This window comes from Stenotrophomonas sp. NPDC077461 (assembly GCF_049545475.1).
In the GTDB taxonomy this organism is placed as follows: Bacteria; Pseudomonadota; Gammaproteobacteria; order Xanthomonadales; family Xanthomonadaceae; genus Stenotrophomonas; species Stenotrophomonas nematodicola.
On sequence record NZ_JBMWDO010000009.1, the window covers coordinates 115,344 to 170,131 of the forward strand.

The 54,788-nt window shown below is 68.2% G+C and carries 53 protein-coding genes and 1 riboswitch (1 of these 54 only partly in view); of the genes, 26 read left to right on the forward strand and 27 right to left on the reverse strand.

The window, feature by feature from the left end; all coding sequences use genetic code 11:
* Positions 1-692, reverse strand: the 5' portion of a protein-coding gene (locus ACPEH8_RS15470) for an OmpA family protein (protein ID WP_037590765.1). The gene continues 178 nt to the left of window position 1, outside the view; only the first 692 of its 870 coding nucleotides appear in the window; its start codon is at positions 690-692; its stop codon lies beyond the left edge, outside the window.
* Positions 693-703: 11 nt separating this feature from the next.
* Complete coding sequence (locus ACPEH8_RS15475) at positions 704-1,090, reverse strand: DUF4398 domain-containing protein (RefSeq protein WP_017354723.1); 387 nt, start codon at positions 1,088-1,090, stop codon at positions 704-706.
* A gap of 98 nt (positions 1,091-1,188) precedes the next feature.
* Between ACPEH8_RS15475 and ACPEH8_RS15480 the strand changes: the two genes are divergently transcribed.
* Complete coding sequence (locus ACPEH8_RS15480) at positions 1,189-2,319, forward strand: PilT/PilU family type 4a pilus ATPase (protein ID WP_017354724.1); 1,131 nt, start codon at positions 1,189-1,191, stop codon at positions 2,317-2,319.
* A gap of 42 nt (positions 2,320-2,361) precedes the next feature.
* On the opposite strand, the gene maiA is transcribed toward ACPEH8_RS15480, so the two are convergent.
* Both maiA and ACPEH8_RS15490 read right to left on the reverse strand, forming a co-directional pair.
* The gene (gene maiA, locus ACPEH8_RS15485; protein ID WP_017354725.1) at positions 2,362-3,018 is read right to left on the reverse strand and encodes a maleylacetoacetate isomerase; all 657 of its coding nucleotides are present in this window, start codon (positions 3,016-3,018) and stop codon (positions 2,362-2,364) included.
* Between the two features lie 20 nt (positions 3,019-3,038).
* Positions 3,039-4,028 carry a fumarylacetoacetate hydrolase family protein gene (locus ACPEH8_RS15490; protein ID WP_017354726.1) on the reverse strand — a complete coding sequence of 330 codons (990 nt, stop codon included), beginning with the start codon at positions 4,026-4,028 and terminating at the stop codon, positions 3,039-3,041.
* Between the two features lie 552 nt (positions 4,029-4,580).
* On the opposite strand from ACPEH8_RS15490, the gene ACPEH8_RS15495 reads away from it, so the two are divergent.
* Positions 4,581-5,966 carry a DEAD/DEAH box helicase gene (locus tag ACPEH8_RS15495; RefSeq protein ID WP_136003557.1) on the forward strand — a complete coding sequence of 462 codons (1,386 nt, stop codon included), beginning with the start codon at positions 4,581-4,583 and terminating at the stop codon, positions 5,964-5,966.
* A 109-nt stretch (positions 5,967-6,075) separates the two neighbouring features.
* On the opposite strand, the gene ACPEH8_RS15500 is transcribed toward ACPEH8_RS15495, so the two are convergent.
* Positions 6,076-8,658: a M14 family zinc carboxypeptidase gene (locus ACPEH8_RS15500; RefSeq protein ID WP_423667350.1), complete on the reverse strand. Its 2,583-nt coding sequence runs from the start codon at positions 8,656-8,658 to the stop codon at positions 6,076-6,078.
* Positions 8,659-8,718: 60 nt separating this feature from the next.
* Positions 8,719-11,373 carry a TonB-dependent receptor plug domain-containing protein gene (locus ACPEH8_RS15505; RefSeq protein ID WP_136003765.1) on the reverse strand — a complete coding sequence of 885 codons (2,655 nt, stop codon included), beginning with the start codon at positions 11,371-11,373 and terminating at the stop codon, positions 8,719-8,721.
* Positions 11,374-11,561: 188 nt separating this feature from the next.
* Here ACPEH8_RS15505 and queD point away from each other — a divergent pair, with 188 nt between their 5' ends.
* Positions 11,562-11,915 (forward strand): 6-carboxytetrahydropterin synthase QueD, encoded by a 354-nt coding sequence (gene queD / locus ACPEH8_RS15510; RefSeq protein ID WP_017356822.1) that lies wholly within the window; start codon positions 11,562-11,564, stop codon positions 11,913-11,915.
* A gap of 187 nt (positions 11,916-12,102) precedes the next feature.
* A complete protein-coding gene (locus ACPEH8_RS15515) occupies positions 12,103-12,450 on the forward strand; it encodes a phasin family protein (protein ID WP_136003553.1) in 348 nt (115 codons plus the stop codon).
* Positions 12,451-12,551: 101 nt separating this feature from the next.
* Here ACPEH8_RS15515 and ACPEH8_RS15520 read toward each other — a convergent pair whose 3' ends face one another.
* Positions 12,552-14,024, reverse strand: a complete 1,473-nt coding sequence (locus ACPEH8_RS15520) for a sensor histidine kinase (RefSeq protein ID WP_153164932.1) — start codon at positions 14,022-14,024, stop codon at positions 12,552-12,554.
* Complete coding sequence (locus ACPEH8_RS15525; RefSeq protein ID WP_017356825.1) at positions 14,021-14,743, reverse strand: response regulator transcription factor; 723 nt, start codon at positions 14,741-14,743, stop codon at positions 14,021-14,023. The genes ACPEH8_RS15520 and ACPEH8_RS15525 overlap by 4 nt, the downstream gene beginning before the upstream one ends.
* Positions 14,744-14,890: 147 nt before the next feature.
* On the opposite strand from ACPEH8_RS15525, the gene msrB (ACPEH8_RS15530) reads away from it, so the two are divergent.
* The 4 genes from msrB (ACPEH8_RS15530) (at position 14,891) to ACPEH8_RS15545 (ending at position 19,591) form a co-directional block, all read left to right on the forward strand.
* Entirely contained in the window at positions 14,891-15,415 is a 525-nt protein-coding gene (gene msrB / locus ACPEH8_RS15530; RefSeq protein WP_017356826.1) for a peptide-methionine (R)-S-oxide reductase MsrB, read from the forward strand.
* A 47-nt stretch (positions 15,416-15,462) separates the two neighbouring features.
* Entirely contained in the window at positions 15,463-17,232 is a 1,770-nt protein-coding gene (locus ACPEH8_RS15535; protein ID WP_262071580.1) for a cytochrome c biogenesis protein DipZ, read from the forward strand.
* 15 nt (positions 17,233-17,247) lie between these two features.
* Positions 17,248-17,982: a peptide-methionine (S)-S-oxide reductase MsrA gene (gene msrA / locus ACPEH8_RS15540; RefSeq protein ID WP_423667353.1), complete on the forward strand. Its 735-nt coding sequence runs from the start codon at positions 17,248-17,250 to the stop codon at positions 17,980-17,982.
* A gap of 178 nt (positions 17,983-18,160) precedes the next feature.
* Positions 18,161-19,591, forward strand: coding sequence for a PLP-dependent aminotransferase family protein (locus tag ACPEH8_RS15545; RefSeq protein WP_136003547.1), 1,431 nt, complete (start codon positions 18,161-18,163; stop codon positions 19,589-19,591).
* Here the strand turns inward: ACPEH8_RS15545 and bioD are convergent, their stop codons facing one another.
* Entirely contained in the window at positions 19,592-20,275 is a 684-nt protein-coding gene (bioD, locus tag ACPEH8_RS15550; protein ID WP_423667356.1) for a dethiobiotin synthase, read from the reverse strand.
* A gap of 117 nt (positions 20,276-20,392) precedes the next feature.
* Between bioD and ACPEH8_RS15555 the strand changes: the two genes are divergently transcribed.
* A complete protein-coding gene (locus ACPEH8_RS15555) occupies positions 20,393-20,875 on the forward strand; it encodes a GAF domain-containing protein (protein ID WP_153164936.1) in 483 nt (160 codons plus the stop codon).
* On the forward strand, positions 20,872-21,207 hold the full coding sequence (locus tag ACPEH8_RS15560; RefSeq protein WP_017355702.1) for a TfoX/Sxy family protein: 336 nt from the start codon (positions 20,872-20,874) through the stop codon (positions 21,205-21,207). The genes ACPEH8_RS15555 and ACPEH8_RS15560 overlap by 4 nt, the downstream gene beginning before the upstream one ends.
* On the opposite strand, the gene ACPEH8_RS15565 is transcribed toward ACPEH8_RS15560, so the two are convergent.
* On the reverse strand, positions 21,204-21,782 hold the full coding sequence (locus ACPEH8_RS15565) for a histidine phosphatase family protein (protein WP_026070723.1): 579 nt from the start codon (positions 21,780-21,782) through the stop codon (positions 21,204-21,206). The two genes, ACPEH8_RS15560 and ACPEH8_RS15565, sit on opposite strands and share 4 nt — an antisense overlap.
* Positions 21,783-21,935: 153 nt before the next feature.
* Positions 21,936-22,163, forward strand: a riboswitch (cobalamin riboswitch).
* A 62-nt stretch (positions 22,164-22,225) separates the two neighbouring features.
* Here ACPEH8_RS15565 and btuB point away from each other — a divergent pair.
* Positions 22,226-24,067, forward strand: coding sequence for a TonB-dependent vitamin B12 receptor (gene btuB / locus ACPEH8_RS15570; RefSeq protein ID WP_423667359.1), 1,842 nt, complete (start codon positions 22,226-22,228; stop codon positions 24,065-24,067).
* Positions 24,068-24,155: 88 nt separating this feature from the next.
* On the opposite strand, the gene gph is transcribed toward btuB, so the two are convergent.
* On the reverse strand, positions 24,156-24,818 hold the full coding sequence (gene gph / locus ACPEH8_RS15575) for a phosphoglycolate phosphatase (RefSeq protein ID WP_153164938.1): 663 nt from the start codon (positions 24,816-24,818) through the stop codon (positions 24,156-24,158).
* Between the two features lie 53 nt (positions 24,819-24,871).
* Positions 24,872-25,774, reverse strand: a complete 903-nt coding sequence (locus tag ACPEH8_RS15580) for a LysR family transcriptional regulator (protein ID WP_017355698.1) — start codon at positions 25,772-25,774, stop codon at positions 24,872-24,874.
* Positions 25,775-25,871: 97 nt separating this feature from the next.
* Here ACPEH8_RS15580 and ACPEH8_RS15585 point away from each other — a divergent pair, with 97 nt between their 5' ends.
* Together ACPEH8_RS15585 and ACPEH8_RS15590 are read left to right on the forward strand one after the other, a co-directional pair.
* Positions 25,872-26,510: an NAD(P)-dependent oxidoreductase gene (locus tag ACPEH8_RS15585; protein WP_136003537.1), complete on the forward strand. Its 639-nt coding sequence runs from the start codon at positions 25,872-25,874 to the stop codon at positions 26,508-26,510.
* Positions 26,511-26,585: 75 nt separating this feature from the next.
* The gene (locus tag ACPEH8_RS15590; protein ID WP_017355696.1) at positions 26,586-27,500 is read left to right on the forward strand and encodes an MBL fold metallo-hydrolase; all 915 of its coding nucleotides are present in this window, start codon (positions 26,586-26,588) and stop codon (positions 27,498-27,500) included.
* A 7-nt stretch (positions 27,501-27,507) separates the two neighbouring features.
* Here the strand turns inward: ACPEH8_RS15590 and dinB are convergent, their stop codons facing one another.
* Positions 27,508-28,590, reverse strand: a complete 1,083-nt coding sequence (dinB, locus tag ACPEH8_RS15595; protein ID WP_017355695.1) for a DNA polymerase IV — start codon at positions 28,588-28,590, stop codon at positions 27,508-27,510.
* Positions 28,591-28,817: 227 nt separating this feature from the next.
* Here dinB and fabA point away from each other — a divergent pair, with 227 nt between their 5' ends.
* Complete coding sequence (gene fabA / locus ACPEH8_RS15600; RefSeq protein WP_017355694.1) at positions 28,818-29,333, forward strand: 3-hydroxyacyl-[acyl-carrier-protein] dehydratase FabA; 516 nt, start codon at positions 28,818-28,820, stop codon at positions 29,331-29,333.
* Positions 29,333-30,541, forward strand: a complete 1,209-nt coding sequence (fabB, locus tag ACPEH8_RS15605) for a beta-ketoacyl-ACP synthase I (RefSeq protein WP_136003535.1) — start codon at positions 29,333-29,335, stop codon at positions 30,539-30,541. Before fabA ends, fabB begins: the two co-directional genes overlap by 1 nt.
* Before the next feature lie 147 nt (positions 30,542-30,688).
* Here fabB and ACPEH8_RS15610 read toward each other — a convergent pair whose 3' ends face one another.
* Genes ACPEH8_RS15610 through ACPEH8_RS15620 form a run of 3 tightly spaced genes read right to left on the reverse strand, consistent with a single transcriptional unit; the run spans position 30,689 to position 33,191 of the window.
* The gene (locus ACPEH8_RS15610; protein ID WP_017355692.1) at positions 30,689-31,372 is read right to left on the reverse strand and encodes an HAD family hydrolase; all 684 of its coding nucleotides are present in this window, start codon (positions 31,370-31,372) and stop codon (positions 30,689-30,691) included.
* Entirely contained in the window at positions 31,369-32,073 is a 705-nt protein-coding gene (locus ACPEH8_RS15615; RefSeq protein ID WP_017355691.1) for a pseudouridine synthase, read from the reverse strand. Before ACPEH8_RS15615 ends, ACPEH8_RS15610 begins: the two co-directional genes overlap by 4 nt.
* On the reverse strand, positions 32,070-33,191 hold the full coding sequence (locus tag ACPEH8_RS15620; protein WP_423667362.1) for a class I SAM-dependent methyltransferase: 1,122 nt from the start codon (positions 33,189-33,191) through the stop codon (positions 32,070-32,072). Before ACPEH8_RS15620 ends, ACPEH8_RS15615 begins: the two co-directional genes overlap by 4 nt.
* Before the next feature lie 144 nt (positions 33,192-33,335).
* Here ACPEH8_RS15620 and ACPEH8_RS15625 point away from each other — a divergent pair, with 144 nt between their 5' ends.
* Complete coding sequence (locus ACPEH8_RS15625; RefSeq protein WP_017356497.1) at positions 33,336-33,599, forward strand: hypothetical protein; 264 nt, start codon at positions 33,336-33,338, stop codon at positions 33,597-33,599.
* A 38-nt stretch (positions 33,600-33,637) separates the two neighbouring features.
* On the opposite strand, the gene ACPEH8_RS15630 is transcribed toward ACPEH8_RS15625, so the two are convergent.
* Complete coding sequence (locus tag ACPEH8_RS15630; protein ID WP_017356498.1) at positions 33,638-33,928, reverse strand: DUF3247 family protein; 291 nt, start codon at positions 33,926-33,928, stop codon at positions 33,638-33,640.
* A gap of 63 nt (positions 33,929-33,991) precedes the next feature.
* Positions 33,992-35,956 (reverse strand): ATP-binding protein, encoded by a 1,965-nt coding sequence (locus tag ACPEH8_RS15635; RefSeq protein ID WP_136003530.1) that lies wholly within the window; start codon positions 35,954-35,956, stop codon positions 33,992-33,994.
* A gap of 250 nt (positions 35,957-36,206) precedes the next feature.
* On the opposite strand from ACPEH8_RS15635, the gene ACPEH8_RS15640 reads away from it, so the two are divergent.
* A complete protein-coding gene (locus ACPEH8_RS15640; RefSeq protein WP_136003528.1) occupies positions 36,207-36,776 on the forward strand; it encodes a DUF3016 domain-containing protein in 570 nt (189 codons plus the stop codon).
* A gap of 74 nt (positions 36,777-36,850) precedes the next feature.
* Here the strand turns inward: ACPEH8_RS15640 and alr are convergent, their stop codons facing one another.
* On the reverse strand, positions 36,851-37,930 hold the full coding sequence (gene alr / locus ACPEH8_RS15645) for an alanine racemase (protein ID WP_017356501.1): 1,080 nt from the start codon (positions 37,928-37,930) through the stop codon (positions 36,851-36,853).
* Positions 37,909-39,219: a D-amino acid dehydrogenase gene (locus tag ACPEH8_RS15650; RefSeq protein ID WP_423667365.1), complete on the reverse strand. Its 1,311-nt coding sequence runs from the start codon at positions 39,217-39,219 to the stop codon at positions 37,909-37,911. The genes alr and ACPEH8_RS15650 overlap by 22 nt, the downstream gene beginning before the upstream one ends.
* A 148-nt stretch (positions 39,220-39,367) precedes the next feature.
* Here ACPEH8_RS15650 and ACPEH8_RS15655 point away from each other — a divergent pair, with 148 nt between their 5' ends.
* Positions 39,368-39,847, forward strand: a complete 480-nt coding sequence (locus ACPEH8_RS15655; protein WP_017356503.1) for an Lrp/AsnC ligand binding domain-containing protein — start codon at positions 39,368-39,370, stop codon at positions 39,845-39,847.
* A 57-nt stretch (positions 39,848-39,904) separates the two neighbouring features.
* Here the strand turns inward: ACPEH8_RS15655 and ACPEH8_RS15660 are convergent, their stop codons facing one another.
* A complete protein-coding gene (locus ACPEH8_RS15660; protein WP_017356504.1) occupies positions 39,905-40,075 on the reverse strand; it encodes a hypothetical protein in 171 nt (56 codons plus the stop codon).
* A gap of 306 nt (positions 40,076-40,381) precedes the next feature.
* Positions 40,382-40,804: a hypothetical protein gene (locus tag ACPEH8_RS15665; RefSeq protein ID WP_017356505.1), complete on the reverse strand. Its 423-nt coding sequence runs from the start codon at positions 40,802-40,804 to the stop codon at positions 40,382-40,384.
* A 128-nt stretch (positions 40,805-40,932) separates the two neighbouring features.
* On the opposite strand from ACPEH8_RS15665, the gene msrB (ACPEH8_RS15670) reads away from it, so the two are divergent.
* The 5 genes from msrB (ACPEH8_RS15670) to ACPEH8_RS15690 all read left to right on the forward strand — a co-directional run bounded on the left by msrB (ACPEH8_RS15670) (position 40,933) and on the right by ACPEH8_RS15690 (position 44,259).
* A complete protein-coding gene (gene msrB / locus ACPEH8_RS15670) occupies positions 40,933-41,400 on the forward strand; it encodes a peptide-methionine (R)-S-oxide reductase MsrB (protein ID WP_136003524.1) in 468 nt (155 codons plus the stop codon).
* A 121-nt stretch (positions 41,401-41,521) separates the two neighbouring features.
* On the forward strand, positions 41,522-42,376 hold the full coding sequence (motA, locus tag ACPEH8_RS15675) for a flagellar motor stator protein MotA (RefSeq protein ID WP_423667368.1): 855 nt from the start codon (positions 41,522-41,524) through the stop codon (positions 42,374-42,376).
* A 9-nt stretch (positions 42,377-42,385) separates the two neighbouring features.
* Positions 42,386-43,363: a flagellar motor protein MotB gene (motB, locus tag ACPEH8_RS15680; protein ID WP_017356508.1), complete on the forward strand. Its 978-nt coding sequence runs from the start codon at positions 42,386-42,388 to the stop codon at positions 43,361-43,363.
* A 95-nt stretch (positions 43,364-43,458) separates the two neighbouring features.
* Complete coding sequence (locus ACPEH8_RS15685) at positions 43,459-43,971, forward strand: hypothetical protein (RefSeq protein ID WP_136003522.1); 513 nt, start codon at positions 43,459-43,461, stop codon at positions 43,969-43,971.
* Positions 43,972-43,983: 12 nt separating this feature from the next.
* A complete protein-coding gene (locus tag ACPEH8_RS15690; RefSeq protein WP_423667371.1) occupies positions 43,984-44,259 on the forward strand; it encodes a DUF4031 domain-containing protein in 276 nt (91 codons plus the stop codon).
* A gap of 60 nt (positions 44,260-44,319) precedes the next feature.
* Here the strand turns inward: ACPEH8_RS15690 and ACPEH8_RS15695 are convergent, their stop codons facing one another.
* Positions 44,320-44,862, reverse strand: a complete 543-nt coding sequence (locus ACPEH8_RS15695; protein ID WP_017356511.1) for a DUF6630 family protein — start codon at positions 44,860-44,862, stop codon at positions 44,320-44,322.
* Positions 44,863-44,998: 136 nt separating this feature from the next.
* On the opposite strand from ACPEH8_RS15695, the gene ACPEH8_RS15700 reads away from it, so the two are divergent.
* Positions 44,999-45,247 (forward strand): DUF3297 family protein, encoded by a 249-nt coding sequence (locus ACPEH8_RS15700; RefSeq protein ID WP_026070836.1) that lies wholly within the window; start codon positions 44,999-45,001, stop codon positions 45,245-45,247.
* A gap of 51 nt (positions 45,248-45,298) precedes the next feature.
* Here the strand turns inward: ACPEH8_RS15700 and ACPEH8_RS15705 are convergent, their stop codons facing one another.
* From ACPEH8_RS15705 to ACPEH8_RS15715, 3 genes are all read right to left on the reverse strand, one after another.
* A complete protein-coding gene (locus ACPEH8_RS15705) occupies positions 45,299-46,942 on the reverse strand; it encodes a Na+/H+ antiporter (RefSeq protein WP_017356513.1) in 1,644 nt (547 codons plus the stop codon).
* 209 nt (positions 46,943-47,151) lie between these two features.
* Positions 47,152-47,976, reverse strand: a complete 825-nt coding sequence (locus tag ACPEH8_RS15710; RefSeq protein ID WP_017356514.1) for a dioxygenase — start codon at positions 47,974-47,976, stop codon at positions 47,152-47,154.
* A 37-nt stretch (positions 47,977-48,013) separates the two neighbouring features.
* Entirely contained in the window at positions 48,014-48,424 is a 411-nt protein-coding gene (locus tag ACPEH8_RS15715; RefSeq protein WP_136003518.1) for a DoxX family protein, read from the reverse strand.
* Between the two features lie 97 nt (positions 48,425-48,521).
* Here ACPEH8_RS15715 and ACPEH8_RS15720 point away from each other — a divergent pair, with 97 nt between their 5' ends.
* Positions 48,522-49,403: a LysR family transcriptional regulator gene (locus ACPEH8_RS15720; protein ID WP_017356516.1), complete on the forward strand. Its 882-nt coding sequence runs from the start codon at positions 48,522-48,524 to the stop codon at positions 49,401-49,403.
* Positions 49,404-49,428: 25 nt separating this feature from the next.
* Here ACPEH8_RS15720 and ACPEH8_RS15725 read toward each other — a convergent pair whose 3' ends face one another.
* On the reverse strand, positions 49,429-52,362 hold the full coding sequence (locus ACPEH8_RS15725) for a bifunctional diguanylate cyclase/phosphodiesterase (protein ID WP_243746311.1): 2,934 nt from the start codon (positions 52,360-52,362) through the stop codon (positions 49,429-49,431).
* Positions 52,363-52,665: 303 nt separating this feature from the next.
* Between ACPEH8_RS15725 and ACPEH8_RS15730 the strand changes: the two genes are divergently transcribed.
* Entirely contained in the window at positions 52,666-54,786 is a 2,121-nt protein-coding gene (locus ACPEH8_RS15730; RefSeq protein WP_136003516.1) for a M13 family metallopeptidase, read from the forward strand.
* Positions 54,787-54,788 lie beyond the last annotated feature (2 nt).

Genomic DNA, 54,788 nt, shown 5'->3' on the forward strand with positions numbered 1-54,788 from the left:
CTGCCGATGTTCAGGTACTCGGCCAGGGCCTTGGCCTGCCCCTTGGCCCCGCTGGACAGGGCGCCCTTGCCGGCGGCGAAGGCATCGCCATTGAAGGTGAACACCTCCCCGCGGGTATCGAACTTGGAGCCGGGAAGCTTCTGGCCGGACACCAGTTCAGCCTCTTCCCGGGCCAGCTTGGCCGCGCTCTGCTGGGCCGCGCTGAGACGGGCGGTCTGCTTGCCGGCGACGCTGGTCAGCGCGGTCTCGGCATCCTGGCGGGCCAGCGCCTCGGTTTCGGCCGCGATCCGCAGGCGCTCGCTTTCCTCGGCCTGGATCTGGGCCTGCACGCGCAGGCGCTCGGCCTCCTGGCGGGCACGTACCGCATCGCGGCGGCTGGCCTCGATCAGCAGTTCGCTGCGGGTACGCTCCAGGCGATCCACCTCACGCTGGGCCAGGGCGGCACGCACGCTGGACTCGGCAATCTCGACCCGGCGTTCGGCCAGATAACGGGCCTGGTCGACGTCGCGGCGCTTGGCCTTGGCCAGGTCGGCCACGGCCTGCTGGGCCTGCAGGCGCTGGAACGCGGCCAGTTCGGCCGTGTCGGGATTGGCCTGGATCGTCAGCAGGCGCTGATTGAGCTGGGCCACGGCCGGGTCTTCGGCGGCCAGGCTCGTGAACGGCAGGGACAGGCTCAGGGCCAGCAGCAGCATGCGGGTGTGCTTCACGGGCGGTCTTCTCCGGTGGCGAGCTGGCGCTGCAGCTGGGCCACCTCGTTGCGCCGCAGTTGCAGCTGCGCGGTGGCGGTGGCTTCTTCGCTGCGGGCCCGGGCCAGGTCGGCATCGACCGTGGCCCGCAGCGCCAGCGCCGGGGCGTTCTTGCGCTCGCGGCGATCGCCGGCGGCGCGCTGGGCCTGTTCCAGCCCCTGGCGCGCGACGGCGATCAGGTCCGGTGCGTACTGGTCGGCATCGGCCTGGGTGGCCTTGTCCACGGCCTGACGGGCCTGCGCCAGCTCCAGGGCCGCTTCCTGCGCCGTGGCGGTGCCGGCAAGCGCTAATGCGCACACCATCACATACAGAGGGTGTCGTATTTGTGCGAAGCTAGTTTTCATTGGGGTGCCGTCGCCGGGTTGTCTGTGCGCGGCCATTGTCGGAAGCCTGCGGCGTGCTTGCAACGGTACGCCGCTGATTTGTTGGGGAAACATTGCGCATGGATATCGGCTACTTCCTGAAGCTGATGACCGAAAAGAACGCTTCGGACATGTTCTTGACCACCGGAGCCCCGGTGTACATCAAGATCGAGGGCAAGCTGTACCCGCTGGGGAACACCGGCCTGCCGCCCGGCATGGTCAAGAAAATCGCCTACTCGCTGATGGACGAGGGCCAGGCACCGCAGTTCGAGCGCGAGCTGGAGCTCAACATGGCCATCGCCCTGCCGGACGCGGGGCGCTTCCGCGTGAACGTGTTCAAGCAGCGCGGCGAAGTGGGCATGGTGATCCGCGCCATCCGCAGCAAGATCCCCAGCATCGAGGAGCTCAACCTCCCGCAGGTGCTCAAGGACGTCATCATGACCCCGCGCGGGCTGGTGCTGGTGGTCGGCTCGACCGGTTCGGGCAAGTCGACCTCGCTGGCCTCGATGATCGACCACCGCAACAGCACCACGACCGGGCACATCCTCACCATCGAGGACCCGATCGAGTACCTGCACAAGCACAAGATGTCCATCGTCAACCAGCGCGAGGTCGGCCTGGACACCCACGCCTTCCACAATGCGCTGAAGAACGCGATGCGCGAGGCGCCGGACGTGATCCTGATCGGCGAGATCCTGGATGCGGAGACGATGGAGGCGGCGATCGCCTTCGCCGAGACCGGGCACCTGTGCCTGGCCACCCTGCACTCCAACAACGCCGACCAGACCATCGAGCGCATCCTCAACTTCTTCCCGGAGAGCGCACATCGCAACGTGCTGATGAACCTCTCCCTCAACCTGCGCGCAGTGGTCTCCCAGCGGCTGGTCAAGGGCAAGGACGGACGCCGTCTGCCGGCCACCGAAGTGCTGATCAACACCCCGATGATCCGCGACCTGCTGCGCCGCGGCCAGGTGCACGAGATCAAGGCGGCGATGGAAGCCTCGCTGGAGGAAGGCATGGAGAGTTTCGACCAGTGCCTGTTCCGGATGGCCAAGTCGGGGATCATCGAGCAGGAGGAAGCGCTGCGCGCGGCCGACTCGCGCGATGGCCTGGCGCTGAAGTTCCGCCTGTCCGAAGGCGGCAGCGGCGAGCACGACCCCTACGCCGATTATTCGGCCGCCACCCCGGCCGCGATCACGCACGGGTTCTGATCCGGCGCCGGTGGGTACCGACCGTTGGTCGGTACGCCTTCGTCAGGCCGACGCGTCGGCCTGGCTTTCCGGCTTGGCCGCCGCGAACGCCGGCAGGGCCAGGCACGCCGCATCGATGCGGACCAGGGTCGGGTACGGCTCCAGGTCCAGCTTGAAGCGGCGCGCGTTGTACATCTGCGGTACCAGGCAGCAGTCGGCCAGGGTCGGGATGTCGCCGTGGCAGAACCGGCCGGTATCGACCGATTCGACCAGCATCCGCTCCATCGCGTCGAACCCCACCCGGATCCAGTGTCGGGTCCAGTCGTCGCGCTCGGGCTGCGGCACGCTCCAGGTATCGCTGAAGAACTGCATCACCCGCAGATTGTTGAGCGGATGGATGTCGCAGGCCACCAGCTGGGCCAGCGCCCGCACACGCGCCCGTCCTTCAGCGTCGTCGGGCAGCAGCGCCGGGTCCGGGAACACCTCGTCGAGGTACTCCAGGATCGCCATCGACTGCTGCAGCACGCGTTCGCCATGCCGCAGGGTCGGTACCAGCTCCTGCGGATTGAGCGCGGCATAGGCGGCGGTGTGCTGCTGTCCGCCGTCGCGCACCAGATGCACCGGCGTGATCTGGTGCGGCAGGCCCTTCAGGTTCAGGCCGATGCGCACGCGGTAGGCCGCGCTGGAGCGCCAGTAGCTGTACAGCTCGATGCGGTCCATGTGCGCTCCGTAACGTGCGTTCAGGGCTTGACTGCCTGTTCGATGCGCTGCTCGATCGCACCGAAGATGCTCTTGCCGGCGGCATCCAGCATTTCGATCCGGACCACGTCGCCGAAGGACATGAACGGCGTGCTCGGCTTGCCGTCGCGCAGGGTTTCAACGGTGCGCTGCTCGGCGAAGCACGAGGCGCCCTTGCTGGTGTCTTCGTTGGCGATGGTGCCCGAGCCGACGATCGCGCCGGCGCCCAGCGGGCGGGTCTTGGCCGCATGGGCAACCAGCTGGGCGAAGTTGAACTGCATGTCCACCCCCGCTTCCGGCGCGCCGAACCAGACACCATTGATATGCGTGACCAGCGGCAGGTGCACCTTGCTGTCCTGCCAGGCCTCGCCCAGCTCGTCAGGGGTGACGAACACCGGCGACAGCGCCGAGCGCGGCTTGGACTGCAGGAAGCCGAAGCCCTTGGCCAGCTCGCCCGGGATCAGGTTGCGCAGGGAGACGTCGTTGACCAGGCCCACCAGCTGGATGTGGCCGGCGGCCTGCTCGGGAGTGACTGCCATCGGCACGTCGTCGGTGATCACCACGATCTCCGCTTCCAGGTCGATCCCGTAGTCCTCGCTGACCACCTTGACCGCATCGCGCGGGCCGTAGAAGCCGGCGCTGGTGGCCTGGTACATCAGCGGATCGGTGTAGAAGCTCTCCGGCACCTCGGCACCACGGGCGCGACGGACGCGCTCGACGTGCGGCAGGTAGGCGCTGCCGTCGACAAATTCATAGGCCCGCGGCAACGGTGCGGCCAGCGCCTGCATGTCGATGTCGAACACCCCGTCGGCGCTGCCGTCGTTGAGCGACTCATACAGCGCATTCAAGCGCGGCGCCACGTGGCTCCAGTCTTCCAGGGCCTGCTGCAGCGTGCCGGCGATGCCGGTGGCGCGCACGCCGTGGGCGAGGTCGCGCGAGACGACGATCAGGGTGCCGTCGCGGCCGCCTTCCTTCAAAGAACCAAGCTTCATGGGTGGGTATCCGGGATCGCTGAAAATAGGTTTCAAGTGTAATCAAATGCGCGGCGCAGCCAAGCTGCGTTGCGACAGAAATCCACCATAAACGATACCCCCCCGCCGTGCTGGCCGGGCTCGTGCGGCAACGGCCCTCCGTCCTGCGCGCCACGGCGCCACCCCGCGCTCAGGATCGGGGGGGCCATGTCCTCCAGAGGCAGGCGCGCCCCGCGGCGGACGTGGGCCATGCGGCGCTCGTCGGCCGTTCCCTGCCCTTGGCCCATAACTGAACAGGTCGATTTGGTATGGATCTCAAACATCCGTTAGACTAGGCGGGTCTGCAGCGGCCGTCCGTTTCCCTTCGGGATCGCCGGCGATATGGATCAACGATCCGTCGCCCGCCCCCACTCCGACGCCATTCGTCATGCATTCCAGTCTGCGCACCGCGCCGGCTGCACCCAATTCTCGCAGCGCGGTTTACGGGAACGCTCCGAGTCAGCCGATCTCAATGATCTGCCTCACGTCCGGCCATTCGGCCTGGCGTTACTTCGTTTTTGGAGCTTCCACCCGATGTCTTTTGAATCGCTGGGCCTTGCGCCCTTCCTGCTGCGTGCCTTGGCCGAGCAGGGTTACGACACCCCTACCCCGATCCAGGAACAGGCCATCCCGCTGGCCCTGGACGGCCGCGACCTGCTGGCCGGCGCCCAGACCGGCACCGGCAAGACCGCTGCCTTCGGCCTGCCGCTGCTGCAGCATCTGGCCACCAACCCGCAGGCCGTCAACGGCCCGCGCAAGCCGCGTGCGCTGGTGCTGGCACCGACCCGCGAGCTGGCTACCCAGGTGCATGACAGCCTGCGCGGCTACAGCAAGTACCTGCGCATTCCGAGCGCCTGCATCTACGGCGGCGTCGGCATGGGCAACCAGTTCGACGTGCTGCGCCGTGGCGTGGACCTGCTGGTGGCCTGCCCGGGCCGCCTGATCGACCACCTGGAGCGTCGCAGCGTCGACCTGTCCGGGATCGAAGTGCTGGTGCTGGACGAAGCCGACCGCATGCTCGACATGGGCTTCCTGCCGTCGATCAAGAAGATCCTGGCCAAGCTGCCGCGCCAGAACCGCCAGACCCTGCTGTTCTCGGCCACCTTCGAGGAGAGCATCAAGCAGTTGGCGCTGGAGTTCATGCGCAACCCGGAACAGATCCAGGTCACGCCGAAGAACACCGTCGCCGAAACCATCACCCACCGCGTGCACCCGGTCGATGGCGCGCGCAAGCGCGAACTGCTGCTGCACCTGCTGGCCCAGGACAGCCGTGAGCAGACCCTGGTGTTCGGCCGTACCAAGCACGGCTGCGACAAGCTGGCCACGTTCCTGGAGAAGTCCGGCATCAAGACCGCGGCGATCCACGGCAACAAGAGCCAGGGCCAGCGTCTGCGTGCCCTCGGCGACTTCAAGGCCGGCCGCGTGACCGTGCTGGTGGCCACCGACATTGCCGCACGCGGTATCGACATCAACGAGCTGCCGAAGGTCATCAACTACGACCTGCCGATGGTGGCCGAAGATTACGTGCACCGCATCGGTCGTACCGGCCGCAACGGCTCGACCGGCCAGGCGATCTCGCTGGTGGCGCAGGACGAGGCCAAGCTGCTGCGCCAGATCGTGCGCCTGCTGGACAAGGACATGGACATCCGCGACGTGCCGGGCTTCGAGCCGCAGACGCCGATCCGCTGGGGCAACAGCGCGCCGGGCAAGGCCGAGCAGCCCGGTGGCGACCGTTCGCCGCGCAAGCACGCGCGTCGTCCGCACAGCGAGGCCCCGCGCCACGCCCATGCCGGCCCGAAGAAGGCCGGTGGCGGCCAGCGCGATGGTGCCGGCCGCGGTGCGCCGCGTGGCGGCCAGCCGCAGGGCCAGCGTCGTGGCAGTGGTGGCCGCGGTCCGGGTGGCGGCAGCCGCGCGGGCTGATCCGTTCGCGGAGTGCTGAAACAGAAAAAGGGCGACGCACTGCGTCGCCCTTTTTCATTGCGCGGGGGGGCCGGGGTTGGCGTGGAGGGCCGCCGGGCAGAGCCCGGCTCTACCCGCGTTGCTTGGCCGGGTTGAGCTGGTTGCCGAAGAAGATCGCGTTCAACAGCAGCCGCTCGGTGCCGTGCCAGTACTTGCGGTGCGCCGGATCGTCAGCGAACAGGACCACGTTGCCCTGCCCTTGCGGCGAGACCAGCAGCCATGCCGAGCCCGCCACGCGGTTGCGGTTGGCCTCGGACAGATAGCCGTTGACGCGCGGCGTGGCGTCGATGCGCACCACCGTGGAAAACGGATTGCGGCTCGGCTTGAAGCTGATGCCGTTCTCCTTGTTGACCGCCAGTTCCGTGCGTGGCAGGCCGAAGCCCAGCGGATGGCTGGTGTCCACATCGGCACTGAGGATGTTGCCACTCACCCGCTCGATCGCGGCGATGTCGCGCTGGTCGCCGAATGCCCGGCGCGAGGCATCCGGTTGCGTTTCTTCTGCGCCCAGCACTTCGTCGGCGAGCTTCTGCTCGATCGCCCAGCGCGCGGCGCTGCCATAGGTGACCAGTGATCCACCGGCGTTGATCCAGCGCTTCAGCGCCGCCACTGCGGCCGCGTCGACACCGGCGTAGGTGCCGCCGGCGAGCACGATCGTGGTGTAACGGTCCAGCGTGACCTTGCCCAGCTGGGCCGGGTCCAGCTTGCTGGCCGGCAGCCGCACCTGCTGGTCAAGCAGGAACCACGCCGATCCGATCTCGGTGGCACTGACGCCCTCGCCCATCACCAGCGCCACTGCCGGTGTGCGCAGCGATTTCACGCTGTCGCTGCCCAGGTCGATACCGCTGCGGCTCTGGCCACTGGCCACCGCGTACAGGCGCACACCACTGTCGCGCGCCACCTGCTCGACCGCCGCCAGCAGTTCCCCTCCGGCCAGCGGCTGGCCGGCTACCGGAATCACCACGCTGCCGCGCGCGAACGACTGCTCGCCGTCGGCGGTGGCCGCCGTGAACGGCTGGAAGGCGGCACGGGTCTTCAGCCCCCGTGCCTGCAGCGCGTACAACGCCTGGCTGGCGTTGTAGTCGCGCCAGTCGAGCACGTACGCGAAGCCGGCCTGGCCGCCACTCACGCCCCCCTGTGCCGGTGCCACTGCGGTGATGCGCGGACCGCCGTCGAGGCGGCTGCGGCTGCCGGCAAAGGCCACCCCGTAGGCCGGCGCGATGGCGTAGGACGTGCTGCCATAGAACACGTCGCCCTTGATCGGCGGTGTGTCGGCGAAGATCGAATGCACCAGTCGGAACTGGGGCTGTGCGGTCGGCACCACGTATGCACTCCCGGGGAGGAAGCGCTGGCCGTCCACGGTCACCGCTGCGGTCAGCGGCTGCACGGTGATCCGGTGCTGCAACAGCAGGTCGAGCAGTCGGGCGGTCAGGCCGGGATCATGCGCGTCGCCGAACACGAATGCCTTCACCGGCTGCTGGCCCGCCTGCGTCAGCGCGGACTGGAAGAAATCCTTCTGCAACGCAATCAGCCCGTCGCGTTCGGTGACCGCACCGCGCACGGTGCCCAGGCCGGTGGCCACCTGGTTGCGGATGGTGAAGGGGAACGTGAGCAGGCCGTTGACCGACTCCTGCACGCGCCCGCGCGAGCTGGCCTGCTCGACCGTCACTCCGACGGCGCCGTGGAAGTCGGGGTAGGTGGAGCCGTACACCGGCGAGAAGTTGTCGAAGTTCTCGCCGGTGTAGTACAGCGAGCCCAGCGCATCCAGCGCCTGTGCGTGGTACCTGGCCAGGGTCCTGTTGAACGCGTACGACGCGGCCGGGATCAGCGGGCTGTGCATGCTCGCCGGCGACGGCTCGAAGTAGTAGGTGCTGTCCTTGCCCATCTCGTGGAAGTCGATCTGGACGTTGGGATACCAGCGATGGAAGTAGGCGATCTTCGGCCGCGTATCCTGCTGGGTCAGCGCCAGCCAGTCGCGGTTGAGGTCGGTGAAATAGTGGTTGGTACGTCCCTGTGGGAACGGTTCGACGTGTTCCTTGTCGGCCGGATCGGCCGATGCCGGCGACGACGCGTAGGCGTTGTGCCAGCTTGCCGCGCGGTCGCGGCCGTCGGGGTTCTGCGCGGGATCGAACAGCACCACCGCCCGATCCAGCCACTGGGCGGTATCGGCACTGCGGTTGGCCACCAGGTAGTAGGCAGTCAGCAGTGCCGCCTCCCCGCTGGAGGTTTCATTGCCGTGCACGCTGTAGCCCAGCCAGACCACCACCGGGCTGTTGCCGGCCGCCGACAGCGGCTGTGCCGGATCGGCCAGGGTGACGTGCTGGCGGCGGAGGGTCTCCAACTGCTGATGGTTCTGCGCCGAGGTGACGGTGGCGATCAGCAGGGGGCGGCCTTCGTAGCTGGTGCCGATGCGCTCGACCTTGATTTTGTCCGAATGCCGGGCCAGTTCGTCGAAATAGGCCACCAGCTGGTCGTGGCGGGTATAGCGGCTGCCGATCTCGTAGCCGAGGAACTGCTGCGGGGTGGGAATGGACGGATCGAAATCACCGCCCTGCGGAAAGAAGTACGCGCTCTGCGCGAAGGCTGGCGCAGCCAGCAACCAGAGCGATCCCACCAGCCAGGCGATGGGACGTGACACGACACGATGCAAGGACACAGCGGTTCCCCATGAAACGGGGGCCGGCGTGCATGCCGGCCCCGATGGTGACGGACGTGGTCAGAAGCGGTAGTCGAAACCGACCGTGACATAGCGGCCACGCAGGTCGTACTGACTGAAGTCGTACGGCGCGCGGATGCCCGGGAAGGAGGCGTCGTACGGCGGTTCCTCATCGGCCAGGTTCTGGATCTTGGCGTACAGGGTCAGCTTCTCCAGCCCGGTGTAGGCCAGGTACAGATCGAACTGGCTGTAGGCATCCACACGATCCTGCACCGCGGTGGCGGCGGCGCTGGCCTTCTGGTCATAGCCACTGGTGTAGTACCAGGTCAGCGCGGTGCGGATGTCGCCATAGCTCCAGTCCAGGGTGGTGGTGGCCTTGTTCCTGGGCAGCGTGGCGCCCCGGTTGCTGCCGGCATAGTCCACCAGCGGCCCACCGACCACGGTGGGGCGGCGGTAGCTGCGCACGTGGGTGAAGGCGCTGCTGAGCCCGAAGTCGCCGGCGCGCTCGGTCGGGAAGCGCTGGCGCAGTTCCACGTCGACGCCGGAGGTCTTCAGTTCGCTCAGGTTCTGGTAGCGGTTGTACACCGCCAGCAGCTTGCCGCGCTCATCGCGCAGGACCGCGCCGGGCACGTTGTCGGTCACCAGGGTCTGGGTGTTGTTGGTACCCACCAGGTTCTCCAGCTCGATGCGGTAGTAGTCCACGCTCAGGCTGGTGTTGGACCACGGCGACAGTACGATGCCGGCGTTGAAGCTCCTGGTGCGTTCGGGCTTGAGGTCGTTGTTGCCGACGGTGAAGAAGGTCGGGTTCTGGCGCGAGCCCGGCACGTCCGGATCACGCGGGTCGATCACGCTGCCGTAGGCGATGCTGGTGCTGTTGGAGTTCTCCGACAGCGACGGCGCGCGGAAGCCCCTGGAGGCGGCGGCACGCACCAGCAGGATGTCCCACGGCTGCCAGCGCAGGCTCAGCTTGGGCGAGAACGCATCGCCGAAATCACTGTAATGGTCGGCACGCGCGGCGGCCTGCAGTTCCAGCCGCTCGGCCAGCGGCACATTGACCTCGGCATAGGCTGCGGTGACCTTGCGCTCGCCGTGCACCTCGGCGATGGCCGGGCGGATCTGCAGGCCGGCATCGATCTGCCACGGGTTGTTGGAGTCGAGCTTCTCGCGGCGCCACTCGGCACCGGCGGCGAAGCCGATCTCACCGGCCCAGGTGTGGCCGAGCGCACCGGATATCCTGGCATCCACGCCCTGCAGCACCGATTCGGCCGGCCGCAGCGTGCTGATGTTGATGGCGTTGAGCACGTCCGGTGCGGTTGCGGACGGGTTGAGCAGGTTGTAACTGCCATCGGCCAGCGCCGCAGCCAGCGCATAGCGGTTGGCAAAGCCGCCGGAGACGGTTTCGCGCTCGCTGCTGCGTGCGCCGAACGCGCCCACTTCCCAGTCCCAGTTCTGCAGGCTGCCGCGCACCCCGACCAGGCCGCGGTAGGCCTGCGACCGGTTGGTCTTGATGGTCGGCCCAAGGTTGAAGAAGGTGTACTCGATCGGCACCGCGCGGCCATACGGGTTGTACGGGCTGCTGGCGGGCAGGTTGGATGACACCGGCTCGGCCAGGCCGGTATCGGCATTCAGAGCGAAGCGGCCGCTTTCCAGGGTGAAGAACGGGCTGCTGCCGAACCAGGAGACGCCCTTGATGTCGCTGTACAGCACTTCGCCGAAGGCTTCGACGGAATCGTTCACGCGGAAGGTGCCGTTGACGTAGGCCTGGTAGCGCTTGGTGGAGGGAATCAGCGTGGTGTACGGCGCCTGGTTGAAGCCGCAGGTGTTGCCGGCAAGGCCGTCGATCGGCGCGCTGGCCACCAGCGTGGTGCCTTCCGGGCAGTTGCCGCTGGCATCGAGCATCGGCACCGAAGCGCCGTTGATCAGATAGCGCGCGCCCTTGGCCGACCAGCCGTTCCAGCGGCCGCCGGGCGTGTCGGTATAGATGCCGGACCTGGTGAGGTCGCGCTGGTCCTGGTCCAGGCGCTCGCGGTTGTAGCCTTCCAGGCTCACCAGGATGTTGTAGCCATCGGTGTCGAGGTCGCCGATGCCGCCGATGAACTTCAGGTTCTGCTCGTCCAGCCCGCCCTGGTCGGCCGTGCCGAGGCTGCCACCGAGGTCGGCGCCCTGGAAGTTCTGCCGGGTGATGATGTTGACCACACCGGCTACTGCGTCGGAGCCGTACACCGCCGAGGCGCCGTCCTTGAGCACTTCGATGCGTTCCACCGCCACCAGCGGCAGCGCGTTGAGGTTGACGAAGGTGTCTGACAGGCCGCCGGCCGGGAAGCCGTAGTTGGCCAGGCGGCGCCCGTTGAGCAGCACCAGCGTGTTCTTCTGCGACAGGCCGCGCAGGCCGATACCGGCCGAACCGGACGCCCAGCCGTTGTTGGTGGTTTCGTTGGTGGCATTGCCGGTGTTGGCCGAGATCGAGCGCAGCAGGTCGGCGACGGTGGCCTTGCCGGTCTCCTCCAACTGCTGGCGGTCGATCACCTGCACCGGATTGGCGCTTTCGGTGTCGGTACGTTTGATGTTGGAGCCGGTGACCCGCACCGCGGCGAGCGTCGTGCTCTCGCCGGCGGCATCGGCAGCGGCGGTATCGGCGGAGGAATACGCCAGCGCAGGCAAAGGCGTGGCCAGTGCAGCGGAAAGAGCCGCTACAAGAAGAGTGTGCTTGGGCATGAACTTCAGTGGGGTGGTGGACGACAAGTTCCGCAGTAGTCCATGCCTGGCCGGGGGGCGGCCAATAACATCTCTTCATACGGATATAAGAGAAATTAACATCTCTTCATCCGGATGGAAATGTTTTTGTGAGGGCGGCGTGGCATCTCGCGCCCACCCACGGCCAGTGAGCCCAGTACAATGGGCCGATGGAAATCTTCAAAGTCTTCACCCTCGAGGCCGCGCACCGCCTCCCCAACGTGCCGCCGGGCCACAAGTGCGCGCGCCTGCATGGCCACTCCTTCCGTGTGGAGCTGAAGGTGGAAGGCGAGCCAGGCGAACAGACCGGGTGGATCATGGATTTCGGCGACGTCAAAGCCGCCTTCCAGCCGATCTACGACCGCCTGGACCACCACTACCTCAACGACATTCCCGGCCTGGACAACCCGACCAGCGAACGGCTGGCGATCTGGATCTGGGACGAGCTCAAGCCGGCGCTGCCCCAGCTCAGCGAAGTGACCGTGCACGAGACCTGCACCTCGGGCTGCCGCTACCGCGGCTGAGGCCTGGAACGCGGCAGCAGGGCCGGCCACTGGCCGGCGACCGCCCGATGAACACCGCAATCGGCAAGACAACCCATTGATCTGCAAGTGGTTTGACTGAAACCGGACCGTAACGGGCAGGAATTTGTTGCATCGCAATAAATTCGGCGTATGCTGCATTGCATCAACGTTCTCGAGCCGTCCTGCCATGACGTCCGCGTTCACCGATTCCTTCAGCGACTACACCCGCCAGCTGGCCGCCACGGCCACGCGTGCCAACCGGCTCGCACTGGAGAATGCCGAAAGCATGTTCGGCGTGCAGTTGAAGACGCTGGAGAAGAACATCACCGCCACCAGCGGGTTCTTCGGTGAAATCGTGCAGTCACAGGAACCGGGCACGCTGTTGCCCAAGGGCGCCCAGCTGGCCCGCGACAACCTCGCGCGCTGGGCCAGTGCCCACCAGGAAGTGGTTGGCCTGGGGCTGAAGGCCTCCGAGGCGTTCGGCGAACTGGCGCGGCAACCGTTCGCAGGCGCTGCCGGTACCGGCCGCCGCTGAACCCCATCGACATCGCATTTGCGTGGGTCCCTCCCCCCACGCAATCCCAGACCCGACAGAACCCTCCCTCTGTCGGGTCTTTTTTTGTCCTGGCTCGCGGGTCAGCGCGCCGGCGCCGCCGGCAGGGTGAAGGCGAACAAGGCGCCTTCGCGGCTGTCGAGCAGGTGGATGTCGCGCTGGTGCAGCTGCAGGATGCGGTGCACGATCAACAGACCCAGCCCGCCACTGTCCGGGCGTGCACTGCCCAGCGCGGGCGGCGTGGTGAACAGCGTCGCGCGCCGCTCGATGGGGATGCCGGGACCACTGTCGGCGATGCTGACCTGCACCTCGCCGTCCTCGGCCCGCAGCACCACCTCGATGCGCCCGCCTTCGGGGGTGTGGCGGATCGCGTTGTCGAGCAGGTTGGTCAGTACCCGCTCGATCAGACCCAGGTCGCCCACCACCGTCGGCAGCCCGGGCGGGATGTCGGCAGTCAGTGTCTGCCGGCGCGCCTGCGCGGACAGTTCGAATTTCTGGAAGACGTCCTGGAGGAGGTCCGGAAGCGAGAACGCCTGCCGATCCAGCGTGACTCCACCGTGCTCCAGCCGCGCCAGTTCGAACAGCGCCTGGGCCAGTGCACCGACCTTGCGGCTCTGCGCCAGTGCGATGCCGAGATAACGCTGGCGCTCGTCGGCACCGAGCGTGGCATCCTTCAGCGCCAGCGTTTCCAGGTAGCCATGCAGCGACGACAGCGGTGTGCGCAGGTCGTGGGAGATGTTGGCGACCAGCTCGCGCCGCTGCAGATCCTGCTGGCGCAGCTGCTGCCATTGCTCGCCCAGCCGCTGGGCCATGTGCCCGAAGCTGTGCTGGAGGATGGCCAGTTCGTCGCGCTCTCCCGGTCGCAGCGGGGTCGGCGGCGGCACCGTGCCGGGGGCCGCACCGTCGACGTCGAACGCCTGGATGCGCCGGGTCAGCTGGCGCAGCGGTCGGGTGACCCAGCGGAACGCCACCACGCCGGCCAGCAGGCCGACCAGGGCCACGATCGCCAGTGACCACAACGTGGTGCGCAGCGTGGCGTTGGCGGCGATGTTGGCCGCCAGGGCTTCACGCTGTTCGCCGACCAGCACCACGTAGATATAGCCGGCCTGGCGCCCCTGCACCCATAGCGGCGCCGCGTTGAACACCTTGCGTCCGGTCGTGCTGCGCGGGTCGTCGCCGAGGATCGGCAGCGGTTCATCGCGCAGCAGCGCACGCACCGGCGCCAGATCCACGCGGCTGCGCTTGAGATGGCCGTCCGGCGCATCGTGGCCGAGGATGCGGCCCTGGTCGTCGAGCAGGTACACCTCCACGCTCGGATTGACCGCCATCAGCTTGCCGAACAGCGCGCGCACTTCGCCGCCACGCATGCCGCGTGCATCCATCAGTTCGCCGCTGCGCGCGATGTGCTCGGCCAGGCCGCGCGACAGCCGCTGCACGGTTTCCTGCTCGTGCACCGCGGTGCTGCGCATCTGGATCATCACCAGCGCCGCGCAGCACACCAGCAGCAGCGCGCAGAACACCACCGACAGGCGCTGGGACAGGGTCAGGCGGATCATGCCTGTGCGCCCTCGCTGCCATCGACCAGTTTGTAGCCGCGCCCCCATACCGTCTGGATGCGCTGCGGCGTGGCCGGATCGCGTTCGATCTTGTTGCGCAGGCGGTTGATGTGCGTGTTGACGGTGTGTTCGTAGCCGTCGTGCTGGTAGCCCCAGACCTGGTTGAGCAGGTCCATGCGGGAGTACACCTGGCCCGGGTGCCGGGCGAAGAAATACAGCAGGTCGAACTCGCGCGGCGTCAGGTCAAGCGCCCGGCCCTCCAGTTGCGCGGTGCGCGCGACCGGATCGATGCGGATGCCGGCCACGTCCAGCTCGCCGGCATCGATGCGGGCATTGAGCGCCATCGCCTCCACCCGGCGCAGCAGGGCCTTGACCCGCGCCACCAGCTCCAGCATCGAAAACGGTTTGGCCAGGTAGTCGTCTGCCCCCAGCTCCAGCCCGAGGATGCGATGCACTTCGCTGGCCCGCGCGCTGGTGATGATGATCGGGGTATAGCGCGCCATCGCACGCGCGCGCTTGCAGATCTCCAGACCATCCACGCCCGGCAGCATCAGGTCCAGCACCAACGCGCTCCACGGCTGCGCTTCGAGCAGGGCCAGACCCTCATCACCGGTGGCGGCATGGGTGACGTCATAGCCTTCGTCACGCAGGTGCATGCGCAGCAGGGTGGCAATGTGGACATCGTCTTCGACGATCAGGACACGCTTGGCGCTGCTCATCGGTACGGGGCGATCGGCAAGGGACATGGCCGCATTGTCGACCGATCCGCACCTGAATGTGTCACGGAAAATTTAACCCTGCGTGAGGATTCGTTGACCGGGCCGGGCGCAGCATGACCGCATCGTATCCCTCCCTGGAGATCGGCCATGCGTTACACCCGTCGCAATGTGCTCGGCATGGGCGGCATGGCCGCTGCCGCCGGCCTGTTCGGCCTGTCCGCCTGCAGTGGCCCCGCACCTGCCGCGCCTGCCGCACCGGTGCGCCAGTTCGAGGTGATGCGCACCGATGCGCAATGGCGGGCGCAGCTCACCCCGGCGCAGTACGCAGTGCTGCGCCGGCAAAGCACGGAACGTCCGTTCAGCAGCCCGCTGAACAAGGAGCACCGGCGCGGCACCTTCACCTGTGCCGGCTGCGCGCTGCCGTTGTTCTCCTCGTCCACCAAGTTCGACAGCGGCACCGGTTGGCCGAGCTTCTGGGCGCCGCTGCACGACGCCGTCGGCGAGGATCGCGACACCACCTTCGGCATGGTGCGCGTGGAAGCGCATTGCCGGCGCTGCGGCGGCCACCTCGGCCACGTCTTCGATGACGGCCCGCGTCCCACCGGCCTGCGCTACTGCATGAACGGTGTCGCGATGCAGTTCGTGCCGCGCGGCGCCGACGACAGCACCTGACCCCCGGCCCCTGCCCGGCCTTCCCCCCTTCCTGAAAGGACTTTCCGATGCTCCTGCTTGTGCTGGCCTACCTGGGTGGCGTGCTGACCATCCTCAGCCCCTGCATCCTGCCCGTGCTGCCCTTCGTGTTCGCGCGTTCGGACCGGCCGTTCCTGCGCAGTGGTCTGCCGCTGCTGGTTGGCATGGCGCTGATGTTCGCGGTGGTCGCCAGCCTGGCGGCGGTCGGCAGCCAGTGGGTGGCCCAGGCCAACCAGGTGGGCCGCTGGATCGCGCTGGTGGTGATGGCGGTGTTTGCCGTAGCGCTGCTGTGGCCGACCCTGGCCAACCGGCTGCTGTCGCCGTTCCAGCGCCTGGGTGCGCGACTGAGTGCGTCGGCCGATGCGGCCAGCGATGCCGGGCGCGGCGGGGTGGGTACCTCGCTGCTGATCGGCGTGGCCACCGGCCTGCTGTGGGCACCGTGCGCCGGCCCGATCCTGGGCCTCATCCTGACCGGCGCGGCGTTGCAGGGCGCCAGCGTGGGCACCAGCACGCTTCTGCTGGCCTATGCCCTGGGCGCGGCCACCTCGCTGGCGCTGGCGATCTGGATCGGCGGGCGCGTATTCGCCGCCCTCAAGCAGCGTCTCGGCGTAGGGGAATGGGTGCGGCGCGGACTGGGCATTGCCGCGCTGCTGGCGGTGGTGGCCATCGCGATGGGCTGGGATACCGGCGTGCTGACGCGCCTGTCCACGGTCAGTACCGCGCGGCTGGAGCAGGGCCTGCTGGATGCGCTGCCGGCGCAGTCGCCGCCGGCAGGCGGAGCGATGATGATGCGGGCCGCCGATCGCGCGGTCGATGGCGACTTGCCGGTTGAAGGCACACTGCCCTCGCTCGCCGGCGCCACCGGCTGGCTCAACAGTCCACCGCTGGATGGGCCGTCGCTGCGCGGCAAGGTCGTGCTGGTCGATTTCTGGACCTATTCCTGCATCAACTGCCTGCGTGCCCTGCCCTATGTGCGCGAATGGGCCGAGCGCTACCGCAACCACGGGCTGGTGGTCATCGGCGTGCACGCGCCGGAATTCGCCTTCGAGCGCAACCTCGGCAACGTGCAGCGCGCGGTCAGGGATCTGCAGGTCACCTATCCGGTGGCGATCGACAACGACTTCGCGATCTGGCGTGGCTTCAACAACCGCTACTGGCCGGCGCACTACTTCATCGATGCCCAGGGCCGCATCCGCGCGCACCACTTCGGCGAAGGCAACTATGCGCAGTCCGAGCAGATCATCCGCCAACTGCTGCGCGAGGCCGGCAACACGCTGCCCGGCGAACCGGCACAGGCCATGACGGCCACGGCACGCGAGGGCGTGGAGCGCCAGGCCGACATGCGCAACCTCAAATCGCCCGAGACCTACCTGGGCCATGCGCGCGCCGAGCATTTCGCCTCACCGGGTGGCCAGCAACCCGACCGCCAGGCCGCCTACGCACTGCCCGCCTCGCTGGCGCTCAACGAGTGGGCGCTGGGCGGGCGCTGGACGGTCGGCGATGAGGACGTGCAGTTGGCGCAGGCCGGCGGCCGCATCGCGTTCCGCTTCCACGCGCGCGACCTGCACCTGGTGCTGGCCCCCGCGCAGGACGGCAAGCCGGTGCGCTACCGCGTGCGCCTAGATGGACAGCCGCCGGGCGCGGCCGCCGGCGGCGACGTATCCGCCGATGGCAGCGGCCAGGTCGGCGAGCACCGCCTGTACCAGTTGATCCGCCAATCCGGCGATGTGCGTGAACGCACCTTCGAGATCGAGTTCCTCGATCCGGGTGTCCATGCCTACGCCTTCACCTTTGGTTGAGCCGGGAGGCCTTCGATGAAGCTCACTATCGACAAACTGGTGGCCGGCGGGATTGCCGGTGTCATTGCGGCATTGACCGTGACCGCCGTGGTCAGCCTGGACCGTCCCGCCCACGCGGCGGCCGCGATGGTCAGCGTCCCGGCGCCCAGCGGGCCGGCCAACGTTGCGCAGCCGGGCAGCCGGCGTGCGCAGGTGGTGTTCGCCGGGGGCTGTTTCTGGGGCGTGCAGGGGGTGTTCCAGCACATCAAGGGCGTCAACAACGCGGTGTCCGGCTACATCGGCGGCAACGCCGGCACAGCCAGCTACGCGCGCGTGGGCAGCGGCACCACCGGCCATGCCGAGGCGGTGCAGGTCACCTACGATCCGAGCCAGGTGAGCTACGCACAGCTGATGCAGGTGTTCTTCTCGGTGGTGCACGATCCCACCCAGCTCAACCGGCAGGGCCCCGACCAGGGCACCCAGTACCGCTCGGCGATCTACATCGACGACCCGGCACAGCGCGATGCCACCCGCGCCTACATCGCCCAGCTGGAACGCGCCAAGGTGTGGGCCGCGCCGGTGGTCACCCAGGTCGATGGCGGCAAGCGCTTCTTCGCGGCCGAGGACTACCACCAGAACTACCTCACCCTGCACCCGGAATCGCTGTACATCCGCATCAACGACCTGCCCAAGGTCGAGGCGCTGAAGCGCCAGTACCCGGCGCTGTACCGCGACACCCCGCGCCTGGTATCGACGCTGTCGGCGCGCTGAGGGAACGGGAAAAAAGCGCACGGCGAAACACGGCACCGCCGTGCGCGAGGGAAGTACGGGATGCGCGGCGGGTGGCGTCCGCCGGGCTGGCCAGGCCATGCTAGGCTGCGCGGACCAGCGGATACAGCGCCAGAGTCGCTGCATCCGGATGGATACAGATTTCCGTGGATGAGCCCGCATGGCAGCCAACCTTTACCAGTCCCTGGCCGATGAAATGGCCGATGCGATCCACAGCGGCCGGTTGCCGGCCGGTGCACGCCTGCCCTCGCTGCGCGGCCTGGCCGCGCAGCGCAGGCTGAGCCTGAACACCGTGATCGCCGCCTACCGTCAACTGGAAGACGCCGGGCTGGTGATGCCGCGGCCCAAGGCCGGCTTCGTGGTCAGCCCGCGCCTGCCCGAGCCCACCCGTTCGCTGCGCCAGGCGCCGTCACTGGCGACCGCCCCGGCGCAGCAGGTGATGATGGCCCGCGTACTGGCCGCCCAGCAGCAGCCGGGCGTCGTCGACCTGGCCTTTGCCGGCCCGCGCGGCAAACGCTTCTATCCCGGTGCGAAGCTGGCGCGCAGCACCGCGCAGGTGCTGCGGCGTTCGGCGGGCATGGTCGAAACCTATGCGCGCCCGAATGCGGCCACGCGGCTGCTGGAGCAGATCGTGCGGCGTGGTCCACGCCTGGGCCTGCACACCAGCGTGGAGCGGCTGGTGCTGACCCACGGCGCGATGGAGGCGCTGCAGCTGGCATTGCGCGCGGTGACGCGCCCCGGCGATGCGGTCGGTATCGAAGCCCCCTCGTACTTCAATCTGTACCCGTTGCTGGGCAGCCTGGGACTGAAGGCGATCGAACTGCCCACCGATCCGCGCCACGGCCTGGACGTGGACGCGGTGGAGGCACAGCTGCAGCACCGCGCGCTGGCCGCGATCGTGGCGATGCCGAGCGTGCACAACCCGCTGGGCTGCACCATGCCGGTCGCTGCCAAGCAGCGGCTGGCCGCGCTGGTCAATCAGTTCCGCATCCCGCTGATCGAGGATGCGGTGTACGCCGAGCTGCAGTACCAGGAACCGCTCGCGCCGCTGCTCAAATCCTTCGATGACGAAGGCTGGGTGATGGTGTGCAGCAGTTTCTCCAAGACGCTGGCACCGGATTACCGGATCGGCTGGCTGGACGGCGGTCGCTTCGCCGCGGACATCCAACTGCTCAAGTTCCAGTCCACCGGCGCCGAATCGCGCCTGCTCGGCGAGGCCGTGGCCGCGTTCCTGGAAGCGGGCAGTTACGAACACCACCTGCGGGGACTGCGGCGGCTGTACAGCGAGCAGGTCGGCCGCGTGCGCAGCCTGATCGCGCAGCATTTCCCCCCCGGCACCCGCGCCACCCAGCCAACCGGCGGTTTTCTGCTGTGGGTGGAGCTGCCCGTCGACATCGAGGCCGGGACGCTGTTCGACCTGGCGCTGGCCGAGGGCGTGGTGTTCATGCCGGGCCAGGTGTATTCACGTGGTGCGCGCTACCGCCACTGCCTGCGCCTGTCGTGCTGCCAGGAGCTGGATGAGCGCTACGTCGGTGCGATCGCCACGCTCGGCCGCATCGCCCACACCCTGCAGGCGGCCGCGCGCGGCTAGCTAGATGGCCAACCGCGCGGCCAACGTGGCCGGGTCGGCCCCGGGCGCGTACGGCAGGCGCCCCCAGCACGGCATCGGCAGGCGTGCACGCAGCAGGGCCATGTTCTCGTCGCGACGCGCCATCGACGGGTCCACTTCGTTGGCGATCCAGCCGATGCAGGTGGCCCCGCTGGACTGGATCGCCGCAGCGGTCAGGCGCGCGTGGTTGAGGCAGCCCAGCCGCAGTCCAACGACCATCACCACCGGCAGCTGCAGGGCCTGCACCAGGTCGGCCTGGTCGAGCGTGCCCGACAGCGGTGCCAGCCAGCCCCCCACCCCTTCCACCACCACGGTGTCGGCGCTGGCACGCAGGCGGCCGAACGCCGTCTCGATCGGGCCCAGCGACAGCGTCACGCCGGCCTCGGCGGCGGCGATCTCCGGCGCCAGGGGCTGCTCCAGCGCGAACGGGTTCAGATCGTCATAGGACGGCATCGGGTCGCTGGCCGCCATCAGCGCGGTCGCATCCTCGTTGCGCAGGCCCTCGGCGGTGCGGATGCAGCCGCTGGCCACCGGCTTCATGCCCACGGCCTGCCGGCCACGCTGGCGCAGCGCATGCAGCAGCACGCAGCTGCTGAAGGTCTTTCCGATCCCGGTATCGGTACCGGTCACGTACAGGGCAGCGGGCAACGACACGGGCAGGGACATGGACGTCTCCGGGAGGAAAGCGCCCATTATCGGCCTGCCGCCGCCCGCCGCGACGGTGCATCGCTGCGTTGCACTGCGCCCGGCGCAGGCGACGGCCCTGCTTGCTAGACTGCGGGCATGTTCGATACTTCCACGCTCACCGGCAGCAAGCCGGAACAGTACGGCCAGCTGCTGGCCCAGGCACGCGCCCTGGTGCACGGCGAGCGCGACCGGATCGCCAACGCGGCCAACCTGTCGGCGCTGGTCTACCACGCGCTCCCCCACCTGAACTGGGTCGGGTTCTATTTCTACGACGGCACCGAGCTGGTGGTCGGGCCATTCCAGGGCCTGCCGGCCTGCGTGCGCATCCCGCTGGACAAGGGCGTGTGCGGCGCGGCCGCCTCGCAGCGACGCACCCAGCGGATCGAGGACGTGGATGCCTTCCCCGGCCACATCGCGTGCGATTCGGCCTCGCGCTCGGAACTGGTGGTGCCGCTGGTCAAGGGCGACACGCTGATCGGCGTGTTCGACCTGGACAGCCCGTCGCTGGCCCGCTTCGACGCCGAGGACCAGGCCGGTCTGGAAGCGATCGCCGCGGTGTTCGTCGAGGCGCTGGGATGAGTGCCAAACTGCGCAACATCGGCCCCAAAAGCGCAGCCTGGCTGCGTCAGGTCGGGCTGCGCACCCCGGAGGATCTGATCGCCGCCGGTGCGGTGGGCGCGTTCGTGAAGGTCAAGCGCGCCGGCTTCAAGCCCAGCCTCAACCTGCTGTACTCGCTGGAAGGCGCGCTGCAGGACTGCCATTGGCAGGAACTGCCGGAGGCGCGGCGGATTGAACTGGTTGCCGCCTACGACGCGATCATCGCCGACAACCCGTTGAAGAAGGCGCCACCAGCGTCCGGGCCGGTCTACGACCGCACGCCCGAGCCGCAGGATGACGAGGACGACCGCTAGGGTTGCTGCAGTTCCAGCAGCTCGCCCCACAGGCGATCCTCGTCGCGCTCCACGCGCAGCTGCAGCCGCGTGCCGTGATCGATGCGCAATGCCCAGCACATCGCCAGTGGCAGGCCACACACCTGCGACAGCACCATCCGCAACGGCCCGCCGTGGCTGACGACAACGGTGGGAACCGGCTCCGGATCATCCAGCAGGCGGTGCAGGCCACGCGCGATGCGGCGCTCGAAGTGTCCCCAGCTTTCGCCATGCGGCGGTGGATTGGCGTGCGGGTCCAGGTGGAAGGCCGACACGGCCTCCATCGGCAAGGCGTCCAGTGCCGCCCCGTCCCAGTCGCCGAAGTCGAGTTCTTCCCACTCCTCGTGCGCCTCCACGTGCAGCCCGCGCGGCACGGCCAGTGCGTCGGCGGTGCCCATTGCACGCGTGCGTGGTGAGCTCAGCACGCGCTGCCAGGACAGCGACGCGTAGCGCTCGCACAGGGCCACGGTGCTGTCCGCGTCCAGCGGCGGATCGGTGCGGCCATCCAGGTGGTTGTCGCGGCCGGTGCTGGCGTGGCGGATCAGGTCGAGGATCACGCCATGCCCCCTGTACCCGGCGCTGCGGTGGGCCGGCGGTACGCACGGGCGTCCGCGCATGGGTGCTGCAACCACAGTGGGGTCATGGGGATCACATCGAAAAGACGAGGCGCATTCTAACCGCTGCGTCCCATCGGCCCGGGCCGATGGCTTAGACTTCGCCCACTTTCAGGTGACCTGCGGCGTATGCCGGCAGGTTGAAACGGGAAGCCGGTGACGCGTCAGGCAATGCCTGTCCGCCACTCCGGCACTGCCCCCGCAACGGTAAGCGTGGAGACACCAGGCAGTACGCCACTGTGCTTCGGCATGGGAAGGCGCCTGGTGGGATGGGGCTGCCATCCACCCGCAAGTCCGGAGACCGGCCTGGGAGACGACGGATCGCGACGTGTCGCGACCTTCCCCACCCTTTGCCGCGCGGGCGTGCGCGGCACCCGGAGTCCACGATGAAGCTGCAAACCCGAATTCTCTCCCTGGCCGTGCTGTCGACATTGCCGCTGATGGCGGCCGCCCAGGATGAGGCAACCGCACTGGACCAGGTCCTGGTCACCGCCACGCGCACGCCGATCGCCCTGCAGGACAGCATCTCGCCTGCGCAGGTGATCGACCGCGCGGAGATCGAGCGCAGCCAGGCGCCGTCGCTGCAGGACCTGCTGCGCGGCCGTGCCGGCATCAACCTCAACAACAGCGGCGGCCTGGGCAAGCAGAGCTCGCTGTTCCTCCGCGGCACCAACTCGGCCCACACCCTGGTGCTGGTGGACGGCGTGCGCATCAACACCGGCGATCTCGGCCTGGCCATGCTCCAGGACCTGCCACTGGCGCAGATCGAACGCGTGGAAATCGTGCGCGGCCCGCAGTCCAGCCTGTACGGCGCTGATGCGATCGGTGGCGTGATCCAGATATTCACCCGTCGCAACGCCGGCCAGTTCGCCCCGCACCTGCAGCTGGGCGCCGGCAGCAACGGCCTGCGCGAGGCCAGTGGCGGCTTCGGTGGCAGCGGCGAGCGCGGCTGGTTCGGCACCGACATCGCCTACCAGCACACCGACGGCATCAATGCCTGCCGCGGCAACCCGATCACGTTCGCTGGCTGCGGCGCCGACGAGCCCGACCGCGACGGCTACCGCAATCTGTCGATGAGCCTGCGTGGCGGCTACGCGCTGGGCGATGCCTGGCACGTGGAAGGCACCGCGCTGCGCGCCGAAGGCGAGAACCACTACGACGGTTACTACAACTATTCGGAAACGCTGCAGCAGGTGCTGGGCGGCAAGGTGCGCTACACCCCGGGCGCGCGCTTCAATCTGACCGTCAGTGCCGGCCGGGCTGACAACGAGTCGCAGAACTACAACGGCAGCACGTGGCTGGGCGCGGCGCAGACCCACCGTGACACCGCGTCGGTACAGGCTGACATCGGCGTGGTCGAAGGCCAGCTGCTCAGCGCAGGCGTGGACTGGAGCCAGGACAACCTGGACGGCAGCAGCGCCGGCTACGGTGTCGACAGCCGCGACAACACCGGCGTGTTCGTGCAGTACCAGGGCCGCTTCGGCGCGCACCACCTGCAGGCCAACGTGCGCAACGACGACAACGAGCAGTTCGGCAACCACACCACCGGCAGCCTCGGCTGGGGCATGGAACTGGATGGCGGCTTCCGCCTCAACGCCAGTTACGGCACCGCGTTCAAGGCACCGACTTTCAGCGACCTGTACGACCCGTGGAGCGGCGTGCCGACGCTGGACCCGGAAACCTCCCGGAGCGCCAACCTCGGCATTGCCCAGCAGGGCGATGGCTGGCGATGGGGCCTGGATGTGTATGAGACCCGCATTGACGACCTGATCACCTACGACGCCACCACCTTCATGATGTCGCAGGTGGAGAAGGCGCGCATCCGCGGCGCCGAGTTGACCGGTGCCATCACCGTGGCCGGCGTCGATATCAGCGCCCAGCTCAGCCACACCGATCCGCGCAACCGCACCGACGGCAGCGCGCAGTTCGACAACTGGCTGGCGCGTCGCGCGCAGAACACCGCGCGCCTGGACATCGACCGCCGCTTCGGCGACTTCCGCGCCGGCATTACCGCCAATGGGGCGGGCAAGCGCTATGACGATGCCGCCAACACCGTGCGCCTGGGCGGCTATGGCACCGTCGACCTGCGTCTGGAGTACGCAATCAGCCGCGACTGGTCGGTGCTTGGCCGGGTGAGCAATCTGTTCGACCGCGACTACGAAACGGTGGCCTGGTACAACCAGCCCGGCCGCGAGTACCGCCTGAGCGTGCGCTACCAGCCGAACTGAGGCACCGGGATGGCGGCATCGCCGCCGTCCCGCACGCAGGGGTGCAGACAGGCATCCGGTGGGTGCCGACCGTGGGTCGGCGCCTCCCTCACCCGCGCGCGGACACCCCCGGCAGATCGCGCAGATCATCCACCACCGCTACCGCCTCGACCGTCTCCAGGTCCAGCCCGCGCGGATAGCCGTAACGCACCAGCGCCACCGGCATGCCCGCATCCACGGCAGCACGGTAATCGGTGATCGAATCGCCCACCATCAGCGCCGCCTGCGGTGCCAGCCCGAAGTGGGCGGCGATATGCCGCAACGGCACGCCGCTGGGCTTGCGCTCGGCCAGCGAATCGCCGCCGAGCACCAGCGCGAACAGATCCTGCAGGCCGAAATGCCGCAGCAGAGGCGCCACCAACGCTGACGGCTTGTTGGTGCAGATCGCCAGCGTCACGTTGCGCTCGCGCAGCGCCTGCAGCGCCGCTTCAACACCCTCGAACAGACGCGGGCTGCGCAGCAGGCAGGCCTCGTAGTGGCGCATGAAGCCGGGCATGACCGCGTCCAGATCGGCATCACTGCCCGCCGCGGTGAACGCCTGCTCCACCAGCCGGCGCACGCCGTCGCCGATCCAGGTGAGCACCGTGGCCTCGGGAACCCGCGGCAACTGCCAGTCTTCGAGCGTGCGGTTCAGCGCTTCGGCGATATCGGCCGCGCTGTCGACCAGCGTGCCATCCAGATCGAACACCACCAACGGATACGGACAGGACAAGGCGTGGCTCACTTCAACGACGTGGGAACGCCATTGTACGCGGCGTCCTGCGATCAGATCCGCGACAGAAACGCCGGGCTGGAGAAGCGCTCCACGAGGAAATCCAGGAAGCTGCGCATGATCGTGGGCAACTGCCGCCGCGACGCATACACCGCGTGGATGCCCAGGCCCTCCACCTCGTAGTCCGGCAGTACCTCGATCAGTTCGCCGCTGCGCAGCAGCGGGCCGATCTGGTAGGTGGGCAGCATCGCGATGCCGGCGCCGGCGCGCACCGCTTCCAGCAGCAGCGACGCCTCGTTGGCGCTGATGTTGCCACCCACGGCCACGGCAATCGCACGGCCGTCGCGCTTCAGGTGCCACACGCTCTTGCCGACGTAGTGGTGGGTAAGACAGTTGTGCGAGGCCAGCGCGTCGGCAGTCGTCGGCGCGCCGCGTTCGGCCAGGTACGACGGTGCCGCGCACAGCACCGAGCGGCACGGCGCCAGGCGCCGCGCGATCAGCGCCGGATCGATCGCGCGCGAGATGCGCACGGCGATATCCACGCGTTCCTCGACCAGGTTCACCACGCGGTCCACCAGCAGCAGTTCGACCCGCGTCAACGGATGCCGCTTCACGAAGTCCGCCACCGCCGCTGCCAGGTGGATCTGCCCGAACGAGACACTGGCCGTGACCCGGATCAGGCCATGCGGTTCTGGATTGTCGTTGGCCAGTTCGCCGTGCAGTTCCTCGCCGATCGCCAGCATCTGCCGGAAGCGCAGCAACGCGGCTTCGCCCGGCGCGGTGAGGCTGATCCGGCGCGTGGTCCGGTGCAGCAGGCGGGCGCCCAGCCAGCGCTCCACCTCGGCCAGGTAGCGGGTGACCATCGCCCGCGACATCTCCAGCGCCTCGGCGGCGGCGGTCAGGCTGCCGCGCTCGACCACCTCGACGAACACGTTCATGGCGGTCATGCGGTCCATTTGATCGTTCTACGCAACAAATTAGGCCGTTATACGCGGTTTTTCGGACGATTTCAGGCGCATATGCTGGCCTTCCTCCCGCAACGGATCTCGCCCCATGAAAATCGCGCTTGTTGGTGCCACCGGCAACATCGGCCGTGAAATCGCCCGCCAGGCCCTCGCCCGCGGCCACCAGGTCACGGCCATCGTGCGCCGCGACACCGCGCTGCCTGCCGAACTGGACGGCGCCACGCTGGCCGTCGCCGCGCTGGACGACACCGATGCCCTGGCCGCCGTGATCGCCGGCCATGACGTACTCGCCAGCGCCTACGGCCCGCGCCCGGGTGACGCCCCGGCCGACGTGGCCGCCGTGGCTACCCACCTCACCGGGGCCGCGCGCCAGGCCGGCGTGCGCCGGGTGGTGGTGGTCGGCGGTGCCGGCAGTCTGGAGGTCGCGCCAGGCGTGCAGCTGGTGGACACCCCCACGTTCCCCGACGCCTACAAGCCGATCGCGCTGGCGCACCGAGAGGCCTTCAAGGTCTACCAGGGCATCGATGATCTGGATTGGACCTTCTACTCTCCCGCCGCCGAGATCGGCCCGGGCCCGCAGCAGGGCGGCTTCCGCACCCAGGCCAAGGCCTTCCTGGCCAGTGCCGACGGCCATAGCCGGATCAGCTACGCCGACTACGCCGACGCGTTCGTCAACGAAATCGAGACGCCGCGGTACCTGCGCCAGATCGCCACCGTCGCGTACTGACGAACGGCCCGACCCGCCCCGGCTCCACCAGGCCCCGGCATGCCGCCGGGGCCCTGTCGCACAGGACCCCACACCATGCCCCCTCTTTCGCGCGCCCCGCTGTTGCTGGCGCTGGCCGTCGGCGCCGCACTCGGCGTGGCTGCACCTGCGGCCAGCCATGCAGCCCCTGCCACCACGCAACGCGCACCGCTGCAGGTGCAGCCTTACCATCCGGGCGCGAAGGCGCTGTTCCAGGTGTCCTCCAGCCTGGTCACCGGCGAGCACGACGCGATCCTCATCGACGCCCAGTTCGCGGCGTCGGATGCGGCACACCTGGTGCAGCGTGTCCGCGCCAGCGGCAAGCGCCTGACCACCCTCTACATCAGCCACGGCGACCCCGACTACTACTTCGGCCTGGCCACCCTGCAGGACGCCTTCCCCGACGCCCGGATCGTTGCCACCGCGCAGACGGTGGCCCACATCCAGGCGACGCAGGCCGGCAAGCTCGCCTACTGGGGGCCGAAGATGGGTGCCGACGCGCCTGCGCGCATCGTGGTGCCGCAGGTCCTCGACGGCGACACCCTCACACTGGACGGGCAGACGCTGCAGATCATCGGGCTGGACGGCCCCACCCCGGACCGGACCGTGGTGTGGATTCCCGCGCTGCGGACCGTGCTCGGCGGCATTCCCGTGGTCAGTGGCGAGCATGTCTGGATGGCCGATACGCAGAGTGCGCAGTCGCACGCGGACTGGCTGGCGACCCTGGCGAAGATCAAGGCACTCAAACCGGTGCGCGTCATTCCCGGGCACTACGCCACGGGCGCGGCGCTGGATGTCGGCGCGCTGGACTTCACCGCAGCCTATATCCGTGCCTTCGATGCGGAAGCCGCGCGCAGTGCCGACGCCGATGCCCTGGTCGCGGCGATGAAAACGCGCTACCCGCGCCTGCAGGGAGTGGATTCACTGGCGTTGAGTGCCAAGGTCGCCAAAGGCGAGATGCGCTGGCCGTAAGCGGCGGTCACGCCTCGTCGAGGTGATCGAACAGGCCGGGCTGGCGCACCGGTTCGCGCTCGCGGAACCCCCCCAGCCCGACGCCAACGAGGCGATAGCGCGTGTCATCCGGCAGGTCGACGCGCGCGCGCAGCGCCAGCGCGATATCGCGCAGTTCTTCCAGCGTGTCCGGCGGCGACTCCGGCGTGAAGCTGCGGGTGATGATGCGGAACTGCGCGGTCTTCAGCTTCAGCACCACCGTATGCCCGACCCGCTCGGTTCTGCGCGTTGCCTGCCAGGTCTTCGTGGCCAGCTCGACGATGGCCGCGTCCAGCGCATCCAGCGGCAGGTCCTCGGCGAAGGTGTCCTCCGAGGAGATCGACTGCACCGGCTGGTCCGGTTCCACCGGGCGCTCGTCGATGCCGCGTGCGCGCCGGTACAGGCTGGCGCCGAAGCTGCCGAAACGCGTTTCCAGCACCTCCAGCGGCAACGCGCGCAGATCGCCCACGGTGACGATGCCCAGTTCGGCCAGCTTGCCTTCCATCACCTTGCCCACGCCGGGTACCCGCTTGACCGGCAACGGCGTAAGGAACTGTTCGACTCGATGCGGCGGCACCACGAACTGGCCATCCGGCTTGCGCCAGTCCGAGGCGATCTTGGCCAGGAACTTGTTCGGCGCGATCCCGGCCGACGCGGTCAACTGCGTTTCCTCGCGGATCTGCGCCCGCACGATCGCCGCGATCTCGGTCGCCACTGTCATGCCGCCTTTGTGCACGGTCACGTCCAGGTAGGCCTCGTCCAGCGACAGCGGTTCGACCAGGTCGGTATGCCGCAGGAAAATCTCACGCACCTGGCGCGACACTGCCTTGTAACGGGCGAAGTCGGGCGGCACGAACACCGCGTCCGGACACAGCCGCTCGGCACGCAGCGCCGGCATCGCCGAGCGGATGCCGAACACCCGCGCCTCGTACGACGCCGCGCACACCACCGAGCGCGCGCCTTTCCACGCCACCACCACCGGCCGGCCACGCAGCGCGGGGTCGTCGCGCTGCTCCACCGACGCGTAGAACGCGTCCATGTCGACGTGGATGATCTTGCGGAGGGCGGGCACGGCGTGACGGACTCGGGTCAGATGAACAAGATTACAGCCACACGCTTGAGTATGGTCTTTTCATAACAACAACATGCGTTTTTGAACCTGAAAACACTACGCTGGCGTACGGTTAAAACGTTTGATTGAAACGATTTTCCTCTGCACTCTTGAACACTTGTCTTTTATCAAGAGCAGCCGAGCGGCGCTCGGATGTACCCGATGACAACTTCAGGATTGCGCTTTTCATGACTCGTCTCAACGCGTTCTCGCGCGAACAGCTGCTGGCCAGCGCCCGCGGCGAACTGTTCGGCCCGGGCAGCGGTCGCCTGCCCAACGATCCGATGCTGATGTTCGATCGCATCACCGATATCCGCGAGGACGGCGGCCCACACGGCAAGGGACTGGTACGCGCGGAACTGGATATCCGCCCGGACCTGTGGTTCTTCGGGTGCCACTTCATCGGCGACCCGGTGATGCCCGGTTGCCTGGGCCTGGATGCGATGTGGCAGCTCACCGGCTTCTACCTGACCTGGCTGGGCGCTCCCGGCCGCGGCCGTGCATTGGGCTGCGGCGAGGTGAAGTTCACCGGCCAGGTGCTGCCCGAGGCCAAGCAGGTCAGCTATGAAATCGACATCACCCGCGTCATCAACCGCAAGCTGGTGATGGCGCAGGCCGACGCCCGCATGCTGGTGGACGGCCGCGAAATCTACACCGCCAAGGACCTGCGTGTGGGTCTGTTCACTTCCACTGAGAACTTCTGATGCGTCGCGTCGTCATTACCGGAATGGGCATCACTTCGTGCCTGGGCAACGATCTGGACACCGTGTCCACCGCGCTGCGTGAAGGCCGCGCCGGCATCCGCACTCTGCCCGACCACGCCGACGCCGGCCTGCGCAGCCACGTGGGCGGCAACATCGAACTGGACCTGGACGCGCAGATCGACCGCAAGCTCAAGCGCTTCATGAGCGACGCGTCGGCGTATGCGTACATCGCCATGCGCGATGCGATCGCCGATGCCGGCCTGGAGGCCGACCAGGTCGCCAACCCGCGCACCGGCCTGATCGCCGGTTCCGGCGGCGGCTCCAGCCAGTGGCAGGTCGAATCGGCCGACATCCTGCGCGCGCGCGGCGTGCGCAAGGTCGGCCCGTACATGGTGCCGCGCACGATGTGCTCCACGGTGTCGGCATGCCTGTCCACCGCGTTCCAGATCAAGGGCCTGAGCTATTCGCTGTCGGCCGCCTGCGCGACGTCGGCACATTGCATCGGCGCCGCCGCGGACCTGATCCGGCACGGCGCGCAGGACGTGATGTTCGCCGGTGGCGGCGAAGACCTGCACTGGTCGATGAGCGTGATGTTCGATGCGATGGGCGCACTGTCCACCCGCTTCAACGAAACCCCGGCCAGTGCCTCGCGCCCGTACGACAAGGACCGCGACGGCTTCGTCATCGCCGGTGGTGGCGGCATGCTGGTGCTGGAGGATTACGACCATGCCGTTGCGCGTGGCGCACGCATCTATGCCGAGCTGGTCGGCTATGGCGTCACCTCCGATGGCGCCGACATGGTGGCACCGTCGGGTGAGGGCGCGGTGCGCTGCATGAACATGGCAATGGCCAATCTGTCCGCCCCTATCGACTACCTCAACACGCACGGCACCTCGACCCCGCTGGGCGATGTCACCGAGCTGAAGGCGGTGCGCGAGGTGTTCGGCGAAAACGTGCCGCCGCTGTCGTCGACCAAGGCGCTGTCGGGCCATTCGCTGGGCGCCGCCAGCGTGCACGAAGCGATCTACTGCCTGCTGATGATGCGCGACGGCTTCATCGCCGGCTCGGCCAACATCGGCGAGCTGGACCCGCTGGTGGAAGGTTTCCCGATCGTGCGCGAAAGCCACAATGCACAGTTGAACACGGTGATGTCCAACAGCTTCGGCTTCGGCGGCACCAACGCTGCGCTGGTGTTCGGCCGGGTGTGAATCCAGGCGGACCACGCGCGAAGGAAAGCCCGGCCAAGCGCCGGGCTTTTTTCTGCGCGGCCAGGTGGGGGCCATCCGCGTGCACCGGTCGAGCCGACCGTTGGTCGGCTGGTCGCGCGGCGCAGCGCAGCCGACTGGACGTCGGCTCTACCTGGTGGGCAGCAAAGGCAGCAGGAGCGTGCGGGCGTCGAGCAGCGAGTCGACGATGCGGTGACCCAGGGCGCGGAGCGCGTCGTCAGGGCGCACCAGGTCCGGGACCTGGATGGCCGTCATGCCGGCGCCTACCGCGGCGCGGATGCCGGCCGGCGAATCTTCCAGGGCCAGGCAGCGCGCGGGTGCCTTGCCCAGCTTCTGCGCGGCCAGCAGGTAGATGTCCGGCGCCGGTTTGGGATGGGCCACGTCGCTGCTGGTGACCACCACCTCGAAGAACGGCAGCAGCCCCGCCGCGTGCAGCTTGCGCGACGCACGCGGCTGCCGCGTGGAGGTGGCGACCGCGCGCGGAATGTCATGCGCCTGCAGCAACTGAAGGATGTCCACGATGCCCGGCCGCAGCGGCAGGCCCGCCTGGGTACGCGCCTCGTACAGAGCGTGGCAGCGCGCGAACAGCGCGGCGACCTGCCCGGCAGGGATGTGCTCCAGCAGCAGGCGCTCGCAGTCACGGTCACCCAGGCCGACCATCCCCAGCCAGAAGTCCTCCGCGAACGGCAGCTGCAGCTCCCGCGCCGCCGCCGACCAGCAGGCGATCGACACGCGTTCGCTGTCGATCATCAGGCCATCCATATCGAAGATGACGGCGTCGGGCAGGAACGGCAGCGCGGCAATGGCGGTCATGGGACGTCGAACAGGGTGTCCAGGTCGGTGGCATCGAGCATGCGCCACTGGCCTTCGGCCAGGTCGCCCAGCGACAACCCGCCGATGCGGCTGCGGTGCAGCGCTTCTACATGGTTGCCGACGGCGGCGAACATGCGACGCACCTGATGGTAACGACCTTCATGCAGCACCAGCTGCGCCTGGCGCGGTGACCGCACGTCCAGTTCAGCGGGCAGCAAGGGCTTGTCGTCCGATTCCAGCAGCAGCGTGCCGCTGGCGAACCGGCTCACTTCATCGCCCCGCAGGTCCTCGGCAAGGGTCACCTCGTAGGCCTTGTCCAGGCGCGACTTCGGCGAGACGATCCGGTGCAGCAGCGCGCCATCGTCGGTCATCAGCAGCATCCCGCTGGTATCGCGGTCCAGCCGGCCCACCGAGGACAGCACCGGCGACCGCTCGCGGAAGCGCGGCGGCAGCAGGTCGTAGATCAACCGGCCGGTGTCCTTGGTGGAGCAGGTGTAACCGCGCGGCTTGTGCAGCAGTACGGTCAGCCCCTGCGGCGGGTCCAGCGGCTCGCCTTCAACACGGATCGCCTCATGCGCAACCACGTCGTCGGCGTACAGCACCTCGCCGTCAGCGTCGGTGATCAGCCCGGCACGGAACATCCCCTGCACCTGCTTGCGGCTGCCATAGCCGAGGTTCGCCAACAGCTTGACCAGCTTCATGCGCGGCCTCCGCGGCCCCACGTCGGCTCGGTGCTGCGCGGGGTCCTGACGGGGGGGGGGCTCCTGCTGGCCTTGGTGGCCTCGATCAGCTTGAAACCGTCGCGCTCGGCCGCCACGCGCACCTGGCCGAAGCTCTCATTGAGGATCTGCTCGTACGGCAGGTGGCGGTTGGCCACCAGCCACATGCGCCCGCCCGGGCGCAGCGCCTCCGCCGCCACGGCGATGAACCGCTGGCCGATGTCGGGGCGGTCGGCACGGGACGGGGTGTGGAACGGCGGATTGGTGACGATGAAGTCGTACCGGCCTTCGATGCCGGCGGTGACATCGTGCCAGTGGTAGTTCAGCGCGGCCGGCTTGCCCAGCGCGGCCAGGTTGGCGCGCGCCAGTGCCAGCGCGCGGCCTTCGGCTTCGTACAGGTCCAGCGCGGTCACGCCCGGGCAGCGGGCCAGCACTTCGGCCGAGAGGTAACCGAAACCGCTGCCCAGATCGGCGCCGACGCCGGCCAGGTCGGCCGGCAGCTGCTCGACCAGCAGCGCCGAGGCCGGATCGATGCGATCCCACGCGAAGATGCCCGGGCGGCTCTGGAAGCGCCCGCCGAGGATGGCGCGCGGTGCGTCAAGGCTGGCCCAGCGCTGTGCCAGCGCCACGTCGTGCTGGCCGTTCAGCGGTGCGGTCCAGTAGGCACGGCAATGGTTCTTGGTGAGTTTTCCGCCCAGACCGGCCAGCGACTGCAGATCGCTTTCGCCGGAGCGCGCGCCTTCGTTGTTGTGCTGGCAGGCCACGACGGTGCCGCCCGGCGCCGCCAGCGCCAGCGCGCGTGCGAACAGGGCGCGTGCCTCCTCGCGCTGGCGCGGCGGCAGCACCAGCACCAGCGCATAGCGGGTGGTGTCATCGATCAGCTGCTGCTCATCGCGCACCTGCCAGCCACTGGCCTCCAGCGCATCGGCGAAGGGGCGGAAGCTCTGCTCGCAGACCAGCTGCGCCGGCTGGGCGTGTTCGCGCAGCGGCCAGCCGTCGCGGGCGCGCAGGAACAGCACCGGGCCGGCGGGCCAGGACAGCGCGCCGTTGGCGAACGGCAGGAACAGGGTTTCCAGGGGGGCGTCGTGCTGGGCAGCCATGCAGGGGGGCACATCGTCAAAAGAGGGGGCCATTCTACCGGTTCGTCCGTACGGCCCGGTTTTGCGTTTATTCAACGTCCCGTTGATGCCACGGCAACACCCGTGCCGTCAGGGTGGAGGCTCCCCTCGAGATGGAGATGACTCATGCGTGCACTGTTTGTCGGCGGCGTGGTGGACAACAGCGAAATGGACCTGGAGGGCAACCACCCGCCGGTGCACTACCCCGAGGACACCGGCGGCGGCCATTCGCGCTACCGGCTGCACCAGGTGGGCAAGACCGCCGATGGCACCGTGGCATATGCGGTGTACGGCGCGCCGGACATGGCCGATGACGAAGTAGGCAGGATCGCCGACGAACGCGCCTATGCGCGCCGTTTCGAGGCCGAAGCCGAGGTCTTCACGCACTGAACGACGCGGTGCCCGGCACTGCGGTGCCGGGCGCAGGCTCACTCGCGCGGCGGCAGCTGGCGTACGGCGGCGATGCTGTCCAGCCATACGAGGTGCTGCTGCACCGGCGCATCCAGGTCATCCAGGCGCAACTGGCCGTTGCTGCCTTCGTTCTCCGCGGCGTCGCGGTACTGCTGCACGGTGGGCTGCACCGCCACCGTGCCGAGCAGGCGACGGCCATCGACGAGGGTCAGCTCCACCTGGGTCTGGCCACGCAGCTGCGGCAGCAGCGCCTCCAACGCGGCGATGTCGGCGGGGTCGGTATGCACGGCGGGGGCAAGGCGGGACATGGCGTTCTCCGGACTACGGCAGCCCAGTGTGCCAAGCCGGGCGTATACGGCCCGGCAACACGGCTAGCGCGCGGCCAGCACCGTCCGTACCGCTGAGACCAGCTGCGCCACCGAATAGGGCTTGGCCACGTGCTCCTGGAAGCCGGAGGCCAATGCCCGCTTGCGGTCGTCGGCACGGGCCAGCGCCGTGACCGCCACGGCGGGCAGCACCTGGGCGTCCACGCCGATGTCCTCGCGCAGGGTCCGCACCAGACCGTAGCCATCCATGCCGGGCATGCCGATATCGGTCAGCAGCACGTCAATTGCGGCGTGTCCACCCGCATCGAGCAGGGCCAGGGCCTCGCCGGCCGAGGCGGCCGCCGTGACCTGGGCCCCCTGCTCTTCGAGCAGTCGCCGCAGGTACTCCAGCACTTCCGGCTGGTCCTCCACGGCCAGCAGGTGCAGGCCCTTGAGCGGGAAGGGCTCGATGATCTGCTCGTTGATCGGGCCACTGAACACCTCGCGCAGCGGGCGCCCGTCGGCCTGCGGCTGGTAACGTGGCAGACGCACGGTGAACGTTGCGCCGTGGCCTTGGCCATCGCTGCTGGCCGCCACCGCACCCCCATGCAGTTCCACCAGCTGCTGCACGATCGCCAGGCCCAGGCCCAGGCCGCCATGCCGGCGGGTGGTGGTGCCGTCGGCCTGACGGAAACGGCCGAACAGGTGGCGCAGGAACTCGGGGGCGATGCCGTCGCCGGAATCGGTCACGGTGATCGACCAGTGCCCGGCATCGGCAGCCAAGGTCACCGCGACGGTGCCCTCGGCGGGGGTGAACTTGATTGCGTTGGAGAGCAGGTTCCACAGTATCTGCTGCAGGCGCGTGGCATCGCCCAGCACCAGGCACGGGTCGTCGGGCAGCACCAGGCTGGTGTTCAGCGCCTTGCCCTCGGCTACCAGCTCCTGGGCGCGCATCGCCTCGATCAGCTGCGCGCGCAGGTCCAGCACTTCCACTTCCAGCTGCACCTTGCCCAGCAGCATGCTGCTCAGGTCCAGCATGTCCGAGATCAGGCGCTTCTGCGCCATTGCGCTGTTGGCGATCACGCCCAGCCCTTTGTACATCGGGCTGGTCTCATCGATGCGCTGGAGCAGCAGTTCGCTCCAGCCCAGGATGGTGGTCAGCGGTGTGCGCAGCTCATGCGACAGCGTGGCCAGGAATTCATCTTTGACCCGCGCCATGTTCTCTGCAGCGCTACGCGCGGCGCGTTCGGACTGCAGCAGCTCCTCGCGCGCCATTTCGATTTCACGCCGTTCGGTCACGTCCGGGCTGCTGCCGGCCAGGCCGATGAAACGACCCATGCGCGAGAAGCGCGGGCGCGCGTTCATTTCCAGCCAGCGCCACTGGCCATCGGCGCGCCGCCCGCGTACCAGTGCATGCATGGACCGCTGCGCCTTGAGCGCTTCCTGCAGTTCGTACTCGAACACGGAGGCATCGTCGGGGTGCACCAGGCCGCGCCAGACATCCTCGGGCACACGCTGTTCGTCGCCGCCGAAAAACTCGGTGAAGGCACTGTTGACGAAGCGGGCGTGGCCACGCTCGTCCAGCACCCATACCGGCATCGGCAGGCCATCGGCCAGCGCGCTGAAGCGCGCCTCGCTTTCGGCCAGCTCCACTTCGATCTGCTTGCGTGCGGTCACGTCGAAGAACAGCACCGCCACGTGGTGATCGGCCGGATCGCCCACCCGCACCGCTTCCACCGAATACCAGCGTGACAGCGCGCGGGCCTCCAGCTCGAACTGCAGCGGTGTGCCGGTGCGTGCCACCTGCCCGTACAGCCGGTACCACTCCGGTTCATGCTGCGGCTGCAGCGCCTTCATGCGCTTGCCGACGGCGTCAGTGATACCGGTATTGCGCTCGAAGGCGTCGTTGACCTCCAGGAAGCGGTAATCCACCGCATGATCGCCATCAAACAGCACTTGGATGATGCAGAACCCGGCATTCATCCGTTCCAGCACCCCGCGGTGCAGGACGGGGTCAGACGCCGGGATCATGACCGGGGGACGTTCCAGGGTGGTAGGGGGCAGGCTGGACAAAGGCGTCAAGTGGGCAACTGGCGTAACAGAGGGACACAGGATGTTCCAGAGCGCGTATTCGCAGCGTCAAGCGCCAAGGGTGGGATTGACGCCGATGAATTGGCGGCAACGCCGGTGGAGCGGGCGCGGTGAAAGGATTGTCCCTCACCCGGATCAGGATCACACTGCCTTTCGTATTCCCTGTCTCAATGACGCAGGAGGACATGCCATGAAACGTTCGATGATCATCAGCACCGCGCTGGCGTGCGTGCTGGCGATGGGGGCGGCCCAGGCCGCGGGCCCAAGGACCGTGACGGACCCGCAGGCCCCGCGGGCGCTGAGCGGCGATGGCCCGGTGCGCGTGCAGTGGACCGATCCGGCGCAGTTCACCGAGATCCGCAAGAGCACCAATCGGTTTGATGCGGAGCGCGGGAACTGGGTGCAGCAGTTGGGCCAGTACGTGCAGACCGCCGCCGGAAAGCAGTTGCAGCCGGGTCAGACGCTGGATGTGACGCTGACCGACATCAAGCGCGCCGGCGACTATGAGCCGTGGCATGGCCCGCGCGCCAGCGACGTGCGGATCATGCGCGACATCTATCCGCCGCGCATCTCGCTGACATTCACCCTGAAGGATGCGCAGGGTACGGTGGTGTCCCAGGGCGAGCGCAAGCTGGTGGATACCGGCTACCTGCACAACATCGGCCTGCAGAGCGATACCGACCCGCTGCGGTACGAGAAGAAGCTGCTGGACGACTGGATCCAGCGTGACGTGCGCGCGCCGGCCACTGCCAGCCGCTGAACGGGCGTGGCACACCGGAAAAAGGCGGCGCCCCTGCGGGTGCCGCCTTTTTTTTACCGGGCCGGCGCTGCGGGTCAGGCGTGCAGAAAACGGCGCGGCACGCGCTTGACCCCACACGGCAGCTGATAGGCGCTCACCCCGCACAGCGGCGCCAGCACATCCAGCCGCGGCGACGCGCCCCACAGGGTCACGGTGCTGCCGATGCCGGCCTGCGGCAGATCGGTGAGGTCCACGGTCAGCATGTCCATCGACACCCGCCCGATCACCCGGCCGGGCTGGCCATCGATCTGCACCGGGGTGCCATTGGGGGCGAACTGCGGGTACCCATCGGCGTAGCCCAGGGCGACCACGCCGACCCGCGTGCGCTCCTCGGCGACGAAACGGGCGCCATAGCCGACCGGCTCGCCCGCTTCGATCCAGCGCTCGGCGAAGATCTTCGATTCCATCGTCATCACCGGGCGCAGGCGTTCGGTCGCCATCGATGCGACCGGCAACGGGTTGGCCCCATACAGCATCAGGCCCGGGCGCACCCAGTCGCTGCGCACATCCGGCCAGCCCAGCAGCGCGGGCGAATTGCACAGACTGGTCTCACCGGCGAGGCCGTCGATGGCGGCCGCGAAGACGGCGGCCTGCTCGCGGGTGCGCGGGCTGTCCAGTTCGTCGGCGCGGGCCATGTGACTCATCAGTACCATCGGCCCGACCTGCGGCAGCGCGCCGAGACGGGCGTGCGCGGCCCGGAAGTCGGCCGGCGACAGGCCCAGCCGGTGCATGCCGCTGTCCAGCTTCAGCCAGATGCTCAGCGTGGCCGTGGTCTGGAACGCGGCGACGGCGTCGACCTGCCAGGGCGCCGCCACGGCGAACCACAGGTCGTGCTGGACGATCAGCGGCAGTTCGTCGGCGTCGAAGAAGCCTTCCAGCAGCACGATCGGAGTGGTGATGCCGGCCTCGCGCAGTTCCAGCGCCTCTTCGATGCAGGCCACGCCGAACGCATCGGCGGCCTCGTCCTGCAGCGCGCGCGCGCAGGCCACGGCACCGTGGCCATAGGCGTCGGCCTTGATCGCGGCCAGGGTCTTGCGGCCGCCACCGAGTTCACGGGCCAGACGGTAGTTGGAGCGCAATGCATCCAGGTCGATCAACGCGCGGGCGGGACGCATGCTTCAGGCTCACTATGACGTACGGATGCGGCCGCGTGGCCGTAACGGAAGATATCCAGGCCTTCGGTGCTGATCTGCGGCTGGCGCGCGCTCATCAGGTCGGCAAGGTAACGGCCGGAGCCGCAGGCCATCGTCCACCCGAGGGTGCCGTGGCCGGTGTTGAGGAACAGGTTGCGGTACGGCGTGGCGCCGATCACCGGGGTGCCATCGGGCGTGGCCGGGCGCAGGCCGGTCCAGAACTCGGCGCGGCTCAGATCACCGCCCTCCGGGTACAGGTCACGCACGACCTTCTCAAGGGTGGCGCGGCGGCGCGGCGACAGGGACAGATCGAAGCCGCCGACCTCGGCCATGCCGCCGACGCGGATGCGGTCGTCGAAGCGGGTCACGGCCACCTTGTAGCTTTCGTCCAGGATGGTGGAGGTAGGCGCCATTGCCGGGTTGGTGATCGGCAGCGTCAGCGAGTAGCCCTTCAGCGGGTACACGGGCAGGCGCAGGCCGAGCGGGTCGACCAGGGCCGGCGAATAGCTGCCCAGCGCGACCACACAGCGGTCGGCGGTTTCCAGCGCGCCGTTGATGTGCACTCCGGTGATACGGTCGCCCTGGGTCTGCAGGCCGGCGATGTCCTGGTCGAAGCGGAACTCGACACCGGCATCGACGCACATCTGCGCCAGGCGACGGGTGAACAGCTGGCAGTCGCCGGTCTGGTCACGGGGCAGGCGCAGCGCGCCGACCAGGGTGTCGGCAACGGCGGCCAGCGCCGGTTCGTGGGCGATGATGCCGGCCCGGTCCAGCACTTCGTAGGGCACGTCGTACCGGGCGAGAATTTCGATGTCCTGGGCCGAGGCATCCAGCTGCTGCTGGGTGCGGAACAGCTGGGTGGTGCCGAGGTCGCGGCCTTCGAACTGGATGCCGGTCTGGGTGCGCAGTTCATTGAGGCAGTCGCGGCTGTACTCGGACATGCGCACCATGCGCGCCTTGTTGATGGCGTAACGCGCGTGGGTGCAGTTGCGCAGCATCTGGGCGAGCCAGCGGTACTGGTGCCAGTCCAGGCCGGGCCGGATGGCCAGCGGGGCATGTTCGGAGAACAGCCATTTGACCGCCTTGAGCGGCACGCCGGGGGCGGCCCACGGTGAGGTGTAGCCGAATGACAGCTGGCCGGCATTGGCGAAACTGGTTTCCAGCGCCGGACCGGGCTGGCGGTCGACGACCGTGACTTCAAACCCGGCCTGCCGAAGGTACCAGGCACTGGTGGTGCCGATTACCCCACTGCCAAGGACTAGAACGCGCATGACACTTCTCCAACCCGATCATTCCCTGCACATAAGCGTGCCGGGACCACAATTGAGGAAGTATAGTCAGCCGAAACCAATCAATTCGCCTGTTTTTTGGAGCTGAGGCAGGATATTGTCCTGCAAACATCCTCGAGAGGCTGACACGATGGCCGTACGCGCGCGCGAGCTGGACAAGATCGACCGGAAGATCCTGCGCATTCTGCAGGCCGAGGGCCGGATTTCCTTCACCGAACTGGGTGAGCGGGTGGGCCTGTCGACGACGCCCTGCACGGAGCGGGTACGTCGGCTGGAGCGCGACGGGGCCATCACCGGGTACTACGCCAAGCTGGATCCGCACTACCTCAAGGCGAGCCTGCTGGTGTTCGTGGAAATCAGCCTGGCGTACAAATCCGGCGACATTTTCGAGGAGTTCCGACGGGCGGCGCTGAAGCTGCCGAACGTGCTTGAGTGCCATCTGGTGTCCGGCGATTTCGACTACCTGCTCAAGGCACGGATCAGCGAGATGGCCTCCTACCGCAAGCTGCTGGGCAGCACGCTGCTGACACTGCCGCACGTGCGCGAGTCGAAGAGCTACATCGTGATGGAAGAAGTGAAAGAGACGCTGACGCTGCCGATTCCCGACTGACAGACGCAGAAGGCGGCGCGCAGGGTGCGCACCGCCTTGATCATTGCGTGTAACGCGTCAGCGCTGCTGTTTCGAGTCCGGGTGGCGCTGCTGGTCCTGCTGCTTGCCGCCCTTCTGGTTCTGCTGATCCCACTGCTGCTGGTTCTGCTGGCCCGCCTTCTGGTTCTGCTGCTGACCCTGCTGTTCCTGCGGTGCCTTGCCGGGATTGCGGTTCTGCTGGTTAGCCATGATTGCACTCTTCTCGAAATGCCTGGGGGATGCGCTGTGTAGTGCGGCGCACGCACAGCGTCCGTGAAAAACGGTTAATCGCAGGCGAAAAAGCGGTGAGCTTGCGCGTTGATGCGGATGACTGGGGGACGCGGTTGTGAAGCGTTCATGCGCTGGCCTGCTCACTCACTCGTGCACGCATGCACACCGCATCGGAACCAGAACCCAGGGTCCGGGATTGCCGCAGGGGCCGTGCGCGACCATCAGGATGACGGTGTGCGCACGTACGGGCGTGCGCTGCTTCGCTTCCACGCAGTCTGCGACGCTCTATGGCCGGATCTGTTGTCCGCCCGCGCTGGGAACCGAGTCGTAATACCTGCCGGTGCGCGTATCCAGCACGCGGTTGGGGCCGACCTGTCTGGCGCCGGGGATGATGCGGCCGTGACGGTCGTAGACCTTGGGCTGCAACGCGGGGCCCCGGAGGGGGGCCGTGCCGGCCGGGCCTTTGCTCTGGATGGGATGGGTGCGCAGCTGCTGTTGCACCTGGCTGTTGGACTTCACCGGGGCCAACTCGCCGGAAAGGCTGTCGGCCGGTGCGGGGCGCACGGGCGTGGGCAGCGGCGCCGGGGCCGGTTGCGGCGCGACCACCGGTCGGGTGGCGGTGGGTGATGGCGGGGGGCCGATCTGCGCCAATGCCGGGAGCGGCAGCAGAAGCAGCAGCACGGCACCGAGGCGGCGTGGGCGGTTCATGGCGGGCTCCTGGTTGGGGGGACAGGACGTCACCTTGCGCCCGCGCGGGTATCAGCACGATGAACGCAGCCGCTTGAACGCCCTGCCCGCCGGCCCAATCTTGCCGGTACGCTCCCGAGGAACCGCCAATGACCGCTTTCGACCTTGCCCCGCCCAGCGCCGACCAGCGCCAGGCACTGATTGCCGGGCTCAGTGCCGACGAGCAGCGCGTGCTGCTGCACCACGGCACGGAGGCCCCGTTCTGCGGGGTCTTCCTGGACAACAAGCAGCACGGCGTCTACGGCTGCCGGCTGTGCGGTCTGCCGCTGTTCCGCTCCAGCACGAAATTCGACTCGGGGACCGGGTGGCCGAGCTTCTTCGCGCCGTTCGACCCGGCCCATGTCCGCGAAATCCGTGACATCAGTCACGGCATGATCCGGACCGAAATCGTTTGCGCGCGGTGTGACAGCCATCTGGGCCATGTGTTCCCGGACGGCCCGCCGCCGACCCATGAGCGGCACTGCCTGAACTCGGTCTCGCTGTCGTTCACGCCCAATGGCACGCCGTATCCGGACCCGCTGCAGCGGGGCGGTGCCGAGGCCGGCCCCGCCAGCTGACGGACCCGGGGTGGCGGCGAGGATCTCCGCGTCCTGAAAACTGTGACGTCCAACCAACGCCCCCCTTCAGAAAAGCGGGGGCCGGGCCGACATGGAGGTATCCCCTCCCCGCGTCCGCCCCATGCTCATCATCGTTGGACTCCTCGTCGTCATCCTCAGCGTGCTTGGCGGCTATGTCGGCGCGCACGGCAAACTGGCTGCCCTGTGGCAGCCCTATGAACTGGTCATCATCGGTGGCGCGGCGCTGGGCGCGTTCCTGATCGGCACGCCGATCAAGACCGTCAAGCAGACCCTGCAGGCCACGGTGGGCGTGTTCAAGGGCCCGCGCTACAAGCAGCAGGACTACATCGATGTGCTGAGCCTGCTCTACGAACTGCTCAACAAGGCCCGTCGCGAAGGCTTCATGGCGCTGGAAGACCATGTCGAGCGGCCGGCCGAGAGCGCGATCTTCGCCAAGTACCCCAAGGTGCAGGCCGATCACCATCTGGTCGACTTCATGACCGACTGCCTGCGCCTGATGATCGGCAGCAACATCGAGCCGCACGAACTGGAGCCGCTGCTGGAAATGGAGCTGGAAAAGCACCATGCCGAAGCGATGCAGCCTGCGGCCGTGCTCAACAAGGTCTCCGACGGCCTGCCCGGTTTCGGCATCGTGGCCGCCGTGCTGGGCATCGTGATCACGATGGGCTCGATCGGTGGTGAGATCACCGAAGTGGGCGCACACGTGGCCGGCGCACTGGTCGGTACGTTCCTGGGCATCCTGCTGGCCTACGGCTTCGTCGGCCCGCTGGCGGCGGCCGTGGAGGCCCGCGCCGAGCAGGACAGCCGCATCTATGAGTCGGTCAAGACCGCGCTGCTGGCCTGCCTGCGTGGCTACAACCCGAAGATCGCCCTCGAATTCGCCCGCAAGACCCTGCCGTCCAACGTGCGTCCGGGCTTCAGCGAGTTCGAGCAGCATCTCAAGACGGTCAAGTAAGGCACCCTCATGGCCGAGAACAAACCCACCGTCATCGTCCGCCGGGTCAGGAAGGCCGGCCACGCCGCCCATCACGGGGGTGCCTGGAAGGTGGCGTACGCCGATTTCGTGACCGCGATGATGGCGTTCTTTCTCGTGCTGTGGCTGATGGCGGCCACCACCAAGCCCGAGCGCGCCGCCATTTCCGAGTACTTCCGCAATCCCAGTCCGCTGGCCGGCCAGAGCGCCACGCCAGCGCCGGGCATGGCCGGCCCTGGCGGCGCCAGCACCTCGATGATCAAGCTGGGCGGCGCCACCGACATCTCGCGCGGCAACAGCAACGATCCCTTCCATGACCAGCAGGCTGCCAAGCCGGTTCCGCAGACCGAGCGCGAACGGGAACAGCAGCAGCTGGAAGCGCTGAAGAAGGAGCTGGAGGAGGCGATCAGCAAGAGCCAGGCGTTGGAGCCGTTCAAGGACCAGCTGCTGCTCGATCTCACCCCGGAAGGGTTGCGCATCCAGATCGTGGACAAGCAGAACCGGCCGATGTTCGACATGGGCAGTGCCGCGCTCAAGCCGTACACGCGCGAGATCCTGCGCGAGCTGTCGCAGTTCATCAACCACGTGCCGAACCGGATCAGCATCACCGGCCATACCGACACCACCGCGTACACCGCCGTGCATGGCTACAGCAACTGGGAGCTCAGTGCCGACCGCGCCAATGCGGCCCGGCGCGCGCTGCTGGATGGCGGGATGACCGAGGACAAGGTCACCCGCGTGGTCGGGCTGTCGTCGTCGGTACTGTTCGACAAGACCCAGCCGGACAATCCGATCAATCGCCGGATCAGTATCGTGGTGATGACCAAGGCCGCCGAGGCAGCGGCGCTGGCCGGTGCGGGCCAGGAAGTGGCGTTGTCGCCGACCGCCCAGGACGCCGACATCCAGGCGACCCAGGGCGTGCCGGCGCGGCCGGCAGCACCGGTGGTACCGGCGCCCGTCTCGCCCTGAGACGGGCTGGCCGGCGACGCGGGTGCGGAATCCGTGGAGCCGGCCGACGGCCGGCACTACAATGACGGTCTTTCCCGTACAGATAGACCGTTCCCATGTCCAAGCAGTCCAAGGCCAAGCGCGACAAGCGCAAGAAGCAGCAGCCCAAGCGTCCGATCCAGCGCCTGAACGCCCAGCAGCCGGTGCAGAACCACGCCGTCCTGCAGAACGAGGAAGGCCAGGTGGTTGCCGCGATCGGCCTGCAGGGCACCGAATGGCTGCTGGCCATCGGCGGCCAGACGATGGGCAACGCGGACAACCCGATCCCGATGCTGGCCATGCTCAAGCACCTGTCCAATGTCCAGGAGAAGGAAGGCCGCAAGGTCACTCTGGAATACTCGACCCAGATGCAGCAGATGATCGACGACCTGGCCGCCGAAGAAGGCAAGACCGCCGACGAGTACCTGGCCCAGCTGGTGTCCGAGTTCGAAGGTGTGGACGGTGAAGACGAAGCCGCCGACGGCGACGCCGATGCCGGCACCGAGGTGGCTGCCGATGCCGCCGATGCCGCTGACGCTCCGGCTGCCGACGCCACCCCGGCCGACGCCGACGCGCAGCCCAAGGGCTGATCGCGGCCCCCGGTGACGGTCTATGTGGACGATGCGGTACACCCCTGGCGCGGCGAGCGCTGGGCGCATCTGATGGCCGACACCCTGCCCGAGCTGCACGCCCTGGCGGCGCAGCTCGGGATTCCGCGGCGGACCTTCCAGAACCGCCGCAGCGGCGCGCACTACGACGTAACCGCCCCGATGCGCCTGCAGGCCATCGCACTGGGCGCGCGGCCGATTTCGCGCCACACCGACCGCGCCCTGGTCAAAGCAGTGATCGCCAACGCCCGCGCGCAGTACGCGCCCTGACCCCCATCGCGTGGTTGCCGGCCACACTCGGCCGCCCCACAGCCGGCGCCTCCGCTGGTGTCAGAACGGATCGCTGCCCGGCCGCACTTCCACGCCCAGCAGCGAGCACAACGCAAGCATCGCGTCATCGTCGCGGCTGAGCGCCATCCAGCCGGCCAGGCCATCGGTACCGGCATCCACGCTCCACAACGAATAGTTGTGCTCGCGCAGGCGGTCGTACGCCGTGGCCATCAGCTGCGGGGCGTCCACGCCGGCAGCGAAGTCTTCGTCGTCCAGGTCGCCGCCCCAGTCCAGCTGCAGGTTCCAGCGCGCGGACAGTTCGTTGACCGCCGACATCAGCGCATCGGCATCGCCGCGTTCGACCTCGAAGCCGGACTGCCAGGCGATGGCCGTCAGCAGCGGGGGCAGCCACTCGGCCTCTTCATCGATCTCCTCGCCGCTTTCCAGCAGCGTTTCGCGCCAGCGGTTGAACTGCTGCAACGCCAGTTCCTCGTCGCCCGGGTTGATCAGGACGAACAGGTTCCAGATGCGCGCCTCGAAGTCGTCTTCGTCGAAATCGCGTTCTTCTTCTTCGAAGTCGAAATAATCGCTGTTGTCGGGCATGACCGGTATTCCTGGAGGCAGGGGCGCATTCTGCCGTGGGATGGCGTTGGCAGGAAGCGAAATTCGGCCTGGGCGCCGCTGCGGTTTATCCTGTACGGCAGAAGATGGCCGTGGTGGCCGTCAGTACCCGATGACCATGAGCGATACCCCTCCCGATCACCTGGCGATCAACCCGGCCAGCCCCTTCCACGACGCCGCCGCGCTGGAGCGCGGGGTTGGCATCCGCTTCAACGACGTCGAGCGCGACAACGTCGAGGAGTATTCGGTCAGCGAAGGCTGGATCCGCGTGCAGGCCGGCAAGGCGCGTGACCGCCGCGGCAACCCGATGACGATCAAGGTCAAGGGCACCGTGGTGGCTTACTACCTGGACCAGAAGGCCGAGTAACCGGTCCACCGGCCCGCGGTCGGTGGCTGCCCGGGATTGGCGGCTGGGCCGTCAATCCCGTTGCCGGGTTTCCAGCAGATCCAGGTTGCGGATCAGCCGGCGCGAGACCTCATCGGAGATCTTGCCGCGCCGGGTCAGGCGGAACAGCTCTTCACGCTCGGCGGTGAGACCGGCGGTGCGCAGCTGCCGGTAGCCCTGCTCCATCCGCTTCACCTTTTCCGGATCGGCATCGGGTCCGTTGTCCTTCTCCAGATTGCGCTGGTACAGCAGGCTGACCCGCGAGGCGGCATCGTTGTAGAGCTGCACGTTCTCGGTGGTCTGGTTCTGCACCAGTTGCTGGCGCATGCGCTCCACGCCGGCCAGCGCCGCCTTGGAAGCGAGCTTGCGGGCCAGGTCCTCGGCCTTGCGGTCACCCGAATCGGCGGGCAGCTCCAGTCCCTTCAACAGACGCGGCAAGGCCACGCTGGCGCCGATCAGCGACACCAGGATCACCGCCGCCGCCAGGAAGATCACCAGATCGCGCGCCGGGAAGGCGCTGCCATCGGGCAGGAACAGCGGCAGGGTCAGCACGCCGGCCAGGGTGATCGCGCCGCGTACGCCGGCGACCGACGTTGCCACCACCACCCGCCACGGCGTGCCCTGCTGGACTTCGCCACGGTGGCGCGCACGCAGCAGGCTCCAGCGCAGCGACAACCATACCCAGGCCAGGCGCAGCACCACCAGCGCCAGGTTGATCACCACCACGTACACCAGCAGCCACCACGGACTGTGATGGCCACTCTCGCTGACGGTGGTGATCGCGCGCTCGACGATGCCCGGAAGCTGCTCGCCGAGCAGCACGAACATGATGCCGTTGAAGCTGAACTGCAGCATCCCCCACACCGCGGCACGCTGCACGCGCATGCTGCCGGAGACGCGGCCGGTCAGCTCGACATAGCTCATCGTGATGCCTGCGGCGACGGCCGACAGGATGCCCGAGGCATTGGCTTCTTCGGCCAGCAGATAGGCCGCGAAGGGAATCAGCAGGTTGACCAGCAGCGCCGCGCCCGGCTCCTCGCCGAAGCGCCGCCACAGCCAGCGCTGGAAGGTGGACACGCCCAACGTCACCGCCACGCCGATCGCCAGGCCCGCCACGGCCACCCACAGGAAGGTCAGCGAGGCGCTGGCCAGCGAGAACGTTCCGGTCATTACCGCCGCCACCGCGAAGCGGAAGCAGACCAGTCCGGACGCATCGTTGAGCAGCGACTCACCTTCCAGGATGTGCATCAGGCGTTTGGGAATCGGCGCACGCGCGGCGATCGACCCGACCGCCACCGGATCGGTGGGCGAGATGATCGCGGCCAATGCGAAGGCCACCGCCAGCGGCATCACCGGAATCATCCAGTGAATCAGCAAGCCCGCACCGATCACGGTGAACACCACCAGCCCGAAGGCCAGTTCCAGGATCACGCCCTTGTCGCGGAACAGGCCCTGTTTGGGAATGCGCCAACCATCCAGAAACAGCAGTGGCGGCAGGAACAACAGGAAGAACATCTCCGGTTCCAGCGCGTGGCCGCGGTTGAACACGCCGGCGATCACCGCCCCGAGGCCGATCTGCACGAGCGGCAACGGCAGCGACAGCGGCAGGACCCGGACGAGGTAGCCGCTGGCCACCACGGCCACCAGCATCGCCAGGACGACTTCAATGGTATGCATGCATTTTCCAGTGGGCAGCGCGGGGGGAGGCTGCGGACAGCCGGCGCCGGAACCGGAAAAAACGTACCACACCCCTGCCGTCGCGCGAACGCGCGCGTGCGCGTCGGCTCAGTGGAGGGACAGCCGATGCTGCGTGGTCCATCGGATAGTCCGTTGCCGCATGCCGCACACCGGGTGGCCCTGCATATCACGCGTGGCGATGCCGGGGCTCATGGTCCCGCACTGGCTGAAGCCGGCCGGGCGACATCACCGCCATCGAAGCGGTAGATGTCCATCGCCAGGAAACCGGCATCGATACCGGCATCGATGCGCTGCGCGCCCAACGTGTCCGCACCGGCCGCGCCCATCGCGACGTACAGCGGCTGCAGGTGTTCATCGGTGGGATGCGCGCGCTCGGCATACGGTGCCTGGCGGCGGTAGTCGAGCAGCGCGGCGCTGTCGTCGGCCGCCAGCCGCTGCTCCACCCAGTCGATGAAGGGCCGCACATAGGGTGCGTCCTTGCCGTCCTGGTAGTGGCCCCAGTCATGCAGGTTGTGGGTGATGCTGCCCGATCCGATTACCAGCACCCCCTGCTCGCGCAACGGTGCCAGCGCGCGGCCCAGCGCCAGTTGATGGGCCGGCCCGAGCAGCGGCTGGATCGCCAGCGGAACCACCGGAATGTCCGCCTGCGGGTAGAGGAAGCGCAGCGGCACCCACGCGCCGTGGTCCAGGCCACGAGCGGCATCGATCACCGTCGGCAGTCCGGCCGCCCCCAGCCGCTCGGCAACCTCGCGGGCCAGCGTCGGATCGCCCGGCGCCGGGTACTGCAGGTCGAACAGCGCCTGCGGGAAGCCGCCGAAATCGTGGATGGTCGGCGGCCGCGGGTGCCCGCCGACCGCCGGCTGGCGGGTCAGCCAGTGGGCCGAGGCCATGACGATCGCGCGCGGGCGCGGCAGCGTGGCGGCCAGGTCGGCCAGGCGCTCACCGACCAGGCCGGGGTTGAGCGCGGTCATCGGCGAACCGTGCGAGATGTACAGCGACGGCAGACGGGTCATCGGAAGCTCCAGTAAGAGGCGGGGGGCGTGGGCAGATTCAGCGCGAGGCCAACGTCCATTTGCCGTCGCCAATGCAGAACAGCACCAGCAGGGCCAGCGCCCAGAACGCCGGGTATTCCCAACCGCCCCCAGCGTTGGCGAAGCTGAAGCCGTTGGCGCCGTGAACGGTAACGATGGTGCCCAGCAGCAGCGGCACGCCGATCAGGCCGACCCAGCGCGCGAAGAGGCCCAGCAGGAGCGCGGCGGCGAGGGTCAGCTCCAGGGCGATGGTGGCGTAGCCCAGGGCACCGGGCAGGCCCAGCGACTGGAAATAGGCGGCGGTGCCGGCCGGGGTGAACACCAGCAGCTTGGTCAGCCCGTGGACGAGGAACAGCGCCCCCAGCGCCCAGCGCAGCGCGGTCGCGCCATAGGGGGCCAGGGAGGCGGTACGGTGGGCGGGGGCGTGCATGGGAAACCTCGGCGGAGTGCGGTGTGGACAGGTTATTGCGCACACCAGCACCAATAAATACGATCACCCGACGCTGTTTATTACCGGAACCGCAACAATGGACACTCTGGATGCAATGCGCGTGTTCGTGGCCGTGGTCGAGCGCAACGGGTTCAGCGCCGCCGCGCAGGCGCTGGACATGTCCACGGCCGGGGTCACCCGGCAGATCGCGGCGCTGGAACAGCGCCTGTCCACGCGCCTGCTCAACCGCACCACCCGCCGGGTGAGCCCGACCAGCACCGGCGCGGCCTACTACGCCCAATGCGTGCAGCTGCTGGCGCAGTTCGACGCACTGGAGGCCAGCATCGGCGCGCAGGCGCTGGAGCCCTCCGGCCTGCTGCGGGTCAACGCGCCGGTCAGCTACGGCATCGCCCGGCTTGGCCCGCTGCTGGCCGGCTACCGCGCGCGGTATCCGCAGGTGCAGTTGGATCTGTCGTTGTCCGACCGCCTGGTGGACATGGTCGAAGAAGGCTTCGACGTGGCCATCCGCATCACCCGGCAGCCGGGCCCGACGCTGATCGCGCGCAAACTCGCCGACGCCCGCATCACCCTGTGCGCGTCACCGGCCTACCTGGCCGCCTATGGCCACCCGCAGCAGCCGGAGGACCTGGCCGGTCACCAGTGCCTGAATTACAGCTATTGGGGCGGCGGCGATGCCTGGCAGCTGCGCGGCCCGCGCGGCGAGGTCAGCGTGGCCATCCGCGGCGGCATCCGTGCCAACAACGGCGATGTGCTGCGCGACGCGGCGATCGCCGGCCTGGGCATCATCCTGCAGCCGGATTTCCTGGTTGACGATGCGCTGGCCGATGGCCGACTGCAACGCATTCTTCCCGACTGGGAGGTGCCGCCCGTCGGCATCCATGCGGTCTACACCAGCCGCAACCACCTCGCACCGAAGGTGCGCAGCTTCATCGACTACCTGGTCCAAGCGCTGGCCTGAACCGCGTGAAGCGCAGCGCGCGGCGCTACACCGCGTCGGCGGTCTCCAGCCTCGCGATCACTTCGCACAGCGGCGCCGGCCGGCCCAGCAGGTAGCCCTGCACCTGGTCGCAGCCGTGCGCGGCCAGCCACTGGTGCTGCCCGGGCGTTTCCACGCCTTCGGCGATGATGGTCAGCCCCATGCTGTGGCCCAGCGACAACAGCGCACGGCAGATCGAGGCGTTGCGCGGATTGGTTTCCACATCGGCCACGAAGCTGCGGTCGATCTTCAGAATGTCCAGCGGCAGATGCTGCAGGTAGGACATGTTGGAATAACCCGTGCCGAAATCGTCCAGCGAAATGCAGATGCCCTGCTCGTGCAGGCGCTGCATGGTCTGCTTGGCCTGCGCCGGCTTGCGCATCAGGCTGCTCTCGGTCAGTTCCACCTGCAGCGCGCCCCGCGCCAGGCCGAACTCCTGGCTGGCGCGGGTGAACTCGGCCACCAGGTCGCTGTTGAAGAACTGCACCGCCGAGACGTTCACCGCGATCGGCAGCACGCCCCAGCCGGCATCGACCAGTTGCCGCTGCGCCTGTGCCGCCGCACGGATCACCCAGCGGCCCAGCGCCAGGATCAACCCGGTGTCTTCGCACAGCTGGATGAACTCGCCCGGGGGAATGAAGCTGCCATCCGGCTGCGGCCAGCGCAGCAGTGCCTCCAGCGCGGCCGGGGTGCCGTCGCTGGCATGGCAGATGGGCTGGAAGTACAGCTCGAACTCGGCATCGATCGCGCTGTGGATGCGACCGGCCAGGCGCAGCCGCTCGGCCAGCCGCGAGCTGACCGTGTTGTCGTACCAGGCGATCACGCTGCCTTCGTCGCGCGCCGCGTGCGCGGCCTGCGCGGCCATGCCGATCACCTGTTCGGCCGGCAGCACATCGCCGTCGAACTTCACCGCCACGCCGATGCGCGGCTCGAACTGGTGCAGCCAATCCTGCCCGCGTACCGGTTCGGACACGGTCTGCACCAGCGTGTCCAGCGCCGACTGGCGGTCGTGGCCGTCGTCGATGGCAAAGATGAAGTCCTCGGCCGGCTGGAACGCCAGCGCGCCATAACGCGCACCGAGCCCGCCCAGGCGCTTGGCCATCGCCTGCAGCACCACCTCGCCCACTTCGCGGCCCAGCGTATCGGCCACCAGCTGCAACCCGCGGAACTGCACATAGGCGATGGTGTAGCCGCCGCCGGCGGCGTCCAACTGTTCGGCCAACGCACGCGTATTGAGCAGGCCGGTGGCCGGGTTGTGGGTGGCGTGGTAGGCCAGGTCGCGCTCGTAGGCCAGACGCTCGCTGACGTCCTCGGCCAGGACCAGGCACGCCTGGCGCCCGTCGAAGTCCAGCCGTGCCAGGTGGGCGCGGACCTCGAACACGGTGCCGTCCTTGCGCCGGTGCATGCGCACCGTGGCGTCCTGCACATCGCCGATGCGCGCCTGTGCGATGGCGCCACGGATCTCATCCCAGCCTTCGCGCGGGCGGATGTCGAGAATGCTCATGGACAGGAACTCGTCACGGCTGAACCCGTACTGGCGGACCGCGGCCTCGTTCACTTCCAGGAAGCGCAGCGTATCGGGGTCGAACACCCAGAACGGTGCCGGATTGCGGTCGAACAGCAGGCGGAACTGGCGCTCGGCCTGCTGTACCCGTGCCAGCGCCTGCACGCGCTCGCTGACATCGGTGAGCGCGCCGATCATGCGCCGCTGCCGATCCACCACCGCCACCCGCTGGCCGCGCGCGGACACCCAGCGGACGGCCCCGCCAGGCAGCACCACGCGGAACATTTCATCCAGCACCGCCGTACCGGCGAAGGCGGCGTCGAAGGCGGCCTGCATGCGCGGTGCGTCGTCGCGGTGCACGCGCGCGAAGAAATCGGCAACCGGCAGGCTGTCGATCTCCACGCCGAAGATCTCGCGCGCCAACGGTGACCAGCGCAGCACGCACGCATCCTCGTCCACGTACCAGGTGCAGACCTTGCCGACCTGGTGGGCCAGGCGCAGCTCGGCGTGGCCGGTACGCAGTTCCTCGGTCAGCACATCCTGGTGCACGCTGGCGCGGCGCAGGCTGAAGTACACCCCGAGAAAGACCACCCAGTACGCCAGGTACACGCCCATCGATGCGTACGCGTAGGGCCACCACGGTGCCAGCACATCGCGACGGCCCAGGCCGGCGTAGACCGCCAGCGGATACTGGCCGAGCGTGGTCAGCGTGGAGATGCGTTCGATCTGGTCCACCGCGCTGGTTTCGATGCCCAGTGGCGTCACCGCATCGGTGCGCAGCATCTCGCGCCGGGCCAGGCCGAAGCGCTGTCCGGTGGCCCCGAGCGGGTCGGGGCTGCGTGCCAGCACATAGCCCTGGGCGTCGGTGATCGAGATCACCCCGTACTCGCCGGTGTCCAGGCCGCTGATGATCGAGGTCAGCTCGTCGGTGTGCAGGCGGCTGAGCAGCCAGCGGTCCTCGCCCATGCGCAGCGCCAGCGGCAGCACCCAGCGATAGCCGTCCAATGCCTGCGGCGGGCCGATGTACAGCGCGCTTCCGGTGCCCCGGTTGGACTCCATCGCCCACAACGGCAGGTGCAGATCACCGCTGCCGCTGGTCAGCGCGCGCCCGTGCTGGTCCACCACCACGATGCTGTCCAGCTCGGCATGCCGCTGCAGCACCCCGGCGATGGCGTCATCGAGCAGCTCCGGCGCCTGCTCCGGCACGCGCTGGAACAGTTTGGCGCCGTCGTCGGCAATGCCCAGCATGGCCCGTTCCAGGTTGCGCAGTTCCAATCGCAACAGGCGCTGCGAGCCCGCCGCCAGCGCGGAGCTCTGGCGTTGCGCGGCTTCCAGGCGCCGCTGGTAGTCGTTGGCCAGCATGACGCCCAACGCAGCGGCCAGCAGCACGGCCAGCGCACTGCCCAACCAGACGATCGTCCGCAGTGGCCGAGCCATCACACGGTTCAACGCGGGCATCGCAAACGGCTCCCTTCATAGCGGGCTGACTTCATGCGCAAACGCTTCCTGGTTTCCCCCAAACCTGAGCGGCCGAAGCCCCCGTTTCTTGACGCCTGCAATCGTGTCCACGCGATGCCTCCCCTGGCACCCTGGCGCGGAACGGTCCTGCCGGCCCCAGCATGCACCAGCGGCAGCCGTGCGGGAAGAGCGGAATCTGGCCAATGGGCGATCGGGCATGCGGCCCGATCCGACCTGCGCCGGAGGACTAAACTAGGTTCTTTCCGTTGCCTGAGAAGGTCCATGTCCAAGCTGCGCCGCCCCACCCTGATGCTCGCCATTGCCGCCAGCCTGTCGCTGAGCCTGGCTGCCTGCGACCGTGAACCGGCCGCACCGCCGGCCTCCCCCGCCACGGACACCGCCGCCGCGCCCGCCCCGGCCAAGCCGCAGCTGGGCAGCTTTGGTTTCGATATCGCCGGCATGGACCGCAGCCTCGCCGCAGGCGATGACTTCTTCGGCTTCGCCAACGGCACCTGGGTGAGGACCACCGAGATCCCCGCCGACCGCTCCAGCTATGGCAGTTTCAACGTCATCGCCGAAAAGACCCTGGCCGACACCCGTGCGATCCTCGAAGGCGCTGCCGCCGATGCCAAGGCCGAAGGCGAAGCCAGGCTGATCGGTGACTACTACGCGGCCTACATGGACGAAGCGGGCATCGAGTCGCGGGGCCTGGCCCCGGTGAAGCCCACCTTGGATGCCATCGCCGCCGTTGCCGACAAATCCGCGCTGGCCACCACCCTGGGAGGCACCCTGCGCGCCGACGTCGACCTGCTGAACGCGACCAACTTCTACACCGACCGCCTGTTCGGCGTGTGGGTCTCGGTGGATCTGCTGCAGCCGGACCGCACCGCACCGTACCTGGTGCAGGGCGGCCTGGGCATGCCGGACCGCGACTTCTACCTGCAGGGCGGCCGCATGGCCGAACTGCGCAAGCAATACCAGGCCTACATCGCCCAGGTGCTGCAGCTTGCCGGCGTTGCCGATCCCGCCGGCAAGGCACAGCGCATCCTCGCCCTGGAAACGCGGATCGCCCAGGCGCACGCCACCCAGGAAGAAACCAACGATGTGGCCAAGGGCGCCAACGCCTGGACGCAGGCCGACCTGAGCGCCAAGGCGCCGGGCATGGACTGGAGCGCGTTCCTGGCCGGCGCCAGTCTGGGCGGGCAGCAGGACTTCATCGTGTGGCAGCCCAAGGCCGTGGCGGGCATCTCGCGCCTGGTCGCCACCGAGCCTCTGGAAGTGTGGAAGGACTATCTCGCCTTCCATGCCCTGGATCGCGCCGCGCCTTACCTGCCGAAGGCATTCGCCGACGCGCGCTTCGCCTTCCACGGCACCGCGCTGAACGGCACCCCGCAGCAGAGCGAGCGCTGGAAACGCGCGGTGGACGACAGCAACCACGCCGTCGGCGAAGCGATCGGCAAGCTGTACGTCGAGCGTCACTTCGACCCAGCCACCAAGGCACGCGCCGACGAGATGGCCAGGAACATCATCGCCGCCTTCGCCAAGCGGATCGATGCGCTGGCATGGATGTCGCCGCAGACCAAGGCCCGCGCCAAGGCCAAGGTTGCCGGGCTTACCGTGGGCATGGGCTACCCGGACACCTGGCGCGATTACAGCGGGCTGGAGGTCAAGCGCGACGATGCGCTGGGCAATGCCGCGCGTGCGGAGCTGTTCGAGTACCAGCGCAACATCGCCAAGCTGGGCAAGCCGGTGGACCACACCGAGTGGGCGATGCTGCCGCAGACCATCAATGCGATGAACGTGCCGCTGGAGAACCGCCTGGTGTTCCCGGCCGCGATCCTGCAGCCGCCGTTCTTCGACGGGGCCGCCGACGACGCGGTGAACTACGGCGCGATCGGCGCGGTGATCGGCCACGAGATCAGCCACGGCTTCGACAACGCCGGTGCGCTGTTCGACGAAACCGGCAAGCTGGACAACTGGTGGACTGCCGATGACCTCAAGCAGTTCAACGCCGCCGGCGACGCGTTGGCCGCGCAGTTCAGCAGCTACCAGCCCTTCCCGGGTGTGTCGGTCAACGGGCGCCTGACGCTGGGCGAAAACATCGCCGACGTGGCCGGTCTGGCCACCGCCTACGATGCCTACCAGCTCTCGCTGCAGGGCAAGCCGGCACAGACGCTGGAAGGCTTCACGCCGGACCAGCGCTTCTTCCTCGGGTTCGCCCAGGCCTGGCGCAGCAAGGCCCGCGAGCAGGCGCTGCGCAACGCGCTGCTGACCAACGTGCATGCCCCCGGCCAGTTCCGCGCGCTCACTGTGCGCAACCTGGACGCGTGGTACCCGGCGTTCGACGTCAAGGAAGGCCAGAAGCTGTACCTGGCCCCGGACAAGCGGGTCAAAGTGTGGTGATC

Excerpts from the sequence above, each read along its gene's own strand:
- ACPEH8_RS15475 (WP_017354723.1), bottom strand. The coding sequence starts at position 1,090 with ATGAAAACTAGCTTCGCACAAATACGACACCCTCTGTATGTGATGGTG.
- ACPEH8_RS15480 (WP_017354724.1), top strand. The coding sequence starts at position 1,189 with ATGGATATCGGCTACTTCCTGAAGCTGATGACCGAAAAGAACGCTTCG.
- maiA (WP_017354725.1), bottom strand. The coding sequence starts at position 3,018 with ATGGACCGCATCGAGCTGTACAGCTACTGGCGCTCCAGCGCGGCCTAC.
- ACPEH8_RS15490 (WP_017354726.1), bottom strand. The coding sequence starts at position 4,028 with ATGAAGCTTGGTTCTTTGAAGGAAGGCGGCCGCGACGGCACCCTGATC.
- ACPEH8_RS15495 (WP_136003557.1), top strand. The coding sequence starts at position 4,581 with ATGTCTTTTGAATCGCTGGGCCTTGCGCCCTTCCTGCTGCGTGCCTTG.
- ACPEH8_RS15505 (WP_136003765.1), bottom strand. The coding sequence starts at position 11,373 with ATGCCCAAGCACACTCTTCTTGTAGCGGCTCTTTCCGCTGCACTGGCC.
- queD (WP_017356822.1), top strand. The coding sequence starts at position 11,562 with ATGGAAATCTTCAAAGTCTTCACCCTCGAGGCCGCGCACCGCCTCCCC.
- ACPEH8_RS15515 (WP_136003553.1), top strand. The coding sequence starts at position 12,103 with ATGACGTCCGCGTTCACCGATTCCTTCAGCGACTACACCCGCCAGCTG.
- ACPEH8_RS15520 (WP_153164932.1), bottom strand. The coding sequence starts at position 14,024 with ATGATCCGCCTGACCCTGTCCCAGCGCCTGTCGGTGGTGTTCTGCGCG.
- ACPEH8_RS15525 (WP_017356825.1), bottom strand. The coding sequence starts at position 14,743 with ATGAGCAGCGCCAAGCGTGTCCTGATCGTCGAAGACGATGTCCACATT.
- msrB (WP_017356826.1), top strand. The coding sequence starts at position 14,891 with ATGCGTTACACCCGTCGCAATGTGCTCGGCATGGGCGGCATGGCCGCT.
- ACPEH8_RS15535 (WP_262071580.1), top strand. The coding sequence starts at position 15,463 with ATGCTCCTGCTTGTGCTGGCCTACCTGGGTGGCGTGCTGACCATCCTC.
- msrA (WP_423667353.1), top strand. The coding sequence starts at position 17,248 with ATGAAGCTCACTATCGACAAACTGGTGGCCGGCGGGATTGCCGGTGTC.
- ACPEH8_RS15545 (WP_136003547.1), top strand. The coding sequence starts at position 18,161 with ATGGCAGCCAACCTTTACCAGTCCCTGGCCGATGAAATGGCCGATGCG.
- bioD (WP_423667356.1), bottom strand. The coding sequence starts at position 20,275 with ATGTCCCTGCCCGTGTCGTTGCCCGCTGCCCTGTACGTGACCGGTACC.
- ACPEH8_RS15555 (WP_153164936.1), top strand. The coding sequence starts at position 20,393 with ATGTTCGATACTTCCACGCTCACCGGCAGCAAGCCGGAACAGTACGGC.
- ACPEH8_RS15560 (WP_017355702.1), top strand. The coding sequence starts at position 20,872 with ATGAGTGCCAAACTGCGCAACATCGGCCCCAAAAGCGCAGCCTGGCTG.
- btuB (WP_423667359.1), top strand. The coding sequence starts at position 22,226 with ATGAAGCTGCAAACCCGAATTCTCTCCCTGGCCGTGCTGTCGACATTG.
- ACPEH8_RS15580 (WP_017355698.1), bottom strand. The coding sequence starts at position 25,774 with ATGGACCGCATGACCGCCATGAACGTGTTCGTCGAGGTGGTCGAGCGC.
- ACPEH8_RS15585 (WP_136003537.1), top strand. The coding sequence starts at position 25,872 with ATGAAAATCGCGCTTGTTGGTGCCACCGGCAACATCGGCCGTGAAATC.
- ACPEH8_RS15590 (WP_017355696.1), top strand. The coding sequence starts at position 26,586 with ATGCCCCCTCTTTCGCGCGCCCCGCTGTTGCTGGCGCTGGCCGTCGGC.
- fabA (WP_017355694.1), top strand. The coding sequence starts at position 28,818 with ATGACTCGTCTCAACGCGTTCTCGCGCGAACAGCTGCTGGCCAGCGCC.
- fabB (WP_136003535.1), top strand. The coding sequence starts at position 29,333 with ATGCGTCGCGTCGTCATTACCGGAATGGGCATCACTTCGTGCCTGGGC.
- ACPEH8_RS15610 (WP_017355692.1), bottom strand. The coding sequence starts at position 31,372 with ATGACCGCCATTGCCGCGCTGCCGTTCCTGCCCGACGCCGTCATCTTC.
- ACPEH8_RS15615 (WP_017355691.1), bottom strand. The coding sequence starts at position 32,073 with ATGAAGCTGGTCAAGCTGTTGGCGAACCTCGGCTATGGCAGCCGCAAG.
- ACPEH8_RS15620 (WP_423667362.1), bottom strand. The coding sequence starts at position 33,191 with ATGGCTGCCCAGCACGACGCCCCCCTGGAAACCCTGTTCCTGCCGTTC.
- ACPEH8_RS15625 (WP_017356497.1), top strand. The coding sequence starts at position 33,336 with ATGCGTGCACTGTTTGTCGGCGGCGTGGTGGACAACAGCGAAATGGAC.
- ACPEH8_RS15630 (WP_017356498.1), bottom strand. The coding sequence starts at position 33,928 with ATGTCCCGCCTTGCCCCCGCCGTGCATACCGACCCCGCCGACATCGCC.
- ACPEH8_RS15635 (WP_136003530.1), bottom strand. The coding sequence starts at position 35,956 with ATGATCCCGGCGTCTGACCCCGTCCTGCACCGCGGGGTGCTGGAACGG.
- ACPEH8_RS15640 (WP_136003528.1), top strand. The coding sequence starts at position 36,207 with ATGAAACGTTCGATGATCATCAGCACCGCGCTGGCGTGCGTGCTGGCG.
- alr (WP_017356501.1), bottom strand. The coding sequence starts at position 37,930 with ATGCGTCCCGCCCGCGCGTTGATCGACCTGGATGCATTGCGCTCCAAC.
- ACPEH8_RS15650 (WP_423667365.1), bottom strand. The coding sequence starts at position 39,219 with ATGCGCGTTCTAGTCCTTGGCAGTGGGGTAATCGGCACCACCAGTGCC.
- ACPEH8_RS15655 (WP_017356503.1), top strand. The coding sequence starts at position 39,368 with ATGGCCGTACGCGCGCGCGAGCTGGACAAGATCGACCGGAAGATCCTG.
- ACPEH8_RS15660 (WP_017356504.1), bottom strand. The coding sequence starts at position 40,075 with ATGGCTAACCAGCAGAACCGCAATCCCGGCAAGGCACCGCAGGAACAG.
- ACPEH8_RS15665 (WP_017356505.1), bottom strand. The coding sequence starts at position 40,804 with ATGAACCGCCCACGCCGCCTCGGTGCCGTGCTGCTGCTTCTGCTGCCG.
- msrB (WP_136003524.1), top strand. The coding sequence starts at position 40,933 with ATGACCGCTTTCGACCTTGCCCCGCCCAGCGCCGACCAGCGCCAGGCA.
- motA (WP_423667368.1), top strand. The coding sequence starts at position 41,522 with ATGCTCATCATCGTTGGACTCCTCGTCGTCATCCTCAGCGTGCTTGGC.
- motB (WP_017356508.1), top strand. The coding sequence starts at position 42,386 with ATGGCCGAGAACAAACCCACCGTCATCGTCCGCCGGGTCAGGAAGGCC.
- ACPEH8_RS15685 (WP_136003522.1), top strand. The coding sequence starts at position 43,459 with ATGTCCAAGCAGTCCAAGGCCAAGCGCGACAAGCGCAAGAAGCAGCAG.
- ACPEH8_RS15695 (WP_017356511.1), bottom strand. The coding sequence starts at position 44,862 with ATGCCCGACAACAGCGATTATTTCGACTTCGAAGAAGAAGAACGCGAT.
- ACPEH8_RS15700 (WP_026070836.1), top strand. The coding sequence starts at position 44,999 with ATGAGCGATACCCCTCCCGATCACCTGGCGATCAACCCGGCCAGCCCC.
- ACPEH8_RS15705 (WP_017356513.1), bottom strand. The coding sequence starts at position 46,942 with ATGCATACCATTGAAGTCGTCCTGGCGATGCTGGTGGCCGTGGTGGCC.
- ACPEH8_RS15710 (WP_017356514.1), bottom strand. The coding sequence starts at position 47,976 with ATGACCCGTCTGCCGTCGCTGTACATCTCGCACGGTTCGCCGATGACC.
- ACPEH8_RS15715 (WP_136003518.1), bottom strand. The coding sequence starts at position 48,424 with ATGCACGCCCCCGCCCACCGTACCGCCTCCCTGGCCCCCTATGGCGCG.
- ACPEH8_RS15720 (WP_017356516.1), top strand. The coding sequence starts at position 48,522 with ATGGACACTCTGGATGCAATGCGCGTGTTCGTGGCCGTGGTCGAGCGC.
- ACPEH8_RS15725 (WP_243746311.1), bottom strand. The coding sequence starts at position 52,362 with ATGGCTCGGCCACTGCGGACGATCGTCTGGTTGGGCAGTGCGCTGGCC.
- ACPEH8_RS15730 (WP_136003516.1), top strand. The coding sequence starts at position 52,666 with ATGTCCAAGCTGCGCCGCCCCACCCTGATGCTCGCCATTGCCGCCAGC.